Origin of the sequence: Variovorax sp. PAMC26660 (assembly GCF_014302995.1) — a bacterium.
Classification (GTDB): Bacteria; Pseudomonadota; Gammaproteobacteria; order Burkholderiales; family Burkholderiaceae_C; genus Variovorax.
Genome location: NZ_CP060295.1, coordinates 1,350,554 through 1,404,997, shown reverse-complemented (window position 1 = coordinate 1,404,997; position 54,444 = coordinate 1,350,554). Strand labels below are relative to the sequence as shown.

Annotated in this window: 58 protein-coding genes (2 of these 58 only partly in view); 30 read left to right on the top strand and 28 right to left on the bottom strand. The window is 66.7% G+C overall.

All coding sequences use genetic code 11. The annotated features are described in order from the left end of the window. From cbiE to H7F35_RS06705, 8 genes are all read left to right on the top strand, one after another. Nucleotides 1-1,237, top strand: partial view of a precorrin-6y C5,15-methyltransferase (decarboxylating) subunit CbiE gene (cbiE, locus tag H7F35_RS06740; protein WP_187112158.1) — the 3' portion only. It extends 71 nt beyond the left edge of the window; 1,237 of the gene's 1,308 nt are visible here — the last part of the coding sequence; its start codon lies beyond the left edge, outside the window; the stop codon is at nucleotides 1,235-1,237. Beyond that, nucleotides 1,234-2,031: a precorrin-2 C(20)-methyltransferase gene (gene cobI / locus H7F35_RS06735; protein WP_187112157.1), complete on the top strand. Its 798-nt coding sequence runs from the start codon at nucleotides 1,234-1,236 to the stop codon at nucleotides 2,029-2,031. The genes cbiE and cobI overlap by 4 nt, the downstream gene beginning before the upstream one ends. After that, a complete protein-coding gene (locus H7F35_RS06730) occupies nucleotides 2,021-2,758 on the top strand; it encodes a cobalamin biosynthesis central domain-containing protein (protein WP_187112156.1) in 738 nt (245 codons plus the stop codon). The genes cobI and H7F35_RS06730 overlap by 11 nt, the downstream gene beginning before the upstream one ends. After that, nucleotides 2,755-3,159: a cobalamin biosynthesis protein gene (locus H7F35_RS06725; RefSeq protein WP_187112155.1), complete on the top strand. Its 405-nt coding sequence runs from the start codon at nucleotides 2,755-2,757 to the stop codon at nucleotides 3,157-3,159. Before H7F35_RS06730 ends, H7F35_RS06725 begins: the two co-directional genes overlap by 4 nt. Nucleotides 3,160-3,237: 78 nt before the next feature. Then, entirely contained in the window at nucleotides 3,238-4,218 is a 981-nt protein-coding gene (gene cobJ / locus H7F35_RS06720; RefSeq protein ID WP_187112154.1) for a precorrin-3B C(17)-methyltransferase, read from the top strand. Next, on the top strand, nucleotides 4,215-4,571 hold the full coding sequence (locus H7F35_RS06715; RefSeq protein WP_187112153.1) for a (2Fe-2S) ferredoxin domain-containing protein: 357 nt from the start codon (nucleotides 4,215-4,217) through the stop codon (nucleotides 4,569-4,571). Before cobJ ends, H7F35_RS06715 begins: the two co-directional genes overlap by 4 nt. A gap of 137 nt (nucleotides 4,572-4,708) precedes the next feature. Next, on the top strand, nucleotides 4,709-5,548 hold the full coding sequence (locus tag H7F35_RS06710) for an intradiol ring-cleavage dioxygenase (RefSeq protein WP_187112152.1): 840 nt from the start codon (nucleotides 4,709-4,711) through the stop codon (nucleotides 5,546-5,548). A gap of 366 nt (nucleotides 5,549-5,914) precedes the next feature. Then, nucleotides 5,915-6,673, top strand: coding sequence for a sulfite exporter TauE/SafE family protein (locus H7F35_RS06705; protein WP_187112151.1), 759 nt, complete (start codon nucleotides 5,915-5,917; stop codon nucleotides 6,671-6,673). A 24-nt stretch (nucleotides 6,674-6,697) separates the two neighbouring features. On the opposite strand, the gene H7F35_RS06700 is transcribed toward H7F35_RS06705, so the two are convergent. From H7F35_RS06700 to H7F35_RS06680, 5 genes are all read right to left on the bottom strand, one after another. Then, nucleotides 6,698-7,057 carry a DUF1428 domain-containing protein gene (locus H7F35_RS06700; RefSeq protein ID WP_187112150.1) on the bottom strand — a complete coding sequence of 120 codons (360 nt, stop codon included), beginning with the start codon at nucleotides 7,055-7,057 and terminating at the stop codon, nucleotides 6,698-6,700. A 67-nt stretch (nucleotides 7,058-7,124) separates the two neighbouring features. Beyond that, nucleotides 7,125-8,597, bottom strand: a complete 1,473-nt coding sequence (locus tag H7F35_RS06695) for a DHA2 family efflux MFS transporter permease subunit (RefSeq protein WP_187112149.1) — start codon at nucleotides 8,595-8,597, stop codon at nucleotides 7,125-7,127. A 39-nt stretch (nucleotides 8,598-8,636) separates the two neighbouring features. Beyond that, nucleotides 8,637-9,056 carry a VOC family protein gene (locus H7F35_RS06690; protein ID WP_187112148.1) on the bottom strand — a complete coding sequence of 140 codons (420 nt, stop codon included), beginning with the start codon at nucleotides 9,054-9,056 and terminating at the stop codon, nucleotides 8,637-8,639. A gap of 101 nt (nucleotides 9,057-9,157) precedes the next feature. Beyond that, nucleotides 9,158-9,685, bottom strand: a complete 528-nt coding sequence (locus H7F35_RS06685; protein ID WP_187112147.1) for an SRPBCC family protein — start codon at nucleotides 9,683-9,685, stop codon at nucleotides 9,158-9,160. Between the two features lie 53 nt (nucleotides 9,686-9,738). Further along, nucleotides 9,739-10,176, bottom strand: a complete 438-nt coding sequence (locus H7F35_RS06680) for a VOC family protein (RefSeq protein WP_187112146.1) — start codon at nucleotides 10,174-10,176, stop codon at nucleotides 9,739-9,741. 129 nt (nucleotides 10,177-10,305) lie between these two features. Here H7F35_RS06680 and H7F35_RS06675 point away from each other — a divergent pair, with 129 nt between their 5' ends. Next, entirely contained in the window at nucleotides 10,306-10,959 is a 654-nt protein-coding gene (locus H7F35_RS06675) for a TetR/AcrR family transcriptional regulator (RefSeq protein WP_187112145.1), read from the top strand. A 9-nt stretch (nucleotides 10,960-10,968) separates the two neighbouring features. Here the strand turns inward: H7F35_RS06675 and H7F35_RS06670 are convergent, their stop codons facing one another. From H7F35_RS06670 to H7F35_RS06625, 10 genes are all read right to left on the bottom strand, one after another. Next, a complete protein-coding gene (locus H7F35_RS06670) occupies nucleotides 10,969-11,460 on the bottom strand; it encodes a MarR family winged helix-turn-helix transcriptional regulator (RefSeq protein ID WP_187112144.1) in 492 nt (163 codons plus the stop codon). A 36-nt stretch (nucleotides 11,461-11,496) separates the two neighbouring features. Then, a complete protein-coding gene (locus H7F35_RS06665; RefSeq protein WP_187112143.1) occupies nucleotides 11,497-13,272 on the bottom strand; it encodes an acyl-CoA dehydrogenase family protein in 1,776 nt (591 codons plus the stop codon). Between the two features lie 17 nt (nucleotides 13,273-13,289). Next, on the bottom strand, nucleotides 13,290-15,023 hold the full coding sequence (locus H7F35_RS06660; protein ID WP_187112142.1) for a tannase/feruloyl esterase family alpha/beta hydrolase: 1,734 nt from the start codon (nucleotides 15,021-15,023) through the stop codon (nucleotides 13,290-13,292). Between the two features lie 36 nt (nucleotides 15,024-15,059). Next, entirely contained in the window at nucleotides 15,060-15,800 is a 741-nt protein-coding gene (locus tag H7F35_RS06655; protein WP_187112141.1) for an ABC transporter ATP-binding protein, read from the bottom strand. 357 nt (nucleotides 15,801-16,157) lie between these two features. After that, nucleotides 16,158-17,969, bottom strand: coding sequence for an ABC transporter permease subunit (locus H7F35_RS06650; protein ID WP_187112140.1), 1,812 nt, complete (start codon nucleotides 17,967-17,969; stop codon nucleotides 16,158-16,160). Nucleotides 17,970-18,311: 342 nt separating this feature from the next. Beyond that, complete coding sequence (locus H7F35_RS06645; protein WP_187112139.1) at nucleotides 18,312-19,352, bottom strand: branched-chain amino acid ABC transporter permease; 1,041 nt, start codon at nucleotides 19,350-19,352, stop codon at nucleotides 18,312-18,314. A gap of 33 nt (nucleotides 19,353-19,385) precedes the next feature. Next, nucleotides 19,386-20,522, bottom strand: a complete 1,137-nt coding sequence (locus H7F35_RS06640; RefSeq protein WP_187112138.1) for an ABC transporter substrate-binding protein — start codon at nucleotides 20,520-20,522, stop codon at nucleotides 19,386-19,388. 48 nt (nucleotides 20,523-20,570) lie between these two features. After that, on the bottom strand, nucleotides 20,571-21,335 hold the full coding sequence (locus tag H7F35_RS06635; protein WP_187112137.1) for an SDR family NAD(P)-dependent oxidoreductase: 765 nt from the start codon (nucleotides 21,333-21,335) through the stop codon (nucleotides 20,571-20,573). Between the two features lie 21 nt (nucleotides 21,336-21,356). Further along, complete coding sequence (locus tag H7F35_RS06630; RefSeq protein ID WP_187112136.1) at nucleotides 21,357-23,210, bottom strand: feruloyl-CoA synthase; 1,854 nt, start codon at nucleotides 23,208-23,210, stop codon at nucleotides 21,357-21,359. Next, nucleotides 23,207-23,980, bottom strand: coding sequence for a crotonase/enoyl-CoA hydratase family protein (locus H7F35_RS06625; RefSeq protein ID WP_187112135.1), 774 nt, complete (start codon nucleotides 23,978-23,980; stop codon nucleotides 23,207-23,209). Before H7F35_RS06625 ends, H7F35_RS06630 begins: the two co-directional genes overlap by 4 nt. Before the next feature lie 104 nt (nucleotides 23,981-24,084). Here H7F35_RS06625 and H7F35_RS06620 point away from each other — a divergent pair, with 104 nt between their 5' ends. Next, a complete protein-coding gene (locus tag H7F35_RS06620; RefSeq protein WP_187112134.1) occupies nucleotides 24,085-24,969 on the top strand; it encodes an amidohydrolase family protein in 885 nt (294 codons plus the stop codon). Here the strand turns inward: H7F35_RS06620 and H7F35_RS06615 are convergent. Beyond that, entirely contained in the window at nucleotides 24,958-25,845 is an 888-nt protein-coding gene (locus H7F35_RS06615) for a MurR/RpiR family transcriptional regulator (RefSeq protein WP_187112133.1), read from the bottom strand. The two genes, H7F35_RS06620 and H7F35_RS06615, sit on opposite strands and share 12 nt — an antisense overlap. Before the next feature lie 147 nt (nucleotides 25,846-25,992). Here H7F35_RS06615 and H7F35_RS06610 point away from each other — a divergent pair, with 147 nt between their 5' ends. Both H7F35_RS06610 and H7F35_RS06605 read left to right on the top strand, forming a co-directional pair. Then, nucleotides 25,993-26,991: a Bug family tripartite tricarboxylate transporter substrate binding protein gene (locus H7F35_RS06610; protein ID WP_187112132.1), complete on the top strand. Its 999-nt coding sequence runs from the start codon at nucleotides 25,993-25,995 to the stop codon at nucleotides 26,989-26,991. 8 nt (nucleotides 26,992-26,999) lie between these two features. Then, a complete protein-coding gene (locus tag H7F35_RS06605) occupies nucleotides 27,000-27,953 on the top strand; it encodes a succinylglutamate desuccinylase/aspartoacylase family protein (protein ID WP_187112131.1) in 954 nt (317 codons plus the stop codon). Nucleotides 27,954-27,956: 3 nt separating this feature from the next. Here H7F35_RS06605 and kefC read toward each other — a convergent pair whose 3' ends face one another. Together kefC and H7F35_RS06595 are read right to left on the bottom strand one after the other, a co-directional pair. Next, nucleotides 27,957-29,822, bottom strand: a complete 1,866-nt coding sequence (gene kefC / locus H7F35_RS06600) for a glutathione-regulated potassium-efflux system protein KefC (protein ID WP_187112130.1) — start codon at nucleotides 29,820-29,822, stop codon at nucleotides 27,957-27,959. A gap of 2 nt (nucleotides 29,823-29,824) precedes the next feature. Continuing rightward, complete coding sequence (locus H7F35_RS06595; RefSeq protein ID WP_187112129.1) at nucleotides 29,825-30,571, bottom strand: NAD(P)H-dependent oxidoreductase; 747 nt, start codon at nucleotides 30,569-30,571, stop codon at nucleotides 29,825-29,827. A gap of 93 nt (nucleotides 30,572-30,664) precedes the next feature. Here H7F35_RS06595 and H7F35_RS06590 point away from each other — a divergent pair, with 93 nt between their 5' ends. After that, entirely contained in the window at nucleotides 30,665-31,285 is a 621-nt protein-coding gene (locus H7F35_RS06590) for a ParA family protein (RefSeq protein ID WP_187112128.1), read from the top strand. Between the two features lie 162 nt (nucleotides 31,286-31,447). Then, nucleotides 31,448-31,918 (top strand): MaoC family dehydratase, encoded by a 471-nt coding sequence (locus H7F35_RS06585; protein WP_187112127.1) that lies wholly within the window; start codon nucleotides 31,448-31,450, stop codon nucleotides 31,916-31,918. 39 nt (nucleotides 31,919-31,957) lie between these two features. Here H7F35_RS06585 and H7F35_RS06580 read toward each other — a convergent pair whose 3' ends face one another. The 3 genes from H7F35_RS06580 to H7F35_RS06570 all read right to left on the bottom strand — a co-directional run bounded on the left by H7F35_RS06580 (nucleotide 31,958) and on the right by H7F35_RS06570 (nucleotide 33,630). Then, nucleotides 31,958-32,335 carry a DUF4148 domain-containing protein gene (locus H7F35_RS06580; RefSeq protein WP_261803546.1) on the bottom strand — a complete coding sequence of 126 codons (378 nt, stop codon included), beginning with the start codon at nucleotides 32,333-32,335 and terminating at the stop codon, nucleotides 31,958-31,960. Nucleotides 32,336-32,401: 66 nt separating this feature from the next. Then, nucleotides 32,402-32,863: a tRNA (uridine(34)/cytosine(34)/5-carboxymethylaminomethyluridine(34)-2'-O)-methyltransferase TrmL gene (gene trmL, locus H7F35_RS06575; protein WP_187112126.1), complete on the bottom strand. Its 462-nt coding sequence runs from the start codon at nucleotides 32,861-32,863 to the stop codon at nucleotides 32,402-32,404. A 41-nt stretch (nucleotides 32,864-32,904) separates the two neighbouring features. Beyond that, the gene (locus H7F35_RS06570; protein WP_187112125.1) at nucleotides 32,905-33,630 is read right to left on the bottom strand and encodes a ComF family protein; all 726 of its coding nucleotides are present in this window, start codon (nucleotides 33,628-33,630) and stop codon (nucleotides 32,905-32,907) included. A 23-nt stretch (nucleotides 33,631-33,653) separates the two neighbouring features. On the opposite strand from H7F35_RS06570, the gene H7F35_RS06565 reads away from it, so the two are divergent. From H7F35_RS06565 to H7F35_RS06535, 8 genes are all read left to right on the top strand, one after another. Then, nucleotides 33,654-34,568 (top strand): class I SAM-dependent methyltransferase, encoded by a 915-nt coding sequence (locus H7F35_RS06565; protein WP_187112124.1) that lies wholly within the window; start codon nucleotides 33,654-33,656, stop codon nucleotides 34,566-34,568. Between the two features lie 224 nt (nucleotides 34,569-34,792). Then, a complete protein-coding gene (locus tag H7F35_RS06560; RefSeq protein WP_187112123.1) occupies nucleotides 34,793-35,269 on the top strand; it encodes a DUF2244 domain-containing protein in 477 nt (158 codons plus the stop codon). A 60-nt stretch (nucleotides 35,270-35,329) separates the two neighbouring features. Then, nucleotides 35,330-36,508 carry a cytochrome c oxidase subunit II gene (coxB, locus tag H7F35_RS06555; RefSeq protein WP_187112122.1) on the top strand — a complete coding sequence of 393 codons (1,179 nt, stop codon included), beginning with the start codon at nucleotides 35,330-35,332 and terminating at the stop codon, nucleotides 36,506-36,508. 43 nt (nucleotides 36,509-36,551) lie between these two features. Then, nucleotides 36,552-38,192, top strand: a complete 1,641-nt coding sequence (gene ctaD, locus H7F35_RS06550; RefSeq protein WP_187112121.1) for a cytochrome c oxidase subunit I — start codon at nucleotides 36,552-36,554, stop codon at nucleotides 38,190-38,192. Nucleotides 38,193-38,226: 34 nt separating this feature from the next. Continuing rightward, nucleotides 38,227-38,343, top strand: a complete 117-nt coding sequence (locus H7F35_RS34595) for a cytochrome oxidase small assembly protein (protein WP_222622010.1) — start codon at nucleotides 38,227-38,229, stop codon at nucleotides 38,341-38,343. 28 nt (nucleotides 38,344-38,371) lie between these two features. Further along, the gene (locus H7F35_RS06545; protein WP_187112120.1) at nucleotides 38,372-38,998 is read left to right on the top strand and encodes a cytochrome c oxidase assembly protein; all 627 of its coding nucleotides are present in this window, start codon (nucleotides 38,372-38,374) and stop codon (nucleotides 38,996-38,998) included. Next, on the top strand, nucleotides 38,995-39,204 hold the full coding sequence (locus H7F35_RS06540; protein WP_187112119.1) for a DUF2970 domain-containing protein: 210 nt from the start codon (nucleotides 38,995-38,997) through the stop codon (nucleotides 39,202-39,204). The genes H7F35_RS06545 and H7F35_RS06540 overlap by 4 nt, the downstream gene beginning before the upstream one ends. 63 nt (nucleotides 39,205-39,267) lie before the next feature. After that, a complete protein-coding gene (locus tag H7F35_RS06535; RefSeq protein ID WP_187112118.1) occupies nucleotides 39,268-40,149 on the top strand; it encodes a cytochrome c oxidase subunit 3 in 882 nt (293 codons plus the stop codon). Between the two features lie 77 nt (nucleotides 40,150-40,226). Here H7F35_RS06535 and H7F35_RS06530 read toward each other — a convergent pair whose 3' ends face one another. Further along, nucleotides 40,227-40,457, bottom strand: a complete 231-nt coding sequence (locus H7F35_RS06530) for a twin transmembrane helix small protein (RefSeq protein WP_187112117.1) — start codon at nucleotides 40,455-40,457, stop codon at nucleotides 40,227-40,229. Nucleotides 40,458-40,484: 27 nt separating this feature from the next. Between H7F35_RS06530 and H7F35_RS06525 the strand changes: the two genes are divergently transcribed. From H7F35_RS06525 to H7F35_RS06500, 6 genes are read left to right on the top strand one after another with little or no spacing between them, the layout of a single operon-like run. Next, entirely contained in the window at nucleotides 40,485-41,315 is an 831-nt protein-coding gene (locus tag H7F35_RS06525; RefSeq protein ID WP_187112116.1) for an SURF1 family protein, read from the top strand. Next, entirely contained in the window at nucleotides 41,302-41,982 is a 681-nt protein-coding gene (locus H7F35_RS06520; RefSeq protein ID WP_187112115.1) for an SCO family protein, read from the top strand. Before H7F35_RS06525 ends, H7F35_RS06520 begins: the two co-directional genes overlap by 14 nt. Nucleotides 41,983-41,989: 7 nt before the next feature. Then, nucleotides 41,990-43,225, top strand: a complete 1,236-nt coding sequence (locus tag H7F35_RS06515; protein WP_187112114.1) for a COX15/CtaA family protein — start codon at nucleotides 41,990-41,992, stop codon at nucleotides 43,223-43,225. Beyond that, complete coding sequence (cyoE, locus tag H7F35_RS06510; protein ID WP_187112113.1) at nucleotides 43,222-44,127, top strand: heme o synthase; 906 nt, start codon at nucleotides 43,222-43,224, stop codon at nucleotides 44,125-44,127. The genes H7F35_RS06515 and cyoE overlap by 4 nt, the downstream gene beginning before the upstream one ends. Nucleotides 44,128-44,143: 16 nt before the next feature. Further along, nucleotides 44,144-44,749, top strand: a complete 606-nt coding sequence (locus H7F35_RS06505) for an SCO family protein (protein WP_187112112.1) — start codon at nucleotides 44,144-44,146, stop codon at nucleotides 44,747-44,749. An 11-nt stretch (nucleotides 44,750-44,760) separates the two neighbouring features. Continuing rightward, nucleotides 44,761-45,597 carry a DNA alkylation repair protein gene (locus H7F35_RS06500; RefSeq protein WP_187112111.1) on the top strand — a complete coding sequence of 279 codons (837 nt, stop codon included), beginning with the start codon at nucleotides 44,761-44,763 and terminating at the stop codon, nucleotides 45,595-45,597. A gap of 52 nt (nucleotides 45,598-45,649) precedes the next feature. Here the strand turns inward: H7F35_RS06500 and rpoH are convergent, their stop codons facing one another. From rpoH to H7F35_RS06470, 6 genes are all read right to left on the bottom strand, one after another. After that, nucleotides 45,650-46,591, bottom strand: a complete 942-nt coding sequence (gene rpoH, locus H7F35_RS06495; protein WP_187112110.1) for an RNA polymerase sigma factor RpoH — start codon at nucleotides 46,589-46,591, stop codon at nucleotides 45,650-45,652. A gap of 218 nt (nucleotides 46,592-46,809) precedes the next feature. Continuing rightward, on the bottom strand, nucleotides 46,810-47,688 hold the full coding sequence (locus H7F35_RS06490) for a LysR family transcriptional regulator (protein WP_187112109.1): 879 nt from the start codon (nucleotides 47,686-47,688) through the stop codon (nucleotides 46,810-46,812). 13 nt (nucleotides 47,689-47,701) lie between these two features. After that, on the bottom strand, nucleotides 47,702-48,787 hold the full coding sequence (locus H7F35_RS06485; RefSeq protein ID WP_187112108.1) for an ABC transporter ATP-binding protein: 1,086 nt from the start codon (nucleotides 48,785-48,787) through the stop codon (nucleotides 47,702-47,704). A 14-nt stretch (nucleotides 48,788-48,801) separates the two neighbouring features. Continuing rightward, nucleotides 48,802-50,601, bottom strand: a complete 1,800-nt coding sequence (locus tag H7F35_RS06480; RefSeq protein WP_187112107.1) for an ABC transporter permease — start codon at nucleotides 50,599-50,601, stop codon at nucleotides 48,802-48,804. Nucleotides 50,602-50,619: 18 nt separating this feature from the next. Then, on the bottom strand, nucleotides 50,620-51,963 hold the full coding sequence (locus tag H7F35_RS06475) for an ABC transporter substrate-binding protein (RefSeq protein WP_187112106.1): 1,344 nt from the start codon (nucleotides 51,961-51,963) through the stop codon (nucleotides 50,620-50,622). A gap of 262 nt (nucleotides 51,964-52,225) precedes the next feature. Beyond that, nucleotides 52,226-52,690 carry a DUF962 domain-containing protein gene (locus H7F35_RS06470; protein ID WP_187112105.1) on the bottom strand — a complete coding sequence of 155 codons (465 nt, stop codon included), beginning with the start codon at nucleotides 52,688-52,690 and terminating at the stop codon, nucleotides 52,226-52,228. A gap of 179 nt (nucleotides 52,691-52,869) precedes the next feature. On the opposite strand from H7F35_RS06470, the gene H7F35_RS06465 reads away from it, so the two are divergent. Then, nucleotides 52,870-53,580, top strand: coding sequence for a response regulator transcription factor (locus H7F35_RS06465; RefSeq protein ID WP_187112104.1), 711 nt, complete (start codon nucleotides 52,870-52,872; stop codon nucleotides 53,578-53,580). Continuing rightward, a protein-coding gene (locus tag H7F35_RS06460; RefSeq protein ID WP_261803545.1) for a hybrid sensor histidine kinase/response regulator crosses the window boundary here: on the top strand, nucleotides 53,577-54,444 show its 5' portion. The gene runs 941 nt beyond the window's last position; 868 of the gene's 1,809 nt are visible here — the first part of the coding sequence; it begins with the start codon at nucleotides 53,577-53,579; its stop codon lies beyond the right edge, outside the window. Before H7F35_RS06465 ends, H7F35_RS06460 begins: the two co-directional genes overlap by 4 nt.

Here is a 54,444-nt window from a genome sequence, read left to right as displayed (position 1 = left end):
GCATCTGCAGCACGCGCAACTGGTCATCGGCGGCGCGCGCACGCTGGCCCTGTTCGCGTCGCACATCACACCCGACGCGGTGCAGCGCGACCTGACCGGTGGTCTCTCGCAAGTACCCGAATGGATTCGCGCCGCGCAGGCCGAGGGGCAGCGCGTGGTCGTGCTGGCCACCGGCGATCCGCTGTGCCACGGCATCGCGGCCTTTCTGGCGGCGCGCCTGTGCCTGGAGGCGATCGAGGTCCTTCCCAACGTGTCGACGCTGCAGTTGGCCTGTGCGCGCCTAGGCCTGCCATGGCAGGAGATGAAGTTCGCCTCCGTGCACGCCAAGGACGCGGGCGACTGGCTGCCGGGCTCGCCGCCCACGCACGGCCTGTATGCGCTGCTGCGCGACATCCGGCAGCACGATCGCCTGGCCGTGCTCACCAGCCCCGACAACACGCCCGACCGCATCGCGCGCATGCTCGTGGCCGAGGGCCTGGCCGACGACTTCGAGATGGCCGTCGCCGAGCGTCTGTGCCAGCTCGAGGAACGCGTGGTCAGCGGCATGCGCATCACCGCCGCGGCGCAGATGCACTTTGCCGACCCGAACGTGGTGCTGCTCTGGCGTACCCGGCTGCGGGCGCCGCAGGTGCTGTTCGGCCTGCCGGACGCCAGCTTCGAGCAGCGCCATCCCGAGAAGGGCCTGATCACCAAGAACGAGGTGCGCGCGGTTTCGCTCGCGCGCATGCAGTTGCGCACCGACAGCGTGGTGTGGGACATCGGCGCGGGCTCCGGCTCGGTCGGGCTGGAGGCCGCACGGCTGTGCTGGCGCGGGCATGTCTACGCGATCGAGAAGAACGCGGACGACAGCGCCATCGTCGCGCGCAACCGGCAGGCCATGGGCATCAGCAACCACAGCCTGGTGCACGGCAAGGCGCCTGAGGGCCTGGCGGCGTGGGCCGACCCGGATGCGGTGTTCATCGGCGGCTCCGGCGGCGAGCTGGCCGAGCTCATTGCGCTGGTGCTGCGGCGCCTGCGCCCGGGCGGCTGGCTGGTGATGAACTTCGTGACCATCGAGAACCTCGCAGGTGCGGTCGAGGCGCTGAAGGCGCAAGGCGCGAGCTGGGACGTGTTGCAACTGCAGGCCTCGCGCAGCAAGCCGATCCTGCACATGCATCGGCTTGCGGCCGAGAACCCGGTGTGGCTGGTCTGCGCGCAAAGGGGTGAGGCTCACGCGCAGACGGGCGGTGCGGCATGACGGCGCCTGGCATGCTCCACGGCGTCTCGCTCGGCCCTGGCGACCCCGACCTGATCACGCGCCGCGCCTGGTCGCTCCTGACGCGCCCCGACGCCATCTGGACCTACCCCGTTCGCAGCCTGCGCAAGGAAAGCTACGCGCTGGACATCGCGCTGCGCGCCGGGCTGACGACGCCCGCGCAGCATCAGGCCTTGTTGTTCCCGATGACGCACGACGTCGAGAAGCTCGCGCGCCACTGGCTCAAGGCCGCCGAGACCGTGCAGGCGTTGCTGGCGACCGGGCAGGACGTGCTGTTCCTGGTCGAGGGCGATGCCTCCACCTACGCGAGCTTCTGCTACCTGGCACGCGTGCTGCGCCAGCTTGACCCGGCCGCGCGCATCGAGGTCGTGCCCGGCGTGACCTCTTTCAATGCGGCCTGCGCGCGCCTGCAACTGCCGCTGTCCGAACAGGACGACACCGTCGCCATCGTGCCGGCGGCTTACGGCATTGTCGCGGTCGAGAAGATGCTCGACGACTTCGACACGCTGGTGCTCATGAAGGTCAAGCCGCTGCTCGACGACCTGATCGACCTGCTGGCGCGGCGCGGCCTGCTCGAACACAGCCGCTTCATCGAGAAGGCCGGCTCGCCGGTCGAACGCATCGTGCACGACGTGGCCAGCCTGAAGGGCACGAAGGTCAACTACCTGTCGCTGCTGCTGGTGAAGAACCCCGGCCGCGAACGCGGCGAACTGGTGCGCGGCTGCCGCAAGAAAACCAGCACTGAAATTGAAGAGGAATCCCCGAATGACGAATGAAGCCGCACCCCGTGTGGTGCTTGTGGCCATCACCAAACACGGCGCACAGCAGACGGCCGGGCTGGCGTGCCTGCTGCCCGAGGCCAGCGTGTGCGTGGCCGACAAGTTCGCGCCGCTCATGGCCGGGCTGCCCAACCCCGTGCGCGCCTATGCAGGCGCTTTTCGCGACGAGATCGCCGCGTTGTTCGCGGACTTCGATCAGGTCGTGTTCTTCGTTTCGCTCGGCGCGGTGGTGCGCCTGATTGCACCGCACCTCAAGAGCAAGGACGAGGACCCGGGCGTGCTGGTGGTGGACGACGCTGCGCAGTTCGTGATTCCGGTGCTGTCGGGCCACGTGGGCGGCGCGAATGCGATGGCCGAGCAGATCGCCGCATTGCTGGGCGCGACCGCCGTGCTGACCACCGCGTCGGACGTGGGCAAGACCATCCCCGTCGACATCCTCGGGCGTGAACTCGGCTGGAAAGTGGAAGCACCCAAGATCAACATCACGCGCGTCTCGGCCCATGTGGTGAACGGCGAGCCGGTCGCGGTGGTGCAGGAGGCGGGCAGCCCGGATTGGTGGACCCGCCCGACGTCCCTGCCTGCCAACATCCACCGGTTCGCGCGTTTCGACGAGGTCGACCTCGCACGCTTCAAGGCCGTGCTGTGGATCACGCAGGCCGAGGTGAGCGCCGAGCGCTGGACCGCGCTGGAGGAACGCCTTGTGGTCTATCGGCCGCCGCAATGAGCCCGGCGCGCTATGCCATCGGCCTGGGCTGCGACCGCGGCACGCCGCAGGCCACGCTGCAGCAAGTGCTCGACGAGGCGCTGGCCGGCATCGGCGCGCAATTGGCACAGGTGGCGGCGGCGGCCAGCATCGACCTGAAGGCCGACGAGCCCGGCCTGCTGGCGCTGGCCGCAACCCACGGCTGGGCGATGCGCTTCTATCCCGCCGAGCAACTGGCGGACGTGCCCGTGCCGCATCCGTCGGAGACGGTGCGCAGGCACACCGGCACGCCCTCGGTCAGCGAGGCGGCCGCGCTGCTGGCCGGTGGCGGCCTGCCGATGACGGCGCTGGTCGTGCCCAAGCACAAACACCGCGGCGCCGACGGGTGCCACGCGACGATCTCGATCGCGCGCATGTCCTGAATCTCAACCCCGAACGGAACCCGCAATGAACGTCATCGCACACAACGCTGCACACAACACGCGCCGCGTGTCGACCCCATGAGCGGCAAGATTTCGCTGGTCGGCATCGGCCCCGGCAGCCACGACCACATGACCCAGCGCGCGCTGGCCGCCATCGCCGAAGCCGACGTGGTGGTCGGCTACACCACCTACATCAAGCTGGTCACCGATCTGCTCGAAGGCAAGGAAGTGATCCGCAAGGGCATGACCGAAGAGCTCGACCGCGCGGTCAACGCGCTCGAGCGTGCCCGCGAAGGCAAGAAGGTCGCGCTGATCTCCAGCGGAGACGCCGGCGTCTACGGCATGGCTGGCCCGACCTACGAGGTGCTGTTCCAGGCCGGCTGGACGCCGGACTCCGACATCGCCGTCGAGGTGGTGCCCGGCGCGTCGGCCATCAACGCCTGCGCGGCGCTGGTGGGCGCGCCGCTCACGCACGACTTCTGCTCGATCTCGCTGAGCGACCTGCTCACGCCCTGGCCGGTGATCGCGCGACGGCTCGACGCGGTGGCAGCGGCCGATTTCGTGGTGGCCCTCTACAACCCGAAGAGCGGGCGGCGCACCCAGCAGATCGTGCAGGCGCAGCAACTGTTTTTGCGGCACCGGCGGCCGGACACACCGGTGGCGGTGGTCAAGTCGGCCTACCGCCGGCGCGAGCGCATCGAGTTCACCACGCTGGCCCACATGAGCGAGTGCGACATCGGCATGCTGACGACCGTGCTCATCGGCAACAGCCACACCTTCCTGCAGCACGGCCTGATGGTCACGCCGCGCGGCTATGCCAACAAGTACGACCTGGATGACGGTGGCAGCACACGCAGCGGCGAGAAGCCCGGCCGCTCGCTGTCCACCGGCCTGCTGGGCTGGATGACCAACCTGCGCGCCGATCGTGCCGACGGCATGAGCATCGCCGCGCTCGCGGCGCAGCACCGTCTGCCCGCCGACTACATCGAGGCTGTGCTCGCAGCACCGGTGGAGCCGGAGGCCGCCGTGGCTGTGCCGGTCGAGGAGGCGCAGGAATGACCGAGGTCGTCAAGCCCAAGATCGGCGCCTACAAGCGCCATCTGCTGGTCTGCACCGGCCCGCGCTGCAGCCCCGATGGCGCCTCGCAGGATCTGTTCGACAGCCTGGGCGACAAGTTCAAGGCAGCGGGGCTCAACGAGGGGGAACTGCGCGTCAAGCGCAGTCGCGTCGGCTGCTTCGCCGCCTGCAAGGGCGGCCCGGTGATGTGTGTGCAACCCGACGGCACCTGGTATTACAACGTCACGCCGCAGAACATGGACCGCATCGTCGCCCAGCACTTGGTGAGGGGCGAGATTGTGGAAGACCTTGTGTTCCACCAGGGCCCCGGGCTGGCGCTCGACGAGGAAACCTGAGACGCCAGGGAAATCCTGGCGCAGCGCGGTGCGACCGTTCCGCTGGGTGGAAAAATCATTTGCGCCCGGGGTGCTTTCAGCAATGGGGTGTGCGGCCTACAGTGCGCCGTATTGAAGTGAAAACTGGAGACACCACGATGCGCAACCTCAACCAGGACAACATCACGCAAGCCGTGCTCGCGCGCTTTGCCGACACGCCCGATCCGCGTCTGCACGAGATCATGACCAGCCTGGTGCAGCACCTGCATGCCTTCGCGCGCGAGGTGAAGCTCACCGAGGCCGAGTGGTTCCAGGGCATCCAGTACCTCACGGCCACCGGGCAGAAGTGCGACGACAAGCGCCAGGAGTTCATCCTGCTGTCGGACGTGCTGGGCCTGTCGATGTTGACCATCGCGATGAACAACGACAAGCCGGCCGGCTGCACCGAAGCCACCGTGTTCGGCCCTTTCTACTTCGAGGGCGCGCCCGAGTACGAGCACGGGGACGACGTGGCCAACGGCGCCAAGGGAGCGCCTTGCGACGTGTTCGCGACGGTGCGCGGTCTCGACGGCAAGCCTGTTGCTGGCGCAGTGGTCGACGTGTGGCAGGCCGACGAGGGCGGCCACTACGACGTGCAGCACGAAGGGCTCGACCACTCCGAGAACCGAGGTCGTCTGCACACCGGGGCCAACGGTTCGCTGCACTTTCGCAGCGTGCTGGCCGAGGCCTACCCGATTCCGGTCGACGGGCCGGTCGGCGACCTGCTGCGCGCGACCAAGCGGCACCCGTGGCGGCCTGCGCATCTGCATTTCAAGATCGAGGCGCCGGGCTATGAACGGCTCATCACCCATGTGTTTCGCGAGGGCGACCAGTGGCTCGACTCCGACGCGGTGTTCGCGGTGCGCCAGTCGCTGGTGGCGCCGTGGACGCGGCAGGACAACGGGCGCTGGCGGCTCGACTTCGATTTCGTGCTCAATCCGGCTGCTCCGGCTGCCTGAAAAGGTCGTCTGGCGCGAGGCGCATTCGGGGTGCGTGCGCATGACACCGGGAGCTCCCCTGTGCGAATGTCCCCCGCTTCGCTCCTCCTCTATTTCGCTGCGGGGAGCACCCGGCGTCATTCGCACAGGGGCACGCTGCGGGTGATCCTGCGAACAACGACTGCTCTGTCCAACGCTCACGTCGATACGGTGCTCTTTTTCGCGAAATAAAGGAGGAGCGAAGCGGGGGACATTCGCGAAAAAGAGCACCGTGTCGGCGTGAGTGCGCCCTGAACAGTAGCGCCCCGAACAACGCACTCCAAACCCAGGCCTGCTACGCTCGCCAAGCCCGCCACCACGGCGGTTTTTTTGCGTCCGTCACATCCCATGGCCTTTCCCCTCATCACCGATCCGCATTTCTATGCGGTCGCCATTCCCGCCGTGCTGCTGCTCGGCATCAGCAAGAGCGGCTTCGGCGCCGGCTTCGGTTCGCTCGCGGTGCCGATGATGGCGCTGGCGGTCACGGTGCCACAGGCTGCCGCGATCCTGATGCCGCTGCTGTTGCTGATGGACCTGCTGGGCCTCGCCGCATTCCGGCGCGACTTCGACAGTTCGCTGCTGAAGTTCCTGATCCCGTTCGGGCTGCTCGGCACGGTGGTCGGCACGCTGCTGTTTCGCATGCTGACGCCGCACACGGTGGCGGGCATCGTCGGCGTGTTCACGCTGCTGTTTCTCGCGCAGCGCCTGCTGTTTCCGCCCAAGCCCAACGACCCGTTGCCTTCGCGCGGCGTGGGGGCGGTGCTGACGACGGTGTCGGGCTTCACCAGCTTCATCGCCCACGCGGGCGGCCCGCCGATCAACGCCTATGTGATTCCGCTGCGGCTCACGCCGGTGGTGTTCACCGCGACGATGGCCTACTTCTTCTTCGTGGTGAATCTCAGCAAGTGGATTCCCTATGCGTGGCTCGGCCTGCTCGACTTTCGCACGCTGGCCACCTCGCTGGTGCTGATGCCGATCGCGCCCTTCGGCGTGTGGGTCGGCATTCGCATTGCACGCCGCATCGATGCGACGTGGTTCTATCGCTTCGTGTACCTGGGCATGCTGCTCACGGGCCTCAAGCTCGTGTACGACGGGTTCATCGCCTGAGCTTGAGACCGGTGCTGCGCAAGCTCAGAGTTCGACGATGGATTTGAAGCCGCCGTAGATCATCCGCTTGGCATCGAAGGGCATCGTCTTCGGGTCCATCGACGAGATGCGCGGGTCCGCCATGACCTTCGCATTCACCGTGTCGCGGTGCTTGCGCGATTTGTAGGTGATCCACGAGAAGGCCACCGTCTCGTCGGCCTTCTGTTTCACGCTTTGCGGGAATGACGTGAGCTTGCCGGGCTTCACGTCGTCGGCAATGCACTCCACGTATTCGAGTGCGCCGTACTCCATCCAGACCTTGCCGGCCTTGCGTGCCAGCTTGCGATAGGCCTCGACGTTCTGGGTGGGAATGGCAACGATGAATCCGTCCACATAGCGAGCCATGGGTGATCTCCTGAACATTGAATAGAAACGTTGAAGAAAAAAGACGGGCGCTTGCATGGCGTCGCGTTCACGACGCCGCTGTTTCGCCTGCCGTGCCTGGGGTTGCCGCTTCTTCGTTGTTCTGCATTTGCCCCGGTGAAGCGGTGCGAAGCAGCAAGACCCCGATCAGACCTGCCACCGCCGCGAACACGGCGCCGACAAGAAACGCAAGGTTGTAGCCACCGGTGAGCGCCAGCGGCATCTGCGCGCCGGCAGCTTCCATGGCGCCGGTGCGTGCCGCCGCGGCGCTGGCCAGCACGGCCAGGCCCAGCGCGCCGCCCATCATGAAGGCGGTGTTGACCACGCCCGAGGCCAGGCCCGAATCGGCCGGATCGACCTCGCTCATGGCCGCCAGCAGCATCGGGTTGAACGCCATGCCGGCGCCCAGGCCCAGCAGCATCATGCCGGGCAGCACATCGAACACGAAGTTGCCGTTGACCGGCGCGCGCGCGAACAGCGCCAGCCCGATGGCCGCGAGCCACAGCCCGGCCGCGAGCGGCCCGCGGATGCCGAAGCGCATCACCAGCTTGGCCGACAGGCCCAGCGAGAACACCGCCATGATCACGTTGGCCGGCAGGAAGGCCAGCCCGATCTGCATCGGCGTGTAGTTCAGCACCAGTTGCATGTACAGCGCCGAGATGAAGAACCACGCGAACATGGCCGCGGCCCACAGCACGCCCACCACGTTGGCCACCGACACGCTGCGCAGGCGGAACAGGCCCAGCGGCATCAGCGGATGCTGCACGCGGGCTTCAATGGCAATGAACACGGCCAGCAGCACCACGGCCGCGCCGAGCAGGCCCACCGTTTGCGTGGAGCCCCAGCCGGCCTCGTTGCCGTTGACCACGCCATAGACTGCGAGCATGAGCGACAGCGTGACGGTGACCGCGCCGGCCACGTCGAGCTTTTCGCCGTGCGCCTGGCCGCGCGCATTGGGCAGCAGCGCCACGCACAGTGCGTACACGGCAATGCCGATGGGCAGATTGACCAGGAAGATCCAGTGCCAGCTCAGCGTGCTGGTGAGCAGGCCACCGAGCAGCACGCCGATGCTGCCGCCGCCGGCGCAGACAAAGCCGTAGACGCCCATGGCCTTGGCGCGCTCGGCCGGCTCGGTGAAGAGATTCATGATCAGCGAGAGCGACACGGCCGACACCACCGCGCCGCCCAGCCCCTGCACTGCGCGCGCAGCGACCAGCAGCCCCTGTGAGTTGGCGATGCCGCAGGCCAGCGAAGCGAGCGTGAACAGCACGAGGCCGATCAGGAAGAGTTTGCGGTGGCCATATAGATCACCGAGCCGGCCCCCCAGCAGCAGGAAGCCGCCGAAGGTCAGCATGTAGGCATTCACCACCCAGACCAACGAGGTTTCGGTGAAGCCCAGGTCGGTACGGATAGAGGGCAATGCCACGTTCACGATGGTGGTGTCGAGCACGATCATCAGGACGCCGAGGCACAGAACCATCAATGCGAGCCAGCGCTTGCGGCTGTCGAGTGTGTCGGTCATGGGAGGTGAGCTCCTGGAATACGCGAAAAAGTGAAAGGGTCAGACCAGCGGCTTGCCGCCGTTGATCAGCCATGGAGTGCCGAAGCGGTCGGTCACCATGCCGAAGGCCTCGACCCAGAAGGTCTTGCCAAAGGGCATCGTGACATTGCCGCCGTCGGCGAAGGCGTTGAACACGCGCTGTGCGTCGGCGACGGTCTCGATGGTCAGCGCCACGCCGAAGCCTTTCATGCCTTCGTAGGCCTGGCCGGGCATGGTGTCGGAGGCCATCAGCATGCCGTCGCCGTAGGTCAGCGCCGCATGCATGATGCGATTCGCCGCGCCGGGCGGGAATTGCTCGGCACCGGGCGCCTCGCCCATGGTCATCATCATGTGCATCTTGCCGCCGAGTGTTTTCTCGTAGAAGCGCATGGCCTCTGCTGCATTGCCGTCGAACGTGAGGTAAGCGTGAATGGGAGACATGGGGTTTCCTTTGGATGGAGGTGAGGTGAGGTGAGGTGAGGTGAGGTGAGGTGAGGTGAGGTGAGTGAGAGCGGAAGTCTTCTTGGTGTTGTTCGGGGTTCTTATTTTTCAGTCGCGGTCTTGAGGTTGGCCAGGCCCGCCTCGAAGTCCTTGCCGATCATGGTGTCCATGTTGAAGAAGATGCCCATGAGCTTCGCGACGTAGGGGCTCGGGCCGTACATGGCCCAGGTGACCTGCGTTGCGTCGCCCTGGGGCTGCAGCGTGAACTCGGCCACGTTGTGGCCTTCAAAGGGCTTGATGAAATCGAGCTTGATCGCGATCTTCGAAGCGGGCGCCGATTCGGTGATCTCCATGCGGCCTGCACCGGCCTTGCCGTTGCCTTCCCAGGCGTAGGTCGCACCCTTGCCGGCGGGCGCGCCGCCAAAGCTGCGCTTCATTTCAGGCTCCAGCTTCTCGTAGGGCGACCAGGCGCTCCAGCGATGGAAGTCGTCGATCAGCGGAAAGATCTTCTCGGCCGGGGCCTGGATGCGCGTCGTGCGTTCCACGCGGAAGGTGTCGGGCCGGGTGGCGGCGTAGATGAGCAGCACGGCGATCAGGGCGAGGACGACAAGCGCAATTTTCTTGAGCATGAAAAAACTCCGAAGACAGGGTCAGGCAGTAGTGGGTTGGCCGGGGCGCGGCATCAGTCGGCGTTGACCACCAGCAGCCAGCCTACGCCGAAGCGGTCACTGAGCATGCCGAAGCTGGAGGTGAAGAAGGTCGGGATCAGCGGCTGCATCACCTGGCCGCCGTCCGCCAGCGCGTCGAACCATTTGCGTGCGTCGGCATCGGTCCTGGCCGTGAGCGCCAGCATCACGCCCTTGAACTCGGGCTGGCCCGAGCAGCGGCCGTCGGAGGCCATGAGCTCGGTCTCGCCGATGCGAACGACCGCATGCATCACCTTGTCGGGTGCGGGGCCGGCACCCGCGCAGCCGGCTTCGGCGTTGTTGCCGGGGGCGCCTTCGGCGGGCGCTTCGCTGTAGCGCATCAACTGGACGACTTCGGCGCCGAGCGCCTTCTTGTAGAAGCCGAGGGCTTCGTCGCAACGGCCCTCGAACGAGAGGTAAGACTGGACTTTCATGGCGTTTCCTTTGGCGAAGAGGTGTGGGGGTGGCCTCCGGTGTCTCAGGCCGCAAACAATCGGATTACTTTGTGTACACCGTCCACAAAGAATAACAAAGATAATGGACGGTGTCCACATGGAGAAGCGATGAAGCTCAACAACGTCCCCGCCGGCCTGCCCGCCGCCCGCAGCACTTATCGCCACGGCGATCTGCGCCGCGCGCTATTGGACGCGGGCATCGAACTGGCCCGCGATGGCGGCCCGGACGCGGTGGTGTTGCGCGAAGCCACGCGGCGCGCGGGCGTGGTGCCGAACGCGGCGTACCGCCATTTCGGCAGCCGGCAGGAACTGCTGCTGGCGGTGCGCGAAGCGGCCTTGTCGGCGGCGGCCAGCGCGATGGAAAAAGAACTGGCGGTGTTGCCCTGCGACCAGCCACCCGCCGACTTTGCGCGGGCGCAGGTGCGCGCCATCGGCACCGCCTACCTGCGGTTCGCGCAGGCCGAGCCGGGCCTGTTCCGCACGGCGTTCGTGATTTCCGACGAGGGCAATGGCGAGCTGGGCCCGGCAAGGGCCGGCGCCAGCGGGCTCGACTCTTTCCAACTGCTCAGCGCGGCCATCGACCGACTGGTGGATGCGGGCGTGCTCGACCCGGCGCGGCGCCCCGACGCCGAATACTTCGCGTGGTCGGCGGTGCACGGCCTGGCGCTGCTCGTCATCGACGGGCCGCTGCGCGGCACCGATGCCGCCGCCGTCCATTCGCTCGGCCAGCGCCTGATCGACATGGTCGAGCGCGGCCTCTGACCGCGTCGGCTAGAGATAGATTTTCTGCAGCAGCTTGATGAGCGTCTCGCGCTCGCGCGCCGTGAGCTTGGCGCTGGCATCGGCTTCGAGCTGCACCACGGCCTGCTCGGCCTCGCGGATCAACGTTTCACCGGTGGGAGTGAGGTGCAGCCCCACCGCGCGGCCGTCATGTGGATGCGGCCGGCGCTCGATCAGGCCCCGGCTGTCCAGCGTGGCCACCAGGCTCACGAGGTTGGGAGGCAGGATGTCGAGCGTGTTGCACAGTTGCCGCGAAGTGGCGCCAGGGTTGTGCGCCAGCAATGACAGCACCGAAAAGTCGATCTGCTTGAGCCCGTAGGGCGCCATGCGCTCTGCGAAAAGGTCGCTGACGACCAGCCAGGCGCGGCGGGCGTTGTAGCCGACCAGGGTTTCGAGCATGCGCGCGTCGAGCCGGTCGGACTTGCCTTGCGGCGCCGCGGTCAGCTCGCCTTTCGCGGGGACGGATTTCGTTGAAGGGCGCATGGCAAGAGCGTAACCGCTCGCGCGGTCGCTGGATGCCTACTGCGCGACACCGGCAGCCTTTGTCGTTTCTGCCGAATGCGTCAAGGCCACGGTCTCGCAGGCCCGCTTGACGATGCCCAGCCGCATCTCGAACTCCGGCAGCACCCAGCGCCGGAAGGCCGCCGCAGCCCGTGCCCGCATGGCGCGGCCCGGGTTATTCGAGGCGGTCGCTTCATCGGCCACCTCGATGCGCGCCCAGGCCCAGGCCAACATGGTGAGCACCACCACCCGCAGGTAGTCGTCGGCCGCTTCATATGGCAGCACGGGGTTGGCGTGTGCGGCCATCGCGACGGTGGTGCCCAGGTAGCGCAACTGCGCCAGCCGGCGCTGCACGTCGGCATCGGCCTCGCGCGAGGCGTCGAGCGTGTCGCGCAACTCGAGCAGCACGGCCGACATGGCGGCGCCGCCATCGGGCAGCACCTTGCGCACCAGCAGGTCGATGGCCTGGATCTCGTTGGTGCCCTCGTAGATCATCGTCACGCGTGCATCGCGCACCACCTGCTCGATGCCCCATTCGCGCACGTAGCCGTGGCCGCCGAACACCTGCAGGCATTCGCTCGCGCCGTGAAAGGCCTGCTGCGTGCATGCCGACTTGAGCACCGGTGTGACCAGAGAGCACCAGCGCTGCGCTCGCTCGCGGGCCTTGGAGTCGGCGTCGTGCGCGGCGATGTCGAGCATCAGCGCACTGCGATAGGCCAGGGTGCGCGCGCCATCGATCCAGGCGCGCTGCGTGTCGAGGATGCGGCGGATCGCGGGATGCTCGGCGATCAGGTCGGCGGGCTCGTTGCCCCGGCTTGCGGGCACGGGGCCGGGCGCGCGCATCTGGCGGCGTTCGGCCGCATAGGCATCGGCCTTCTGCCAGGCGGCATCGAGCAGGCCGATGCCCTGCAGCGCCACATGCAGGCGTGCCGAATTCATCATCACGAACATCGCGGCGAGACCCCGGCCCGGTTCACCGATCAGCCAGCCGGTGGCTTCGTCGAAGCGCATCGTGCAGGTCGGGCTGCCGTGCAGGCCCATCTTTTCTTCGATGCGTTCGCAGTGCACCGCATTGCGTGTGCCATCGGACAGCAGCTTGGGAACGAGCACCAGCGACAGGCCCTTGGGGCCGGCCGGCGCATCCGGCAGCCGGCACAGCACGAGATGCACGATGTTCGGCGTCAGGTCGTGCTCGCCGCCCGAAATGAAAATTTTGCCGCCGCTCACGCGCAGGCTGCCATCGGCCTGCGGCACGGCGCGCGTGCGCACCTGCCCCAGGTCGCTGCCCGCGTGCGCTTCCGTCAGGCACATCGTGGCAAGCCATTCGCCGGTCGCGATCTTGTGCAGATAGCGTTGCTTCAGCTCCTCGCTGCCGTGGTGCTTGAGGCAGGCGTAGGCGCCATGCAGCAGGCCTGGCGCCATCGTGAGGCCATGGTTGGCCGCGGCGAGCCATTCGTAGAGCACCGCTTCGAGCACGGCAGGCAGGCCCTGTCCGCCGTCTTCCGTGGCAGCCGAGAGCGCGGGCCAGCCACCATCGACAAAGGCCTGGTAGGCCGCGCGAAAGCCCGGTGGCGAGACGACCTCGCCATCGGCGAAGCGACAGCCGACTTCATCGCCCTCGCGGTTGATCGGCGCCACCACCTCGCCGACGAAGCGCGCGGCCTCTTCGAGCACCTGCGACTGCAGGGCTTCGTCGACCTCGGCAAAGGGCGCGAGTGCGCGCAGGCGCATTGGCGCATCGAGCACGGCGTTGAGCAGAAAGCGGATGTCTTCGGGGCGGGGCTGGTAGTCCATCGGGGCTTTTGAAAAATCTAGGGTGCGGGGCTCTTGCAAGCAAAGCTGCTGGCGCGCTCGGTGTCGCCGCCGATGTAGGCTGCGACTTGCGGATACGGGCACAACGGCCGGGTGCGTTGCGGCGACCAGTTGAACGGCACCTCGGCGTTGGGCTGTGGCGTGCCAGCGCCGCGCGCGGAAGCGGTGATGGACGCGGGCGCTTTGCCCTGCTCGACCCAGTCGACCAGCGCGCTCAGCATGTCGAACTGGTCGGTGGCCGGGCCACCCGCGCAGTGGTTCATGCCGGGCACCGGGAAGTAGCGCGCGAATGAAGAGGCATCGCCACCGTTCGCGGCTTGCACACGCTCGTACCAGGCAGCGGTGTCGTCCGAAGAGAACACCGGATCGCTGGTGCCGTGATAGACCATCATCCGGCCGCCACGGTCGCGCAGCGCACCCAGGTTCGCGGCATCGGGCGGCGTCATGAAGGACAGCGCCGATTCGCGGAACAGACCGTCGGTCGCCGCGATGCGCGGCGCATCGCGGTCCATGTCGAAGCCCAGCGCGAAGGGCAGCCCTTGCGGTCGGTCGGCCAGTGGCGGCGTGCTGAAGATGAAGGCCACGGCACCGGCATCGCGCGTCGGCGGGCTCGCGAACTTCCACTCGCGCCAGTTGCTGCCGCCGATGCCTGCATCGAACGGGAAGCTGCTGTAGATCGATTGGCCCGCGCTGTTGCGTGCGCCCTTGAAGACCTTGTCGAGCGCGTTCTTCTGCGGTGCGCTGAGGCACAGACCGTCGCGCGTACCCGCAGCACAGGTCGGCACAGCGGCCTGGATGTCGAAGCGCGTCCTGCAGGCATTGACGTTCGACACGATCCCGTCGGCCAGGCCGTCGAGCGCATCGCAGCGCTCCAGCACCTTGTCGGCCACGAGCTTCAGTTCGGCCGGCGTGAAGGCGCTCTGCAGGTCGGGCTGGCCGGCCGGCGTCTTCGCGCTGGCGATGGCCGCGTACTGCTGCGCCCCATAGAGCTGCGCCACCGCCGCCTTCGGCAGATTGAAACCGGGGTCGCCCGCGAGGATGCCGTCGTACTGCCCCGCCGAGCGCACTGCCGCCACCATCGCATGCCGGCCGCCGTTGGAGCAGCCGCCGAAGTACGAACGGTCCGGCTCGCGGCCATAGGCCTTGGCGATCAGGTTCTTCGCCATCGGCGTGAGCTGCGCGACCGCGTTGTAGCCGTAGTCGAGTCGCGCCTGCGGATCGAGCCCGAAGCGCGGACCCATCGAACCCGCATGGCCCGCGTCGGAACTGATGACGGCAAAGCCCATCTGCAGCGCACTGCTGCGCGGACCGCCGCCACCGATGCCGCCCAGCGCGGGCACCACCACGCCGTCGAGCCCGCCGTTGGCCTGGTAGAAGAAGCGGCCGTTCCATGCAACGGGCAGGCGCATCTCGAAGCCGATGGCGTAGCGCTGGTTGTCGACGGGGCTCGTGCGCTCGTTCATGCGGCCCTGCACGAGGCAGTGCGCGGGTGCGGCCATCGCAATGCCGCCGACCGTGACAGTGCCGGCAGGCACTTCGGTGACCGAGGTGTAGGCGGTGCTTGGCAACGCAGCACGAGCGGCAAGATCGGTGCAGGCCTGCAGCGTGCCGGGGCGAGCGGCGGCAAGTGGCGCATGCGGCGCGGGGGCGCGACTGGCGCACGCCGCCAGCAATGCGGCAATGCCGAGCGCAGTCGCGCACAGGCCGAGGTGAAGATGGCGCGGTCGGGTCATGTCGTCTCCTTGCCGCGAAGGCCGCGGCTTCTTTCTTCAGGCAGCTTTGCGTGCCGCACCCAGGTAGGTGTCGATCACGCGCGAATCGACGGCCAGCTTCTTCGCTTCACCTTCGAGACTCACGCTGCCCATCTCGAGCACATAGCCGTGGTCCGCCACTTCGAGTGCGGCGCGCGCGTTCTGCTCCACCAGCAAAATGGTCACGCCAGTGGCGCGCAGTGCATCGACGGTGCGAAAAATCTCCTGCACCACCAGCGGTGCGAGACCAAGGCTGGGTTCGTCGAGCATCAGCAGCGTGGGGCGCGACATCAGCGCGCGGCCCACCGCGAGCATCTGCCGTTCACCGCCCGATAACGTGCCGGCCAGTTGCGCGCGGCGCTCCTTCAACCGCGGGAACAGCGTGTAGACCTCGTCGATGCGGTCGCGCCATTGCTTGTTGCCCAACCGCACCTGGCGAAACGCGCCGAGTACGAGGTTGTCTTCGACCGGCATGGTGGCGAACAGCTCGCGCTTTTCGGGCACCAGCGCAATGCCGAGCATCACGCGTTCTTCGAGCGTCATTGCCGAGATGGGCTGGCCCTTGAACTCGATGACGCCCTTGGCGGGCAGCACGCCCATGAGCGCATTGAGCAGCGTGGATTTACCCGCGCCGTTCGGGCCGATCACGGTGACGACGCTGCCCTGGTCGGCCTGCAGGTCGATGCCGTGCAGCACTTCGGCGCGGCCGTAGCCGGCATGCAGGTCGCGGATGCGGAGCAGGGGAGTGTTTTGTGTCATGTCAGTGGCTCCGCGCGCGTTGTTTGTGTTCTTTGTGCGTTTGTTCGGGGCGAGTGCGAATGACGCCAGGAGCTCCCCTCCGCGAATGTCCCCCGCCTCGCTCCTCCTTTATTTCGCTGCGGGGAGCACCTGGCGTCATTCGCACAGGGGCACGCTACTGGTGTATCGCTGATCAACCACCGCTCTGTCCAACGCTCGCGTCGATACGGGGCTCTTTTTCGCGAAATAAAGGAGGAGCGAAGCGGGGGACATTCGCGAAAAAGAGCACCGTGTCGGCGTGAGCGTCGCCCTGAACGGCAGCGCCGAGAACAACGCACGCCAAACACAACGCGAAGAACAGAAAAGCAAGATGGCATTTCAGTGCTCCGTGCCCAGATAAGCCGCCCGCACCTTGTCGCTGTTCTGCACCTCGGAAGGCGTGCCCTCCATCAGGTGCGTGCCGAATTCCATCACCACGATGTGGTCGCAAATGTCCATCACCAGCCCCATGTCGTGCTCGACCAGCAGGATGCTCATGCCCTCGCCGCGCAGTTGCCGCAGCACCTGGCCCAGCGCTTCCTTCTCCTTGTGGCGCAGACCGGCTGCCGGCTCGTCGAGCAGCAGCAGGGCCGGGTCGGCGCACAGCGCGCGTGCAATTTCCAGCAGGCGCTGCTGACCCATCGCAAGATTGCCCGCCAGCTCGTGCAGGTAGTCGCCCATGCCCACGCGCTGTAGCTGACGCTCGGCTTCGCGGAAAAGCGCACGCTCTTCGGCGCGGTCGATGCGCAGCATCGCGGCAACGGCGCCCTTGCGCCCGCGCAGATGCGCGCCCAACGCCACGTTCTCCAGCACCGTCATGTCGGCCACCATCTTCACGTGCTGGAAGGTACGCGAGACGCCGCGCTGCGCGATCTGCCGTGCGCCCAGTCCGCCGATGGCCTCGCCACGAAAACGCACCGCGCCGCCCGACAGGCCCAGCACACCGGTCACGAGGTTGAAGGTGGTCGACTTGCCCGCGCCATTCGGCCCGATCAAGCCCACGATCTGGCCGGCGCGCGTTTGAAAGCTGATGTCGTTCACCGCCACCAGCCCGCCGAAGGTCTTGCGGATCGCCTGCACGTCGAGCACCACCTCGCCGGCGGCCGGCTTGGTGCGCGCGGGCAGGTCTTTCGCACCTTGCCAGTCGACGCTGCGACGCGGCCTCGGCAGGCGGCGATCGACAAACGCCCACAGCCCCTCGGGCAGGTACTTGAGCACCAGCACGATCATGATGCCGAACACGATCAGCTCGTAGCTGCCGCTGGTGCCGATCAACTTGGGAAGCAGCACCTGCAACTGGTCTTCGAGCAGCTTGACCACGCCCGCGCCGGCGATCGCGCCCCACACATGGGCCGCACCGCCGAGCACCACCATGAAGAGGTACTCGATGCCCATCTTCAGCCCGAAGGGCGAGGGGTTCACCGTGCGCTGGAAGTGCGCGAACAGCCAACCCGAGATCGACGCCAGCATGGCCGCCAGCACGAAGATGCCGATCTTGAAGCGAAGCGTGTTCACGCCCATCGCCTCGGCCATCTGCGAGCCACCCGCCAATGAACGGATGGCACGGCCGCTGCGGGAGTCGAGCAGACGGATCACCGCGAAGGCCGCGAGGATCGCAAAGACCCAGACCACGCCGTAGAACAAGCGTTGCTGGCCGAACTCGAAGCCGAACAGCGACAGTCCCTTCACGCCCAGGATGCCGTCGTACTTGCCCAGCGCGTCGAGGTTGCCCATCAGGTAGTACAGCGACAGTGCCCACGCGATGGTGGCCAGCGGCAGGTAGTGGCCCGACATGCGCAGCGTGATCGCGCCGATGATCGCCGCGCTGATGCCGGTCAACGCCAGCCCGATGAACAGCGTGACCCATGGCGACAGGCCGGTGTTCACCGTCAGGTAGGCGGTGGTGTAGGCACCGATGCCCACGAAGGCCGCCTGCCCGAAGGAGGTGAGCCCGCCCACGCCGGTGAGCAGCACGAGGCCGAGCACCGGCAGCGTGTAGATGCCGATGTAGTTGAGCTGGATGATCCAGAAGTCGGGCAGCGGCAACAGCGGCAGCGCGACAAGCACCAGGATCAGCGCGAGTGGGCCCCAGGTGCGCAGAAGGCTCTTGTCGGGCGCTTGGGCCGAAGAAGGGTTCAGTAGCGCTTCCATGTCAGTGATCCGTGGCCGGTTGTGTTTTGAATGCGCTGGTCCGGGGCGCGTGCGAATGACACCGGGAACTCCCCTCCGCGAATGTCCCCCGCTTCCCTCCTCCTTTATTTCGCTGCGAGGAGCACCCGGTGCCATTCGCACTGGGGCACGCTGCTATTGATCCTGCGATCAACGACCGCTCTGTCCAATGCTCGCGCCGATACGGTGCTCTTTTTCGCGAAATAAAGGAGGAGCGAAGCGGGGGACATTCGCGAAAAAGAGCACCGTGTCGGCGTGTGCGACGCCCTGAACAACAGCAGCGCTCAGAACGCACAACGCGACGCACAGAAGAGCAAGTCTTCATCAATGCTCCTCATCCGAATGACCGCTGCGCAGCGAACGCCACAACAGCACTGGCAGGATGATGGTGAACACGATCACTTCCTTGAACGAGCTGGCCCAGAACGAACCAAAAGCCTCGATCACCCCCACGGCCAGCGCCCCAAGCAGCGCACCCGGATAGCTCGCGAGCCCGCCGATCACGCCCGCCACGAAGCCCTTCAGGCCGATGAGAAAACCCGAGTCGTAGAACACGGTGGTGGTCGGCCCGATCAGCAGCCCCGACAGCGCGCCGATCAGCGCCGCCATCGCAAAGGTCAGTTGCCCCGCAGCCTGCGTGGAGATGCCCATGAGGCGCGCACCCAGCCGGTTGACGGCCGTGGCACGCAACGCCTTGCCGTACAGGCTGCGCTCGAAGAACAGCCACAGCAACACGATCAACGCCGCGGACACACCGAAGATGATCAGCGCCTGCCCGCTCACATTGAGCGGCCCCAGCGCCATGCGCTCGTCCCAGAACGGCGGATTGCGAAAGCCTTCCGCGCCAAAGAACAACAGGCCCAGCCCCGTCATCGCAAAGTGCACGCCGACCGAGACGATCAGCAGCACCAGCGAACTGGCCCCGGCCAGCGATTGATAAGCCACCCGGTACACCAGCGGCCCGAAAGCCGTGACGATGAACACCGTGAGCAGCGCCTGCACGCCCAGCGGCAGGTTGCGCGGGCCGGCCCAGGCCGACACCGCACAGATCACGGCGGGCGCCGCGAAGGTGCGCAAAGCCGCCATCAGCCCCGCCACCGCGCTGCCGCGATGGCGCCACACCGTGACCAGGTCCATCAGCGCGGCGACGCCCGCCAATATCAGCAGCAGCCACACCGTGCCCGGCGTCTTGCCCGTCTGGAAGATCGCCAGCGTCAGCGCGCCGTACGCCACGAACTCGCCCTGCGGAATGAAGATGACGCGGGTCACCGTGAAGACGAGCACGATGCCCATGCCCAGCAGGGCATAGATCGCGCCATTGGTGAGTCCATCCAGCGTCAGGATGCTGGCGATTGAAAAATCCATGGCGTGGGTTCGCGGCGCGGGCTTGTTGGAGGATTACTGCTCGACCTTGAAGGCGCCGTTCACGACCTTGAGCATCACGCCCGTTTCGGTCGTGTAGCCCCAGTGATCTTGCGCGGTCCAGTTCAGCACGCCGTGCGCGAGCACCGTGCGGCCCATGCCTTCGAACGCATCGCGCAGCGCGGCGCGGAATTCCGGCGTGCCGGGCTTGGCCTTCTTGAGTGCGACCGGCACCGCCTTTTCGAGCACCGTGAGCGCGTCGGCCGCGTGGCCGGCGAACTGGTTGCGCGAGCCGGGGCCGTAGGCCTTTTCATAACCCTGCACGAAGGCCACGGCTGCCGCCTTCGACGGATGGCTGTCGGGCAATTGCTCGGCCACGGTGGCGGGGCCCGACACGACGAAGGTGCCTTCGGCATCCTTGCCGGCGGTGCGCATCAGGTCCTGCGTGGCGGCGGCATGCGTCTGGTAGACCTTGCCCTTGTAGCCGCGCTCCATCACGGCCTTTTGCGGCATGCCCGCGCCGCTGCCCGAGGCCACGATCAGGATCGCGTCGGGGTTGGCCGAGGTGAGCTTGAGCACCTGGCCGGTCACGCTGGTGTCGGCACGCGCAAAGCGTTCGGTGGCAACGATCTTGATGCCGTTCTTGGCGGCCTCGGCGGTCAGCGCCTTGAGCCACAGCTCGCCATACGCGTCGGTATAGCCGAGGAAGCCGACCGTCTTCACGTTCTGCTTCTTCATGTGTGCGACCACTGCGAAGGCCATCACGTCGTTGGACTGCGGCAGGCGGAAGAACCATTTGTCCTTGCCCGGCGGCAGGCCGGCCGGTGCGGTCGACAACTGCGGCGTGCCGGCTTCGGCGGTCACGTCGGCCATCGGGATGGCGACCGGCGTGGCGCTGGAGCCGACGATCACGTCGACCTTGTCTTCGGTGACGAGGCGCTGTGCATCCTTCACGCCGGTGGTCGGGTCGGTGGCATCGTCGAGCACGACGACCTTCAGTGTTTCACCCGCGATGGTCTTGGGCCAGATCGCGATGCCGTTCTTCACCGGAATGCCCAGGCCCGAGGCCGGGCCGGTGAGCGGCTGCACCACGCCGATGGTGATGTCGGCACGGGCCATGCCCATGGCCATGAGCGCCATCACGGCGGCGAGGGTGGTCTTCTTGAAGGTCATCGGTGTCTCCTGATGTGTTGGAAGTGAAGCGAACTGACGAACGAAAGCTCAGCGCGGCGCCATGCGCAGCGCGCCGTCCAGGCGGATCACCTCGCCGTTGAGGTGGCCGTTGGTGACGATGTGGCAGGCCAGCTCGGCGAATTCGGAAGGCTTGCCCAGGCGCGGCGGAAAGGGAATGGACGCGGCCAGCGAGTGCTGCACCGCCTCGGGCAGCTCCAGCAGCAGCGGCGTGGCGAACAGGCCGGGCGCCACGGTGCACACGCGGATGGCGTGCTGCGCGAGGTCGCGTGCCATCGGCAGCGTCATGCCGACGAGGCCGCCCTTCGAGGCGCTGTAGGCCTGCTGGCCGACCTGGCCGTCGAAGGCCGCAACGGACGCGGTGAAGAGCATCACGCCCTTCTCACCGTTGTCCAGGGCTTCGAGCTTGGCGCAGCGTGCCGCGAACAGGCGCGCCATGTTGTAGCCGCCGATCAGGTTGATGTTGACCACGCGCACGAAGTCTTCGAGCGGTGCGGGGTTGCCGTCCTTGCCGACGATGCGCTTGGCGCTGCCGATGCCGGCCACGTTCATCAAAATGCGCGCGGGGCCATGCGCGGCAGCGGCCTTGTCGAGCGCGGCATTCACGCTGTCGGTGTCGGTGATGTCGCAGACGCAGGCGATGCCGCCGATTTCTGCCGCTACTTTCTCTGCCAGCGCCGCATTGCGGTCGAGCACCGCGACCTTGGCGCCCAGGCGCGCGAGTTCGCGTGCGGTGGCTTCACCGAGGCCCGATGCGCCGCCGGTGACGAGTGCGGCTTGTCCTTCGATCTTCATTTCTTGTGTCTCCTGGATGGGTTAGCGGGGCTTGAAGGTGAAGGGCAGGGTGTCGGCGTGCATCGCATCGGCGAGCGCCGCGCGGTGCTTGAGCACGGCACGCTGGTTGATGGAGCCCTTGTCGGTCACCTCGCCCTTGTCGATGGAAGGCGGCTCGGCCATCAGGTGCAGCCGCGCAATGCGGTTGGCGCTGCCGGTGCCCATGGCGGACAGTTCGTTGGCGACCTGCTGGAAGTGCGCCTGCACGGGTTCGCTTTCGAGCACCTGCTGCATGGTGGCGTCGGAGCTGAGGCCAGCGAGCTGCCGCACCTTCTGCGTCGCAAAGATCAGCGCGCCGACTTCCTTCAGGTTGATGCCGGTCAGCACCGCGTCCTGCACATAGGGTGCACCGGCCGCGATGATCTTTGCGCGCAGCGGGCCCACGCTCACGAAGGTGCCGGTGGCGAGCTTGAAGTCTTCTGCGATGCGGCCGTCGAAACGCAGGCCGCGGTGGATGTTGTCGTCGGCGATCCACTTCACCGCGTCGCCGGTCGAGAAGAAGCCTTCGTCATCGAAGGCCTCGGCCGTGGCCTCGGGCGCGCGCCAGTAGCCGGGCGTGATGTTGGGGCCGCGGTAGCGCACCTCGGTCTTGCCGTCGACTTCGATCAGCTTGATCTCGATGCCGGGCGCGGGCAAGCCCACGTCGCCCGACTTCACTTCGGGGCCGGTGACGTAGAGCGCGAAGGGGCCCGACTCGGTCATGCCCAGGCCGGTGCCCATGACGATGCGCTCGCCGACTTCGGCTTCCTGCGTCTTGTGCAGGCTGTCCCACACGGGCTGCGACAGCGCGGCGCCGGAGTAGAAGAACATCTTCACGCGCGACAGCAGGTTGCGGCGCAGCACCGCATCGGTTTCCATCGCCTGCGCGATGGCCTCGAAGCCGGTGGGCACGTTGAAGTAGATGGTGGGCGCGATCTCGCGCAGGTTGCGCAGCGTCTCGGCCATGCCGGCGGGCGTGGGCTTGCCGTCGTCGACGTAGAGCGTGCCGCCATTGTCCAGCACGATGCCCACGTTGTGGTTGCCGCCGAAGGTGTGGTTCCAGGGCAGCCAGTCGACCAGCACCGGTGGTTCGTCGCCCAGCGCGGGAATCGACTGGCGCAACTGCTGCTGGTTGGCGCACCACATGCGGTGCGTGTTGATCACGGCCTTGGGCATCTTGGTGGAGCCCGAGGTGAAGAGAAACTTGGTGATGGTGTCGGGGCCGGTCGCGCGCATGGCGGCGTCGATGGCGGGCGTGGCCGGCGTGGCGGCGAGCAGGCTGAAGGCGGTGGTGGCGCGGCCTTCGAGCGTGCCTTCTGCGAGCACGACCTCGGTGCCGGCCGGCACGGTTGCCTGAATGGCGCGGCCGTAGCGCGCGGCGTCGGCGGCGAACACCAAGCCGGGTGTCAGCGTGTCGAAGACGTGGCGCAGCTTCTCGAAGTCCTGGCTCACAAGCGAGTAGGGCGGCGACACCGGGCAATAGGGCACGCCGGCGTAGAGACAGCCGAGTGCGAGCAGTGCGTGCTCGATGCCGTTCTCGCTGAGGATCGCGACCGGGCGTTCCGCGTTCAGGCCCCGGTCGAGCAATGCCTGTCCGATACCGCGCGCCTCTTGCAGCGCCTGCGCATAGCTCACGCGCAGCCAGTCGCCAGTGCTGCCGTCAGCCAGCCGTTCACGACGGGCGATGAAGGTGCGCTCGGGCGCGGCTTCGGCCCAGTGCTGGAGCCGGTCGGTCATGCGATCGCGGTAGGCCTGGAGTGGCGTCTCGGCCTGCAGGTACTGCGTGCCCGGTGCGCCGTCGCGCAGAACCGCGCGGGTGACGCCGAAGGCCAGCGGGCGGTATCGAACGGCGGTCATCCTTTGCTCACCTTCGCGGCGCGGCCTTCGAGGAAGTCGCGCACGCGCGCCTTGGCTTCAGGTGCGGCCTGCACGATGCCGGAGATCAGCGCCTCGGTGAAGAAGCCGTGGTCGGCCGACTGTTCGGCGATGCGCGGCAGCGCGTGCATCAGCGCGTAGTTGGTCAGCGGTGCGTTGGTGGCCACGCGCTTGGCGAGTTCGAGGGCCTTGTCGAAGGCGGAGCCTTCATCGACCAGGTACTGCGCGAAGTTGGCGCGCTCGCCATCTTCCGCGTTGTAGACGCGGCCGGTCATCATCATGTCGGTCATGCGCGCCACCCCGATCAGCTTGGGGATGCGCACCGAGCCGCCACCGCCGACGAAGATGCCGCGCGAGCCTTCTGGCAGCGCGTAGAAGGTGCTCTTGTCGGCCACTCGGATGTGGCAGGCGCTGGCCAGTTCGAGCCCGCCGCCGACCACCGCGCCGTGCAGCGCCGCGATCACCGGCACCGGGCCGTGCTGGATCAGGTCGAGCGCGGCATGCCACATGCGCGAGTGCTGCATGCCCTGGCCGGCGTCGCGCTCTTTCAGCTCGCTCAGGTCGAGGCCAGCGCAGAAGTGCGGGCCTTCGCCGTCGATCACGGCGGCGCGCACGGTGGATGGCAGTTGCTCGAAGGTGTCGCGCAGCGCGAGGATCAGGCCGTCCGACAGGGCGTTGCGCTTGGCGCCGCGCGTCAGACGGACGATGGCGACTTCGTCGCGGATGTCGAGTTGGAGGTCTGGATGGGTCATGGTGATGTTCGGGGTTGCGCTCAATTATGGTTATGATAAATAATCAATTCAAGGCACTTGGGCCTCCAGAATCCTAGGGACTTACCCGTACCGGAGACAACGACATGGACCACCAGAACCTGATTGCCATCGACATCCACACCCACGCCGAAGTGAGTTGCTGGAACCCGTTCGACAACTACGGCGAGGAATACGACCGCGCCGCCGACAAGTACTTCGGATCGAGCGGCCGTCCGACCATTGCCGAGAGCGTGGCGTATTACCGTGAAAGAAAGATCGGCCTGGTGATGTTCATGGTCGATGCCGAATCGAACATGGGCCGCCGCCGCATCCCGAACGAAGAGATCGCCGAGGCCGCGCAGCAGAACAGCGACATGATGATTGCCTTCGCCAGCATCGATCCGCACAAGGGAAAGATGGGCGCACGCGAGGCGAGGCGGCTCATCGAGTCGCACGGCGTGAAGGGCTTCAAGTTCCACCCGACGGTGCAGGCCTTCCACCCCTACGACAAGATGGCCTGGCCCCTCTACGAGGTGATTGCCGAATACAAGCTGCCGGCCATCTTCCACACCGGCCACAGCGGCATCGGCTCGGGCATGCGCTGCGGCGGCGGCCTGCGGCTCGAATACAGCAACCCGATGCACCTGGACGACGTGGCCATCGACTTCCCCGACATGCAGATCGTCATGGCGCACCCCAGCTTCCCGTGGCAGGACGAGGCATTGAGCGTGGCCACGCACAAGCCCAACGTGTGGATCGACCTGTCGGGCTGGAGCCCCAAGTACTTTCCCAAGCAATTGGTGCAGTACGCCAACACGCTGCTCAAAGACCGCGTGCTGTTCGGCAGCGACTACCCGCTGATCACGCCCGATCGCTGGATGAAGGACTTCGAGGCGGCCGGCTTCAAGCCCGAGGTGATGCCGGGCATCCTCAAGGGCAATGCGGTGCGGCTGCTGGGGCTCGACAAACCTGCGGTGTCAGCGGCCTGAAGGCGCGCGGCGCGCCGGATCGGCCGCGTCGTTCCAGTGCTGTTCCCAGAGTACATCACCGCGCTCGAGCGCCGCGCCCATCTCCTTCTTGCGGCGCTGTGCCACGGCCGTGATCAGCGCATTGCAGACCGACAGCGCGGCTGTGTACGAATCGAAGGGCGATGCGCTGGAGGTGCGCACCAGCAGCAGGTGATCGGCCGATGCAGCCGCGGGGGCCGTCGGTCCGTCGGTGATCACGACGACCTTCGCGCCCTTCTGGCGGAAGTACTTCGCCGCGCGCGCGATCGCGAGCGAGTGGCGCCTGAAGGTGGGCGCGAGCAGCAGGTCGTGTTCGTCGATCCAGAGCAACTGGTCTTCGAGCAGCAGTGGGCTCGTCGACGTCATGAGCCGCACGTCGGGCAGGCACATGTTCAGGTGAAGCGCCAGGTGGCTGGCCATCGAGGCGCCGTGCCGCTGCCCGAGCACATGCACGCGCACCTTGCGCTGCGTGAGCAGCCGCACCGCGGCCTCGAACGCGGCCACGTCGAGCGATGCGAACGTGACTGCCAGGTTGTGCTGGTCGTGCAGCAGTGCGTTGTCCAGGCAGGAGCGGATGGACGCGTCGTCGTTGATGACGGCATCCGCGCGCGTGGCGGGCGACGCCAGCAGGGCCGTCACCTCCAGGCGGGCTTCCATCTGCGCTTGGGCGTAGCTTTCGTAGCCTAGCTTGGCGAGCAGCCGCACCACGGTCGATGCGCTGGTGCCCACCTTTTTTGCAAGGCCCGTTGCAGATTCGAGCAAGCCCTGTGGGTGGTGCGCCTGCAGCTCCTCGATCAGGAGCCGCTCGGTCTTCGTGAGCTTCTTGCTGTAACCCGAGATGCGTTGGTTCAGATTCATGGTCGCGGGGCATTCTGCATGCGGAATCGGTGAAACCTCATTTTTGCAAAGAGTATTGCAAAAATATGGTTGACTTGCAAGAATGCGCGCACGATTCCGAGCCGGATTCGCAAGCTCCCCCATGCACCAGGACACAAGGACGTTCCCATGAGCCCCACCACCGCAGTGCCCGCCCTTCGGCGGCGCGAGATCCTCGGCGCCGGATTGACGGCGTTGTTGTTGCCCCTGGCCGCGCATGCCCAGGCCTTCCCGTCGCGGCCGATCACGCTGGTGGTGCCGTTTCCGGCCGGTGGCTCGGTGGACCTGATTGCCCGGCTCTACGCCGAGCCGCTGTCGAAGGCGCTGGGCACGGCGATCGTCATCGACAACCGTGGCGGTGCCGGTGGTTCCATTGCCAGTGCGCAGGTCGCGCGCGCCAAGCCCGACGGCTACACGCTCGTCGTGTCTTCACAAAGTTCGCACCTGGCCAATCCGCTCACGCAAGCCAACCCGGGCTACGACCCGATCAAGGACTTCGCCTCGATCAGCCAGCTCGCCCGCTCCATCAACGTGCTGCTGGTGAACCCGGCAGTGCCCGCGAAGACCTTCAAGGAATTCGTCGCGCTGGTGAAGGCACGCCCGGGCGAGCTGAACTTCTGCAGCGCCGGGCCGGGCAGCATGGGGCAGCTCAATGTGGAGTTGATGAAGTCGCAGTTGCAGCTCAATGCCACGCACGTGCCGTACCGTGGCGGCGGCCCGCTGGTGACCGCACTCATCGGGAACGAGGTGCAGTTTGGGCTGGACAACCTCGCGCCATTCCTGCCACACATCCAGGCCGGCAAGCTGCGCGCGCTGGCGGTGGCCGCGCCGACCCGCTTCGCGGCGCTGCCCGATGTGCCGACCTTCGCGGAACTGGGCTACCCGGTGCTCAACACCACGTCGTGGATCGGCCTGGCCGCGCCCGCGAAGACGCCGCCCGAGGTGATCGCCGCGCTGCACAAGGCCGTGCGCTCGGTGGCGGACCAGCCGGTCATGGTCGAGGCGCTGCTGTCGCGCGGCTCGCTCGCGCCCGAGGTGCAGTCGCCCGCGCAGTTCACCGCGATGATGTCCGAGCGGCTGGCGCTCTACGGCGAGATGGTCAAGCGCGCGGGCATCCGTGGCGAGTGAGTGAGCGCATGACGCATGCATCGTTCGCTCCCGACACCGCGCCGCTCGAGGTGCTTCCGCGCGACATCTCGGCCTACCGGCAGGGCAACACCAGCATCGACTACGTGCACCGCTTCGCCTCGGGCCGGCCGGGGCCGCATGTGCTGGTCAATGCGCTGACGCATGGCAACGAGATCTGCGGCATGGTCGCGGCCACGCACCTGCTCGACGCGGGCGTGCGCCCGAAGATCGGCACGCTCACCGTGAGCTTTGCGCATGTGGAGGCCTACAACGCCTTCGACATCGACCGGCCCTATGAGAACCGCCAACTGGTGCACAACCTCAACCGCATCTGGTCGACGGACATGCTCGACGGCACGCAGCAAAGCCCCGAACTGCGCCGTGCACGCGAACTGCGGCCCGTGCTCGATGCGGCCGATTACGTGCTGGACATCCATTCCACGCGCGCGCCGGTGGTGCCCTTCTGGGTCTATCCGGAGTTCGAGCGCAATGCGGGCCTGGCGCTGGCCGTCGGCCGCCCGCTGGTGCACCTCGTCATGCCCGTGGGCGCTGCACCCGGCACGGGCGTGACGGGCTATGGCCGTCACGGCGAGGCTGGCATCGACGGCGGTGCGGTGGTGGTCGAATGCGGCCAGCATTTCAGCCAGTCGGCGGCCGACCTGGCCACCGACGTGTCGCTGCGTTTCCTGGCGCACCTGGGGCTCATCGATCCGGTGCGGGACCTTGCTGCGGCCGCGGAGCCGGCACGCCGGTTCCGGTTGCTCGAAGTGCACATGGTGCAGTCCGACGCGTTTGCCTTCGTGCGGCCCGTGATCGGCTTCGAGGTCTTCCACAAGGACGAGCTGATCGCGGTCGACGCGGGCTGCGAAATCCGCTCGCCCTGCGACGGCTGCACGATCTTCATGCCCACGCGCGCGCCGGTGATCGGCCGCGAAGGCGTGTACCTGACCGTGCCGGTCTGAGGTTCAGGGCGCCTTCGCTTCGGCGTCGGTGCCTTCGTCTTCTTCCAGCCGGTCCCAGTCGCGTCCCGAGCGGCGCTGCCGCTCTTCGCGCTCGCGCGCCATCTGTTCCTCGAACTGCTGGCGGCCTTCCTTGTTGGCTGCGATCAGCTTGGCGCGGTCCTTGTAGTGCGGGTAGATCTCGTCGCTGAGCTTGATGTTCCGTTGTCGGAACCGCATGGTCGACTCGCGCGCCTCGTGCGCCGGCCAGCCCAGCGCTTCGAGCGTGGAGCGGGCGCTGCGCAGCGACGACTCGAACACCTCGCGCTCGACATCGGTCACGCCGCGGTCGCGCAACTGAAACAGGTGCGTCACGTTGCGGGCCCGCGCGATGATGCGGGCCTGCGGGAAGTTTTCCTTCACGAGGTCGACGATCTCCAGCGATTGCTCGATGTCGTCCACCGCCACCACGATGGCCTTGGCCGATCCGGCGCCTGCGGTGCGCAGCAGGTCGAGCCGCGTCGCGTCGCCATAGAACACGCGAAAGCCGAACTGGCGCAAGCCTTCGACCGTGTCGGCGTCGTGGTCGAGCACCGTCACGCGCAGGCCCTGCGACATCAGCATGCGCCCGACGATCTGGCCGTAGCGGCCGAAGCCGCAGATCAGCACCTTGGCGTCTTGCTGCTCCGAGATTTCTTCGAGCTGCGGACCCTGGTTGCGGCTGTAGCGCGGCAGCACGAACTTGTCGAGCAGCACCAGCAACAGCGGCGACAGCAGCATCGACAGCGCCACGGCGCCGATCAGCAGCGAGGTGATGTGGGGCGGCAGCACGTCGGGGCCCGCCGCCTGGAACACCACGAAGGCGAACTCGCCGCCCTGCGCCAGCAGCAGCGTGAACACCGGCCGCTCCTGGTAGGCCAGGCCCATCGCCTTGGCGAGCGCATAGATCACGACCAGCTTGACGACCATGAAGCCGACCACGAGTGCGGCCATCAGCCAGGGGCTGGCGATCAGCACGCCGAAGTTGATCGACATGCCCACGGCGATGAAGAACAGGCCGAGCAGCAGGCCCTTGAAGGGCTCGATGTCGGTTTCGAGTTCGCGCCGGTATTCGCTTTCCGCCAGCAGCACGCCGGCGAGGAAGGCGCCGAGCGCCATCGACAGGCCCACCAGTTGCATCAGCGCCGCGATGGCCACCACCAGCAGCAAGGCTGCGGCGGTGAAGATCTCGGGCGTGTTGCTGCGCGCGATCCAGCGCAGCAGCGGGCGCAGCAGCAGCCGGCCGCCGAGGATGATGCCGGCGATCACACCGATGATCTTTGCGGCCTCCAGCGCACGGTCCAGCCCGCTGATCGATTGCTCGGCGGCGGTGGCGCCGGCCAGCAGCGGCAGCAGCGCAAGAATGGGAATGGCCGCCACGTCCTGGAACAGCAGGATCGAGAAGCCGGCCTGGCCGCTGGGCGTCTTGAGCAGGTTGCGTTCGCCGAACACCTGCAGCGCGATGGCGGTGGACGACAGCGCCAGGCCCAGCGATGCCACCAGTGCCACGCGCCATTCGGCGCCCACTGCCCAGCCGACGGCGAAGAGCACGGCGGCGCAACTGAGCACCTGCGCGGCGCCCCAGCCGAAGATGGGCCGGCGCAGGTTCCACAGGCGCTTGGGTTCGAGTTCGAGGCCCACGAGGAACAGCATCAGCACCACGCCGAATTCGGCGAAATGCAGCACGTCCTCGACACTGGACACGAGGCCCAGACCCCAGGGGCCGATGGCGATGCCGGCCACGAGGTAGCCAATGATCGAGCCAAGGCCCAGGGCCTTGGACAGCGGCACCACCAGCACGGCGGCGCTCAGATAAATCAGGCTGCTGGTCAGCCAGGCGGGTGCGTGTTCCATGCTCAGGCCGCGCCTTCCTTGGGGTTCGCTTCGTTGGCGGCGGACACGGAGGCCAGGCCACGGCTCATCGCGGACTGGTAGACGCTGGACAGCACCTTGCCAATGTCGTCGGATTCGGCGGGGCGGTCGGTCTCGGGCACCGGGCAGGCCACGCAGACGTCGAGTTCATCGAGCTCTGGCCATGCGGGGTAGCTGCCCAGCCGTTGGGCGAACACGTCGACATGCGCCTTCACGTCGGCCTCGCTGGCGCTGCGCGCGCCGTGGAAGATCAGCGGCGGCAGGAAGCGCATGCCGCACAGCGCGGCGGTCTGTTCGTAGGGCGGCAGGAAAGCGTCGAAGAAGTAGCGGTGGTAGCTCTGCGGGTGGTAGCTGGGCTCGGGGCTGCCGGTGGTGGCGACCAGCCAGAAGTCCTTGCCCTGCAGGGCGGTGCCGCCGGGGCCGTAGGCCCAGCCATAGCTGAGCACGTCGTCGAGCCAGAGTTTTTGCAGCGGCGGCATCGAATACCACTGGATCGGGTGCAGCAGCACCACCAGGCTGGCCTTGGCGAGCCGGGCCTGCTCGGCCTCGATGTCGATGGCGAAATCGGGGTAGCTGCCGTAGAGGTCGTTGACATCGACCCCCGGCACGCCGCGCGCGGCGGCGAGCATGCGTCGGTTGACGCGCGAATCGCGCCAGTGCGGATGGGCCGCCAGCACGTAGATGCCGCCGGTTTCGCCGGCGGGGTTTCCCATGGATGTTGTTGTCGTCATGCCGCGAACATTAGCGCAGTCCGGGGCGGTTCGTCGGCCAGATCGGGCGAGGCACTACGATGCTGGCCTGTTCCAGCTCTGGAGGAGATCCCCATGCCGGTGGTTCTGGTCGCCAACCCCAAGGGTGGCGTTGGCAAGTCGACGATTGCGACGAACATCGCGGGCTACTTCGCAAGCCGCGGCCATGCCGTGATGCTGGGCGATGTGGATCGCCAGCAGTCCTCGCGGCTCTGGCTGGGCCTGCGCCCGCCGATGGCGCGGCCCATTTCCACCTGGGAGGCCACGGGCGAAAGCACCGTGGTGCGGCCACCACGCGGCACCACGCACGCGGTGCTGGACACGCCGGCCGGCCTGCACGGCTGGCGCTTCAAGGAGGTGCTGGGGCTGGCCGACCGGGTGATCGTGCCGCTGCAGCCGAGCATCTTCGACATCTACGCCACGCGCGATTTCCTCGACCGGCTGATGGAGCAGCGCCGCGCCGAGAAAACGAAGATCGGCCTCGTGGGCATGCGGGTGAACGCCCGCACGCTGGCGGCCGACCGGCTGCATGAGTTCATCGAAGGCCTGGGCGTGCCGGTGCTGGGCGAGCTGCGCGACACGCAGAACTACGTGCAACTGGCGGCACGCGGACTCACGCTGTTCGACATTGCGCCGGGCCGCGTGCAGCGCGACCTGGAGCAGTGGCAGCCGATTTGCGACTGGCTCGAGAACTGAGGCCCCCCGGCTTTTCACTCCGCTTCGCTGCGTGTAATTCGCCACCCCCCGTGGGGGAGGCGCGGTCGCCTTGGGGCGGCCCGGCGGCGCCCGCAATCCCCTGTTTTCCCTGACTCCGGTTGTCGCAAGCCCGACAGCCGGCCGAACACCCTTGGCACCAGAATGCCTCGCATGACAAAAAAGACATTCCAGACCCTTCAGGATCTCTCCGCCTGCGTCGGCCAGGAAGTCGCCGTGAGCGACTGGATCACCATCACGCAGGAGCAGGTCAACCTGTTCGCCGAGGCGACGGGCGACCACCAGTGGATCCATGTGGATGTGGAGCGGGCCAAGGCCGGTCCCTTCGGCGCACCGATTGCCCACGGCTTTCTGACGCTGTCGCTGCTGCCGCGATTCTTCGAGGCGGCCATCGACGTGGTCGAGTCGCGCATGGGCGTGAACTACGGCATGAACCGGGTGCGCTTCATGTCGCCGGTGCCGGTGGGCAAGCGGCTGCGCGCGCGCATGAAGCTGCTGAGCTCGGAGCCGATTGCCGACGATGGCTTCCAGATGACCTGGGAAACCACCATCGAGCTCGAAGGCGCTGCCAAGCCGGCCTGCGTGGCCGAATCGGTGGCGCGGCGCTACCGCTGAGGCGGCGGGCGCCTTCTTCTTTCTTCTTACATCCGGCTCTTACATCCGGCGGTCGGTCACGTCGCCGTAGGTGGCGGCACCGGCACGCGTGATGCTGAGCGCCCCGGTGCGCACCGCGGCGCGATCGACATTGCCCGTGGTCGCGCGGGCCACGCCGGTGCCGCCATTGCTGACCTGCAATGGCTGGCGTGCATCGGCCTGTACCTGTGTACGCGACAGCGTCGACTGGAAGGGTGCGGGCGGCAGCGGATTCTGTTCACCCTGGAAAGCCTGGGCGCCGGTGCTGAGGGCGAGGGTGGCGAAGGTCGCGAGGGCAATCGACTTGGCGTTCATGTGGAACTCCTTGGGGCAAAGCGTTGAGAGGCCGGATGCCGGACCCGATGCGCTGATCGCATCGCGTGCCTGCATGTCTTCCATACGGCGTGCCGGGCCGATCGGATGTGCCTCTGTCGCCGCAAGGGGCGACTTCTTTGTTTCTTTATGTCAGCCGAAGCCGTTCTGGCGCCAGGCCTCGAACACCGTCACGGCCACCGCGTTCGAGAGATTCAGGCTGCGCTGGCCTTCGCGCATCGGCAGCCGCAGGCGCTGCGGCTCGGCGAAACCGTCGCGCACTGCCGGCGGGAGTCCGCTGGTTTCCGAGCCGAACACCAGCCAGTCGCCAGGCTGGAAGTGCACGTCGTGCACGGCGCGCGTGCCGCGCGTGGTCAGGGCGAACATGCGGTCGGCGGCAGGCCGTTCTGCATCGAGCAGCGCCTGCCAGTCGGCGTGGCGCTTGACCTCGGCGTACTCGTGATAGTCAAGCCCGGCGCGGCGCAGCAGGCGGTCGTCCATCGAAAAGCCGAGCGGCTCGACCAGGTGCAGGGTGCAGCCAGTGTTGGCGGCCAGCCGGATCACGTTGCCGGTGTTGGGCGGAATTTCGGGGTGGACCAGGACGATATGGAACATGCGCCGATTGTCGACGGGCCGAGGCCGTGATTCACGCCGTGTCAGCGGGGCGGGTCGGTGCGGGCCAGCGCGATCGCGGTGATGTGGACCGCGCCGGCCAGCCGCAGGGCTTCGGCCGCTGTGAACAGCGAGGCGCCGCTGGTCATCACGTCGTCGACCAGCACGATGCGCCGGCCTCGTACCTTGTCCGCGCGCAGGGGCTCCACGGCAAAGGCGCCGCGCAGATTGCGCAGGCGTTCTGCACGCGCCAGGCCGCTCTGGGCCGGCGTTTCGCGCGTGCGCAGCAGCAAGGTGGCATCGGTCTTGGCGGGGGACAGGCGCCGCGCCAGTTCGTGCGCCTGGTTGAAGCCGCGCTCGCGCAGCCGACCGGGCGCCAGCGGCATCGGCAGCACGATGTCGCACTGCTCCAGCGCGGGCTCCACCCAGGGCGCGCTGCGCAGTAGCGTGGCGAGCGGGCCGGCCCATCCTGCGTCGCCATCGAACTTGAAGCGGGCGATGCAGTCCGGCCAGGGCCATGCGTAGGTGCAGGCGGTCAGGCAGACGTCCAGTGGCGGCGGGTGGCGCAGGCATTCGCCGCATCGGGTCACGCCCTCGGGCACCGGCAGGGCGCAGCCGCTGCAACGCGCCATCGGCGGGGCGAAGCGCGCCACGCAGGCATCGCACACAGGCTGCGAGGGCCATGCGCGGCAGACTTCGCACTGGCTGGGCAGCCGTGCGAGCAGCGAAGTGAAAGGCCGGAATGGCCTCAAGGCCTGATGGCTGAACATGGGCTCAATATACTCACGGCCCCATGGCCACCGACCCCGCAAGAAGACCGCCGACCATCGACCCAACGGCGGCAGCCCGCTGGCGTCGGCTCGCGCCCGCCGATGGCTCGCCCTGGCTGCACGAGGAAATCGGCCGCCGGATGGAAGACCGGCTGCAATGGATCAAGGCCCAGCCCAGCTCATGGGCCGATTGGGCTCCGCTGCGCGGCGGGCTCGAGGCGCATGAACTGGTGGCCAAGCGCTATCGCGACGCAGCCTCCTTCGTGATCGAACCCGAGCCGGCGCTGGCCGCCGCGACCGGCGAAGCGCTGGCCGCCCCTTGGTGGAGCGCGCGCCGCTGGCAAGGCGGCAAGGCGCGCTTCGATGCGCCGCCCGAAGAGGGCGTCGACCTGCTCTGGGCCAACATGTCGCTGCACATGGCGGCCGACCCTGAGGCGCTGATCTCGCAATGGCACCGGCTGGTGGCGACCGACGGCTTCCTGATGTTCTCCTGCCTCGGGCCCGACACCGTGCGCGAGTTGCGCGCGCTGCATGCCCGGCTGGGCTGGCCCGCTGCGGGCCACGAGTACACCGACATGCACGACTGGGGCGACATGCTGGTGCACGCGGGCTTCGCCGAGCCGGTGATGGACATGGAGCGCATCGTATTGACCTGGGCCACACCCGAGGCGGCGCTGGCCGAGCTGCGCACGCTCGGGCGCAACCTGCATCCGGCGCGCTTCGGCGCGTTGCGTGGCAAGACGTGGCACAAGGCGCTGAAGACGGCGCTGCCCGAACTCGCGCCCGCCGAGGGTGCTGCGGGCCACATCGCACTGACCTTCGAGGTCATCTACGGCCATGCCTTCAAGCCGACGCCGCGCGTGTCGTTGTCGGCCGAAAGCGCGGTGTCGTTGCGCGAGATGCGATCGATGCTTCAACGGGGTCGTCCGGGCGCGTGATCGGCTGTTGATTGCGTGGCAAAAACGCCTGACGCACGGGCTGTTTTTTGCCTACTAGTAGTGACCCGTAGGCGTCCCATGCGGCACTCGGGTGCAGATATCTACCCGCTACAATCCGCCGTTGCGTGAAACTCGCGGGTATTGTCCCGCGATCGAGGGGTGTCGGATCCTGTTTGTACGAGGGGTTTGGCGGCCATCGACGCTCCGATTTGCTGAACTCGCCCGTGTCGAATTCCGTGTTTCGATTTGCCACCGTTTCAGGCCAGAGCATCCACTGGTTCCTGAAGCGCAATTGCTCGGTGACGCCGAGCCAGCTTGCCTGGCTCTATGCCTCGCTGTGCGTGGTATCGCTCGGCACAGGCACGGTGTTCTGGCTGCACGGTGCGCCGCTGGTGCTGCCATTTGCCTGGCTCGAACTGGCCGCTGTCGGGTTTGCGTTCATGGTGTACGCACGGCACGCGACCGATGGCGAGAAGATCGCGCTGCAGGGTGGGCGACTTGTCGTGGAGCTCGAGAACGGTGGGCACTACGAACGCACGGAATTTCTTCCGCACCAGGTGCGGATCGAACCGCAGACCGGCGATCGCTCGCTGATCGAGGTCTCGGGACAGGGTCGATCGGTCAGGGTAGGGCGCTATGTACGCCCGGAGTTGCGAGCGGCGTTGGCCCGCGAGATTCGAATGGCGTTGCGCGGCGCCTGAGGGGGCTCGCGCAGTGCTGCACGGTTGGGTTTGTCGAAAAATTGAAGAAACGTGAACACGATGAAGAGCATTTGGCGCAATAAGTACAGGCCGGCGAATCTGTTGCTGGCGGCCGGCGCGGCGTTCAGCAGCGCGGCGCACGCAGTCAACGATCTGCCCGGCGGCCCTTCGGTGCGCCAGCTGAATCTTCCGGTCGGTGTGACCAAGATCGCGCAGGAACAGCATTTCCTGCACACGGTCATGATGATTCTGTGCACGGTCATCTTCGTCTCCGTGTTCGCGGTCATGTTCTATTCGATCTGGAAGCACCGCAAGTCGGTCGGCCACAAGGCGGCCAACTTCCATGAATCGGTGGTGGTCGAGGTCATCTGGACCATCGTGCCTTTCCTCATCGTGATCGTGATGGCGCTGCCCGCCACCAAGGTGCTGGTGGCCCAGAAGGACACCACCAACGCCGACCTCACGATCAAGACCACGGGCTACCAGTGGAAGTGGGGCTACGACTACCTGAACGGCGAAGGCGAGGGCCTGGCCTTCATCTCCACGCTCGACAGCTCGCAGCGCGCGATGTCCGATGCAGGCGCCAAGGGCGTGATGCCCGACGACTACCTGCTCAAGGTCGACTACCCGCTGGTGGTGCCGGTCAACAAGAAGATCCGCATCATCACCACCGCCAACGACGTGATCCACGCGTTCGCCGTGCCGCAACTGGGCCTCAAGCAGGACGCGATTCCCGGCTTCGTGCGCGACACCTGGTTCCGTGCCGAGACCATCGGCGATTACTACGGCCAGTGCCAGGAACTGTGCGGCAAGGAACACGCCTACATGCCGATCCACGTGAAGGTGGTTTCGGCCGGTGACTACACGGCCTGGGTGGCCGACCAGCGCAAGGTCGCCGCCGCCAAGCTCGACGACCCGACCAAGGTCTGGACGCTGCCCGACATGCTGGTTCGCGGCGAGAAGGTCTATGCCTCCAATTGCGCCGCCTGCCACCAGGCCAACGGCAAGGGCGCGGGCCCGATCAAGGCGCTCGACGGCGATCCGAAGGTGCTCGACGCCGATCACTCGGTGCAATTGCACGTGCTGCTCAACGGCCAGAACAACGGCGCGATGCCGTCCTGGAAACAACTGAGCGATACCGACCTCGCGGCAGTGGCCACGTACACCAAGAACAGCTGGTCGAACAAGACGGGCCAGCTGGTGCAGCCGGCCGAAGTGCTTGCCCTGCGCGGCAAGTGACCCGGCAGCGCCCCGCGAAGAAGAAATTGCAAGGAACAACGAAATGAGTGCAGTCCTCGACCCCCACGGTCACGCCCCCGGCGACCACGCACACGACGGCCACGACGAGCATCACGGGGCGCCCACCGGCTGGCGCCGCTGGGTCTTCGCGACCAACCACAAGGACATCGGCACGCTCTACCTGCTGTTCAGCTTCACGATGCTGATGGTGGGCGGTGTGCTCGCGCTGCTGATCCGCGCCGAGCTGTTCCAGCCCGGCCTGCAACTGGTGAACCCCGAACTGTTCAACCAGTTCACCACCATGCACGGCCTGATCATGGTGTTCGGCGCCATCATGCCGGCCTTCGTGGGCTTCGCGAACTGGATGATCCCGCTGCAGGTGGGCGCCTCCGACATGGCGTTCGCGCGCATGAACAACTTCAGCTTCTGGCTGCTGATTCCCGCGGCGTTGATGCTGGTCGGTTCGTTCTTCATGCCCGGCGGCGCACCCGCTGCAGGCTGGACGCTCTACGCGCCGCTCACGCTGCAGATGGGCCCCTCGATGGACGCCGGCATCTTCGCGATGCACATCATGGGCGCCTCGTCGATCATGGGTTCGATCAACATCATCGTGACCATCCTGAACATGCGCGCCCCCGGCATGACGCTGATGAAGATGCCGATGTTCTGCTGGACCTGGCTCATCACCGCCTACCTGCTGATCGCCGTGATGCCCGTGCTCGCAGGCGCCATCACGATGACGCTGACCGACCGCCACTTCGGCACCAGCTTCTTCAACCCCGCCGGTGGCGGCGACCCGGTGATGTACCAGCACATCTTCTGGTTCTTCGGCCACCCCGAGGTTTACATCATGATCTTGCCGGCCTTCGGCATCATCAGCCAGGTGGTGCCGGCCTTTGCCCGCAAACGCCTGTTCGGCTACGCCTCGATGGTGTACGCCACCTCGTCGATTGCCATCCTGTCGTTCATCGTGTGGGCGCACCACATGTTCACGACCGGCATGCCGCTCACCGGCCAGCTGTTCTTCATGTACGCGACGATGCTGATCGCGGTGCCCACGGCCGTGAAGATCTTCAACTGGATCGCGACGATGTGGCAGGGCTCGATGACCTTCGAGACGCCCATGCTGTTCGCGGTCGGCTTCATCTTCGTGTTCACGATGGGCGGCTTCACCGGCCTGATCCTCGCAGTCGCGCCGATCGACACGCAACTGCAGGACACGTACTACGTGGTGGCCCACTTCCACTACGTGCTGGTGGCAGGCTCGCTGTTCGCCATGTTCTCGGGCTTCTACTACTGGGTGCCCAAGTGGACCGGCGTGATGTACAACGAAACGCGCGGCAAGGTTCACTTCTGGTGGTCGTTGATCTCGTTCAACGTCACCTTCTTCCCGATGCACTTCCTGGGCCTGGCCGGCATGCCGCGACGCTATGCCGACTACCCGATGCAGTTTGCCGACTTCAACGCCGTGGCGTCTGTCGGTGCCTTCTTCTTCGGTTTCGCCCAGGTCTACTTCTTCCTGTTCGTCGTGTTGCCGACCATGCGCGGCAAGGGCGAGAAGGCTGCACAAAAGCCATGGGAAGGCGCCGAAGGCCTCGAATGGGAAGTGCCTTCGCCCGCACCGTTCCACACCTTCGAGAACCCGCCCAAGCTGGACATCACCGCCACCAAGGTGATCGGTTGATCGGCAGCCAGCCAAGCCAAGCGACCGCACGACGATGACCACGCCTGAGCAAAGAAAGAACAACCGACGCATGGGGCTCACGCTGGCTTCCATCGCGGTGATCTTCTTCATCGGTTTCATCGTCCGCATGGTCTTCTTCGGCGGTCGTTGACCGCCGGCAACCGAACGGGAGCAGCAGCATGAGTCTCGGTCAACGCATCCAGCGCGCCAACGTCCGCATGGTCGGCAAGCTGGCCATCGTGGCCTGCGGCATGTTCGCCTTCGGCTATGCGCTGGTGCCGATGTACCGCGCCATCTGCGAGATGACGGGCATCAACATCCTGGCGCTCTCCGAGCTCGAGGTGCCCGGCGGCGCCAGCGGCGGCAAGAACGTGCGTGTGCCCGACAACACGCAGGTCGACATGAGCCGCACCATCACGGTCGAGTTCGACTCGAACGTGCGCGGCGGCCTCTGGGACTTCAAGCCCGCGGAGCGGACCATCGAAGTGCATCCGGGCCAGCTCAACACGGTGATGTACGAGTTCCAGAACGTGCAGAACCGCCGCATGGCCGCGCAGGCCATTCCGAGCTACGCGCCGCAGCAGGCGGCGCCCTACTTCAACAAGCTCGAGTGCTTTTGCTTCAACCAGTACACGCTCGATCCGGGCGAGAAGAAGCAGTGGCCGGTCGCATTCGTGATCGACCCCAAGATTTCCAAGGACGTGAAGACCATCACCCTGTCGTACACCTTCTTCGAGGTGGGCGGCAAGACGCCGCCGGCGCCGGTGGCGGCCAACTCGAATGCCGTCAATGAGCCGCGCTCGTGACCGTTCCTTCAGGCAAGCCGAAGGCTTCGCTGTGGGACACGGTGAAGGCGGTGGGGTGGTCGTTCTTCGGCGTTCGCAAGAACAGCGCCTACCAGGAAGACCTGGGCAAGCTGAACCCGCTGCACATCATTGCGGTGGCGTTCGTGGCCGTGATCGTCTTCGTGGTGGGGCTGGTGCTGCTGGTGCGCCTTGTGGTCGCGGCCTGACGAAGATACCCACGCTAGCCAGAATCCATTGAATCGAGAGAAGAAAGAAAGCCAGGAGCTGATATGAGTTCAACCACCCACGGCACCACGCCCTACTACTTCGTGCCCGGACCATCGGCCTATCCGGTCATGGCTGCGACCGGCCTGTTCTTCGTCATCCTCGGCGCGGCGCAATGGATCAACGGGCACGCGTGGGGCTCCTGGTCCCTGCTGGCCGGCATGATGGTCTGGCTCGGCACGCTCTTCGTGTGGTTCCGCGCCGCCATCGGCGAAAGCGAGACCGGGCAGTACGGCCACAAGGTCGACCTCTCGTTCCGCTGGAGCATGAGCTGGTTCATCTTCTCCGAGGTGATGTTCTTCGGCGCCTTCTTCACGGCGCTGTGGTGGGCCCGCACCCATGCGCTGCCGACGCTCGGCAGCCTGGACAACGCGATCCTCTGGCCCGACTTCAAGGCCGTGTGGCCCAGCGTGGCCGCTGGTGCCACTGGTTCGCCGGCCGGCATCGTCGAGCCCTTCCAGACAGTCGGCCCGTTCTGGCTGCCCACGATCAACACTGCGCTGCTGCTCAGCTCGGGCGTGACGCTCACCATTGCCCACCACGCGCTGCGTGCCGGCCACCGCGCACAAACGATCCGCTTCATGTGGCTCACCGTGCTGCTCGGCATCGTCTTCCTGGGCGTGCAGGGTTATGAATACCACCACCTGTACACCGAACTGAACCTCAAGCTCAGCTCGGGCACCTATGGTTCGACCTTCTTCATGCTGACCGGCTTCCACGGCCTGCACGTGTTCATCGGCATGCTGATGCTGCTGTTCATCACGCTGCGGCTGCAGAAGGGCCACTTCACGCCCGAACGCCACTTCGGCTTCGAGGGTGCGGCCTGGTACTGGCACTTCGTGGACGTGGTCTGGCTCGGCCTTTACATGCTGGTCTATTGGCTTTGAGCGAAGAACCTCTCGGCATTCCACAAAAAAGGCGCCGCAAGGCGCCTTTTTCATGGTTCTCCTGGAACGAGCACCACCTACTTGCCGAGCGGGAGCCCGGTGGGCTGGATGTAGCCGAGTTTCCAGGCGAGCAGCATGCAGAGGAACAAAAAGACCGAGAGGCCGATCCGAAAGGTGAGCGCTCGCGCCATGCCACCGCTTTTGGCGCGCCCGTCGCGCCCGTCCTTCAGCATGAAGAACAGTGCAAAGGCGAGGCTCGCGAAGATGCCCACGAACACCAGGGCAACGAAATATTTCATGACCCGCATTATCGGCCGCACGCCCCTTTCCCTCCAGTGACTCCTGAACCCCTGTACCCCGAAGAACGCCGCCGTCCTGGCCGCTTCTGGCTGATCACCATCGCGGCCGTGCTGACGCTTGCCGCCACCGTTTCGCTCGGCCGCTGGCAGCTGTCGCGCGCCGCGCAAAAAGAAGCGCTGCAGGCCGACATCGACGCCCAGAAGCAGAAGCCGGCGCTGACCCAGGCTGAATTCCTCGCGCTCGAAAAACCCTCCGACGCGCTGCACCGGCCCGTGCGCCTGCGTGGCCTGTGGCTGCCGACGCAGAGCGTCTACCTGGACAACCGCCAGATGCACGGCGTGCCCGGCTTCTATGTGCTGACGCCGTTCGCCCTCGAAGGCAGCGAGCAGGCGGTGATGGTGCAGCGCGGCTGGGTGCAGCGCAATTTCGTCGATCGCACGAAGCTGGGCGAGGTCGAGACGCCAGCGGGCATCGTCGAGGTCACCGGGCTGATCGAGCCGCCACCGGGCCATCTGCTCGAACTGGGAACGCCGGCACCGGCCGCCGCTGCGTCGGCTCCCGCCGCGGGGGCCTCGGCACCGGCCGCCGAAGGGGTTTCGTCCATCCGGCAAAATCTCGACTTGGAGGCCTTCCGTGCCGAGACCAAGCTGCCGCTGCGAACCGATGTGTCGCTGCAGCAGACCGGGCCGGCCTCCGAGGGCCTGCAGCGCGACTGGCCGGCCCCGGCGCTGGGCTTGGAGAGGCACTACGGTTACGCATTCCAGTGGTTCGGCCTTTCGGCCCTCGTCGTCATCCTCTATGTCTGGTTCCAATTCATCACCCCCTTCCGCCGCTCAAGGCGCCGCGCACGCGATGGCCGCTTCTGACGAGCCGCTGGGCCTGACGGTGCACTCGATGCCGTCGCCCAGCCAGGCGCTCGACGGTTCGGAGGGACGGCGCACGCTGAACGGGCGCTGGAAGATGGTCGCCGTGATGCTGATGTGCGCGGCTCCCGTCATCGCCTCGTACTTCACCTACTACGTGATCCGGCCTGAAGGTCGCAGCGTGTATGGCGAGCTGATCGATCCGCAGCGCGAACTGCCCAAGCTGACTGCCACCGATCGCGATGGTGCGCCGGTCGACATCGCCACGCTCAAGGGCCAGTGGCTGCTGGTCGCGGTGGCCGATGCGAGCTGTGATGCGCTGTGCGAGCAGCAGCTCTACCTTCAACGCCAACTGCGCGAAAGCCTGGGCCGCGAAAAAGACCGCATGGACCGCGTCTGGCTCGTGAGCGATGCCGCGCCCGTGCCCGAGCGCCTGAACAACGGCCTGCATGGCGCCACCGTGCTGCGCGTGCCGACCGACCAGTTGGCCAAGTGGCTGGCGCCGGTTTCGGGCCACACGCTGGCCGAGCACCTCTTCGTGGTCGACCCGATGGGCAACTGGATGATGCGTTTCCCGGCCCGCATGGACGCCGCAGGCGCCAGCCGCGCCAAGCGCGACATCGACCGCCTGCTGCGCGCCTCGGCCTCGTGGGACGAGCCCGGCCGCTGATTTCCCCATGGACACGAGCTCCCTCTACGATCTGACGCCGATCGCCTGGCTCATGGCCGCCGGCATCCTGATCGCGCTCGGGCCGCTGGTCTGGGTGTGGCGCCGCAACGCGGGCGCCGGCCCGGCGCGGCGGCTGCATGCGCTGACTGTGCTCACGCTGTTCCTCACGTTCGACCTCACGCTGTTCGGCGCCTTCACCCGTCTCACCGATTCGGGTCTTGGTTGTCCCGATTGGCCCGGCTGCTACGGCAACGCCAGCCCAGCCGGCGCACGCCACGAGATCGCGATGGCGCAGGCAGCCCAGCCGACCGGCCCCGTCACGCACGGCAAGGCGTGGGTCGAGATGGTTCACCGCTACCTGGCGACCGGCGTTGGCGTCTTGATCCTTGTGCTGGCCGTGGCCACATGGCTGGTGCGCTGGTGGCCTTCCATCGGGCCCAAGGCCGGCAACGCACCGCAGCCTCCACCTGTCATCGCACAAGCCGTGCTGAACCCCTGGTGGCCGACAGCGACGCTTGTTGGCGTGAGCTTGCAGGGCGCATTCGGCGCGCTGACCGTCACCTGGAAACTGTTCCCGGCCATCGTCACCACGCATTTGATGGGCGCCATCGTGTTGCTGGCGCTGCTGTGCATCCAAGCGGTGCGCTACAAGCAGAGCGCGACGCAGCGGCTGCCCACTGCCGTGTCGCCTGCACTGCGCACCGGACTGATCTTCACCACCGTCCTGCTCGTGCTGCAGATCGCCCTGGGCGGCTGGGTCAGCACCAACTACGCGGTGCTGGCCTGCACGCAGTTCCCGACCTGCCAGAACAGCTGGTGGCCGCCGATGAATTTCGCGCAGGGCTTCGAGATCTGGCGTCACCTGGGCGTGACTGGCGACGGCCAGCCGCTCGATTTTTCTGCGCTCACGGCCATTCATTACGCGCATCGGCTGATGGCCTATGCAGTGTTCGTGGCGCTGGGCGTGCTGGCCTGGCGCATGCGTCGCATCGAGCCGCTGCGCTCGCAGGCGCATTGGCTTGCCGGACTCGCGTTGCTGCAACTCGCCACGGGCCTGGGCAACGTGCTGCTCGGCTGGCCGCTGGCCGCGGCCGTGCTGCACACCGGCGGCGCCGCGGCGCTCGCCGTGGTGCTGACCTGGGCGCTGTGCGAAAGCCGCCGCGAAGCCGCATCCACAACCGTGGCTCTGCGCGCCGACGACAATGCACGCGCGCCCCATAACCCGAAGAAAGCCACCGCGTGAGCACCCCGATCCCCGTTCAGCACACCAGCACCGCCAACGTGCTGCGCCAGTTCTACGCGCTGACCAAGCCGCGCGTGGTGCAGCTGATCGTGTTCTGCGCGTTGATTGGCATGGTGCTGGCGGTTCCCGGGCTGCCCTCGTGGGCCGACGTGCAGCGCGGCGTGCTGGCCTGTATCGGCATCTGGCTGGTGGCGGGTGCGGCGGCGGCGTTCAACTGCCTGGTCGAGAAGGGCATCGACGCCAAGATGAAGCGCACCGCCTGGCGCCCCACGGCGCGCGGCCAGCTCAGCGACATGCAGGCGCTGGCGTTCTCGGCGCTGCTGTGCGTGGCCGGCTCGGCGCTGTTGTGGTTCACGGTCAACCCGCTCACGATGTGGCTGACCTTCGCCACCTTCGTCGGTTACGCGGTGGTCTACACCGTGATCCTCAAGCCGCTGACGCCGCAGAACATCGTGATCGGCGGCGCCTCGGGCGCGATGCCGCCCGTGCTGGGCTGGGCCGCGATGACCGGTGACGTCGGCCCCGAGGCGCTGATCCTGTTCCTCATCATCTTCCTGTGGACCCCGCCGCACTTCTGGGCGCTGGCGCTCTACCGCGTCGAGGACTACCGCAAGGCCGGCCTGCCGATGCTGCCCGTCACGCACGGCAACGAGTTCACGCGGCTGCAGGTACTGCTCTACACCTTCATTTTGTTCGCGGCCTGCCTCATGCCTTTCATCTACGGCATGAGCGGCTGGCTGTACCTTGCGGTGGCCATCGCCGTGAGCATCGGCTTCACCGGCTACGCCTTCGCACTCTGGCGCAACTACTCCGACGCGTTGGCACGCAAGACCTTCCGGTTTTCGCTGATCCACCTGAGCGTGCTGTTCCTGGCGCTGCTCGTCGACCACTACCTTCATTGAATTGAACACCGCTCCCATGAAAAAGCGAAACGCTCTCAAATTGATCGCTGCAAGTGTGGGCGTGGCGGCTCTGGGCGTAGGGCTTTCGGCCTGTGGCGAGACCAAGCAGAACTTCAATGCGGTCGACATCACGGGTGCCGACTACGCCAAGGGCTTCTCGCTGAAGGACGCCGACGGCAAGGTCCGCACCATGGCCGACTTCAAGGGCAAGGTGGTCGTGCTGTTCTTCGGCTACGCGCAGTGCCCCGACGTCTGCCCGACCACCATGACCGAAATGGCGCAGGTCAAGCAGCAGCTCGGCAAGGATGGCGACAAGCTGCAGGTGCTGTTTCTCACCGTCGATCCGGCGCGCGACACGCCCGAAGTGCTGAAGGCCTACATGGGCGCGTTCGACCCGAGCTTCGTGGCGCTCATTCCCACACCAGAGGAACTCGCCGCGGTCGCGAAGGACTTCAAGGTCTATTACAAGAAGGTCGACGGCAAGACACCGACCAGCTACTCGATGGACCACTCGGCCGCGAGCTACGTTTACGACACGCAGGGCCGGCTGCGGCTCTACGCGCGCTATGGCGCGGGCGTGCCGACCATGGTGTCGGACGTGAAGGCGCTGCTCGCTTCCTGAGAGCCCGGCACATGGACACCGCAGTGGCCGTGGTCGGCTCGGTCGATCACCTGAAGGCGCGCAAGGGCGCCTTTCGCATCGCGCTCATTCCGCCCGAGGTGCTGCGCGCACTCAACGACGGCTTGCTCGAAACCGTCAACCTCAACGAATTCATGGCGCTGGAGCTGCCGCAGCTTGCGCGCAGCGTAGCGGGGCACATCGGCCTCGACGCGGCAAGCGAGCGGCTGGTCGACACGCTGGCGATGCTCAGCGCTTTCAAGCCGATGCAGCGGCACAGCCATGTCGCGCGTGCCCTCTATGACCTGACGGCCCTGCACACCGAGCGTGATGCCGTCGCCCACAAGCTGGCCACGCATGCGAGCGACGTCGCGCGCTGTTGGGCTGCCCAGTGGGTCACGCTCTCGGGCCTGTCGCTGCCGGCGCAACTGGAGGCGGTGCGCCGCTTTGCTGCCGATCCGCATTTCGGTGTGCGCGAAATCGCCTGGATGGCGGTGCGCGACGCAGTCATCGCTTCACTCGACGAAGCGCTGGCGCTGCTGCAGCCCTGGGTCTTCGACGCCGACCCCAACATCCGCCGCTTTGCCAGTGAACTCACGCGCCCGCGCGGCGTGTGGTGCGCGCAGATCGAGGCTCTGAAAATCGAGCCTTGGCGCGCGTTGCCGCTGATCGAGCCGCTGCGTGCCGACCCCAGCCGCTACGTGCAGAACTCGGTCGCGAACTGGCTCAACGATGCCAGCAAGACCCAGGGCGAGTGGGTCGACACACTGTGCGCGCGCTGGGTGGCCGAGTTGGACACGGCCGAAACCCGCTACATCGCCAAGCGCGCCCTGCGCACGCTCTCCAAATGAAAAAGCCCGGCTTGCGGCCGGGCTCGTTCGGGAAGAGGGCGAAAGACGCCGCTTATGCGTAGTCGGCGAGCGCCTTCTTCATCTTCTTCATCGCAGCGACTTCGATCTGGCGAATGCGCTCGGCGCTCACGCCGTACACAGCCGCCAGGTCGTGCAGCGTCATGCCGCCCGAACCGTCGTCGTTGACCTTGAGCCAGCGCTCTTCCACGATGCGGCGGCTGCGGTCGTCCAGCGCTTCGAGCGCGGTCGCGATGCCATCGCTCGACAGGCGGTCGCGCTGCTGCGATTCGAGCAGGGCGGTTGGCTCCTGCGTGGCGTCGGCCAAGTAGGCGATCGGGCCGAAGCCTTCGTCGCCGTCGTCCGAAGGACCCGGATCGAGCAGCACGTCGCCGCCCGACAGGCGGGTTTCCATTTCGACCACTTCTTCAGGCTTGACGTTGAGCCGGGTCGCCATCTGCGACACCTCGTCGGGGCTCAGCGTTTCGCGGTGCGTGCCGTTGTCGGCCGCGGCCGACTCGGCCTTGAAACCCTGCTTCATCGAGCGCAGATTGAAGAACAGCTTGCGCTGGGCCTTGGTCGTCGCGACCTTGACCATGCGCCAGTTTTTCAGGATGTACTCGTGGATTTCGGCCTTGATCCAGTGCATGGCGTAGCTCACCAGCCGCACGCCCTGGTCGGGGTCGAAACGCTTCACGGCCTTCATCAGGCCCACGTTGCCTTCCTGGATCAGGTCGCCGTGCGGCAGCCCGTAGCCCAGGTACTGGCGGGAAATGGAGACGACCAGGCGCAGGTGCGACAGGATCAGCGCGCCGGCGGCGTCAAGGTCGTTCTGGTCGCGCAACTTGCGAGCGAAGCCCTGCTCTTCTTCGAGCGTGAGCAGCGGCAGGCGGTTGGCGGCCGAAATGTAGGCATCCAGGTTGCCCAGCGGGGGGACCATCGACCATGGATTGGCGACGGCCAGCTGGTTGGCAGAGACTCCAGACAGCGTTGTCATCAGGGGAAACTCCTTAGTGTTGGCCATATTAGCACTCGGTTAGAGGGAGTGCTAAACCAAGGGTTCCCTTGAGTTTCTATCGCGGCGATAGCCGCAGACTTGGGGGGCGCCTTGGTGCCCTCCCTACGACCCTGGGTGACCAATTTCAGTTGCCGGCAGACGGCAATCGACACCCGCTTTTGCATCCAGTCACATATTTGTAGTGCACGGTCAACGCATCAAGCCCAGACGGACTGCACCGCCGAAGCCAGCGCCACCACCAGCGGGTCGCTGGCGCGTTCCGCTGCGCTGCTGAAGTAGAGCTGAGCGTCCACCCGGGCATGGCCCCAGACCACCCAGTCGCCGCGCTCCACGCCCGGCACGGCCACTTCCTCGCGCAGCAGTGCACAGGCGCTCCCGGCGCGCACGAAGGTCTCGAGCGAACTCGTGTCGTCGCTGCGCATCACCACATTCGGCGTCAGGCCCTGCTGCTCGAACAGGCCGCGCAGCATCTGGTGCACATGCGACTCGGCCGTGCCGTCCACCCACGGCAGCCCGGCCAGCACGCGCCAGCCGCCGCGCTGCATCTCGGCCGCCAGCCGCGGTGGAAAGGCGATGCGGTAGCAGACCGAACGCAGCGCGATCCACTGAAGGTCGCGCGGCGGATGCACGCTGATCGTGAAGGCGCCCGCAAGGCCGCCGCCGCGCACCTGGTCCAGCAGATGGCCCACGGCATGGGTGCGGGTGTGCAGTTCCACCAGCGGCAGGCTGCGCTGCACCGCGACCGACAGGCTGCCCGTGCGCAGAAACTCCGGCGATTCGCCCGGCAGACCCAGGTCGATGCGTCCGCTGAGTTCGCCCTGCATGTTGCGCGCGGCGCCCTTCAGTTCGCTGGCGGCGCTCAGCAGCGCCTCGGCCTGGGGCAGCAGCCGGTCGCCGGCGCGCGTGAGCGTCATGCGTCCGCCGCTGCGGTCGAACAGGGCCACGCCCAGGCTCGACTCCAGCCCCTTGATCTGCGCGGTGACCGCGGGCTGCGTGACGCACAGCGCGTCGGCTGCCCGCGTCACGTTGCCCACGCGCGCCACCGCCACGAAGGCGCGGATCTGGTGCAGTTCCATGGGCGTCGGCGCGTCAGGCGCCGAACATGCGCACTTGCGAAGGCTCGATGCCCAGGCTCACCGCCCCGCCAACGGGAAACTTCGACAAGCCCATCTGGTGCGGGTGGTCCACCGCCAGGTTCTGGTGGCCCACGCGCACGCGGTAACGCGTGAACTCGCCCAGGAACTCGCTGGCCTCCACCGTGCCCGGCACCCACACGTAGCGGGCGTCGTGCGTCGCGTCGGCCACGTCCACGCGCAGCGAGTGCGGCCTGAAGCTGACCTGGATGGTGTCGGCCTCCGGCGCATCCGAGGGCAGCGGAAAGTGCAACTCACCGACGCCTTCGACATCCAGCGACAACGTGTCCCCGCGCCGCGAGCGCACCTTGCCCTCCAGCAGGTTCATGGTGCCCACGAAGTTCGCGACGAAGGTGTTCACCGGGTAGTCGTACAGCGTGGCCGGCGCGCCGACCTGCTGCACCACGCCCTTGTCGAGCACGGCCATGCGGTCGGCCGTGGTCATGGCCTCTTCCTGGTCGTGCGTGACGAAGATGGTGGTCAGCCCCAGCCGGCGCTGCATCGCCAGCAGCTCCTGGCGCATCTGCACGCGCAAGGTCTTGTCGAGGTTGGACAGCGGCTCGTCCAGCAGCAGCACCTGCGGCTCGATGACGATGGTGCGCGCCAGCGCCACGCGCTGCTGCTGGCCGCCCGACAACTGGCTCGGGCGGCGCTGCGCATACTGCAGCAGCCCCACCAGTTCGAGCGCGGCCGAGACCTTCTCCTTGATGACCGCCTTGGGCGCCTTGCGCTCGACCAGCCCGAAGGCCACGTTGTCCCACACCGACATGTGCGGCCACAGCGCGTAGCTCTGGAACACCATGCCGACGTTGCGCTCCCACGGCGCCTTGTTGCTCACGTCCTTGCCGTCGATCAGCACCTCGCCGTGCTGGTGCCGGTTGAAGCCGGCAATCAGGCGCAGCAGGGTCGACTTGCCCGAGCCGGAAGGCCCGAGCAGGGCGAAGAACTCGCCGGGCTCGACATCGATGCTGACGTCCTTCAGCACTTCGGTGGTGCCGTAGGCGAGCCGCACGTTGCGGCACTGGACAGGTACTTTTTTCATGAGGGGCCTGGTTTTCAGTTCTTGACCGCCGGGGCGGTGGCGGGTGTTGCGGCGAGGGGCAGTGCGGGCAGTACCTCGTCGACCGGCCGGTGCGTGAGCTGCCTGCCGGCGCGCTCGACCACCACATGCGACAGGTAAGTGCCGAGCGCCACCACCGCGATGGCCAGCACGCCCAGCGCTGCGCCCGGCCCACGGCCGGCCACGCTCTGCATGTACAGGTAGATGCCGTAGCTCATCGGTGCCTGCGACTCGGAGGACGACAGCAGGATCGTCGCGGACAGCTCCACCGCCGCCGTGATGAAGCTGGTCACGAAGCCCGCGAGGATGCCGCCCGCCATCAGCGGCACCACCACGCGCTGGATGGTGCGCATCTTGGTCGCGCCCAGGCTCTCGGCTGCTTCTTCCAGCGACACGTGCACCTGCTGCAGGGCGGCCACGCAGGAGCGCAGCGCATAGGGCAGGCGGCGCACCGCGTAGGCCAGCATGATCACGATCCAGGTGCTGGTCAGCAGCGTGTCGGTGCCCGGCACCGTGACACCCTTGAACAGGCGCAGGTAGCCGATGGCCAGCACGATGCCCGGCACGGCCAGCGAGGCCGTGGCGATCCAGTCGAGCCACTTGCGCGCAGGCAGCGTGGTGCGCAGCATCAGGTAGGCGATGGTCACGCCCAGCAGCACATCGAGCCCCGCGGCCAGGCCGCAGTACAGCAGCGTGTTCTTCATCATGCCGCCGGCGTCCTGGAACACGGTCTCGTAGTGGGCCAGCGTGTAGGCGTCGGGCAGCGGCGAAAAGCTCCACACCTGGGCCAGCGACAGCAGCAGCACGCCCAGGTGCGGGCTCAGCACGACCAGCAGCACCAGGAAGATCCAGCCGTAGGCTGCGAACGAACCCAGCGGCGACAACTGGCGCTTGGCGATGCTCGCGCCGCCCTTCTGGATGGTCGAATATTCCTTGCCGGCCAGCATGCGCGCGGACAGCGCCATCGCGGTGATGGAGAACACGATCATGATCACGCTGATGACGTAGCCCAGCGGGTCTTCGAGCCCGACCTGGGTGATGCGCAGGTAGGCCTGCGGCGCCAGCATGTTGGTCTGGCCCAGCACCAGCGGCGTGCCCAGGTCGTCGAACACCTTCACGAACACCAGCGAGGCACCGGCCACGAAGCCCGGCATGGCCAGCGGAAAGATCACGCGCCAGAACAGGCGCCAGCCGGTGCAGCCGAGGTTCAACGCCGCTTCTTCCATTGCGCCGTCGATGTTGCGCAGCGCCACCGTCAGGTTCATCAGGATGAACGGAAAGTAGTGGATGGCCTCGACGAAGATCACGCCGTTGAGCCCTTCCATGATCGGCAGCGTGACGCCGAAGTGCTCGTTCAGCAGCAGGTTCAGCGAGCCCGAGCGGCCGAAGATCAGCTGCATTGCCGCCGCGCCCACGAAGGGCGGCATGATCAGCGGCAGCACGCCCAGCGTCTGGATCAGCATCGCGCCGCGAAACTGGAAACGCACGGTGAAGTAGGCCAGCGGCACCGCGATCAATGCAGCGAACAGCGCCGACGCGGTGGCGACGAACAGGCTGTTGAAGAACGATTCGCGCATCAGCCCCTGGTCGAAGAAGGCGCCGAAGTGGCCGAAGGTCAGGCCGCCATCGGCATCGACGAAGGCCGTGTAGAAAACCCTTCCTACCGGCAACACCAGGAACAGCAGGAGAAAGCCGAGCACCAAGGCCCCGGCCAGCCATGCGCCGGGGCGCACGTTGCCGAAGAAAAAGCGCCTGCCTGGCGCGGCCGGCGCGGTGCCGGCGGTCGTCGTGGACATCTGTGGTTCCCGTGTCGGTCAGCGGGCGGTTGCCAGCGCCTGTTCGGCGAAGCCCCTGGCGCGCTCGTAGTGGTCGCGCGCCTGGCTGTTCCAGCGGTCTTCCAGGCCGGTGACCTGTTTGTTCGAGGCGGCGTCCTTCTTGTTGGCGGTGAACAGCGCCAGGAAGTCCTTGTCGCTCGCCAGCGATGCGCCCACCAGCGGCGTGAAGGCCAGGTCGCGCGCCTGCTTCAGCAGGGCCTGTCCTTGCGCGTTCGGCTTCTTGGCCAGCGCTGCGGAGGCTTCGTGGATCGCCTTGGTGGCGGCCTTGAGCTCCTTGTGGCGGAAGGTGATGGTCTGGTCGAACATCGACGACACCACGTTGTAGCGGGCTTCCGAAAGGTCGGAGTCGAAGTGCACCTTGGCGCGCTTGGCGATCTCGAACGGATTCGGGTACGAGGCCGGCACCTTGCCGCCCAGCGCCGAAGGCGGCAGCACCGGCAGGCGCGAAATCTTCGGATCGAGCAGCAGCAACTGGCCTTCGGTGGACACGCTGTAGGCAATGAACTTGCGCGCCTCCTCGGGGTTCTTGCTGCCGCTGATCAGGCCGATGTTGGCCGGCACCACGGCCGTCACGTCGGGGTAGACGAACTCCACCGGGAAGCCCGAGAACTTGCCGGCCAGGCCGAAGAAGTCGATCACCAGGCCGATGCCGAACTGCCCGTTGTTCACCCCATCGGGCACGCCGAAGCTGCGCTCGGTGATGGCCGCGCTGTTGCCCGAAATCTGCAGCAACTGGTTCCATCCCTTGTCCCAGCCTTCGCCCTGCAGCAGGGTCTCTACGGTCAGGTGGGTGGTGCCCGAGCGCGACGGCGCGCTCATGGCCGCGTGGCCGAAGTACACCGGCTTCATCAGGTCGCTCCACTGTGCCGGCGCGGGCAGCTTGTTGGCGGCCATGTAGCGGGTGTTCCACATCAGGCCGTAGCCGGCCAGTGCTTGCCCGAGGTACAGGCCCTGCGGGTTGTTGATGGGGTAGTTGCCCACTTTCTCGGGCACGGCCTTGTTGGCCTGCGCCGCCACGTTCTCGAGCAGCTTCTGCCCGGCCAGCACCTCGAAGGCGTCGGGTGCCGAAGCCCAGAAGATGTCGGGCCGCTGGCCCACCGGCAGCTCGCGCACATAAGAGATGCCCTGCACCGTGCTCTTGTTCAGGATCTCCAGCTTGATGCCCGGATTGGCCTTCTCGAAAGCGACCTTGTAGGCCTGCGTCAGCTCCTTGGGGAACGACGTGACCACGGTGACGGTGCCGGCCTGCGCTGCACCGGCCATGCAGGCGGCCAGCGAAAACGAGAGCGCAACGGCGCGGCGCTTGAAGAAGCTGTAAGGCATTGATGTCTCCATTGGTTTTGTGCTGCCCGTTCGGGGCAGGTGCAACAGGCCGCGCACTTCATGGCGAGTACTTCGGCCTGTCGGCTGGCATCGTGCATGACACTTCCCACGAGTTCCAATCAGAAAACGTGATGCGCTCCATCAGGTCTAAGGGTTCACCCGCGCCTGCGGTGCGTACCGTGCATGCGCGCGAACACCGGCGCACGGGGGCCGCGTCGGTCGACGGGATTTGCGCGTTTCGGCCCGGGCGGCCGAAGAAAAACTACCAGCGGATGCCCAGCTTCAGGAACAGTTTCGACAGCACGAAGAGCGGGCCGACCCAGAGGTACTGGATGTCCTCGAAGAACGACGGCTTCTTGCCTTCCAGCTTGTGGCCGATGAACTGGAAGATCCAGGCCACCACGAAGATGGCGGCCGACACCGGCAGCACCAGCCCGCCCATCGCATGCACCAGCACCAGGGCCAGCGCGGTCAGCACCAGCATGGTCAGCAGGAACGCCGGCGCGCGCAGCAGCGCGTAGTAGACGAGGCTGGCCGCCACGAACACATAGGCCACCCACGGATGGATCGCGAACAGCAGGCCGACGATGCTCAGCATGATCGCCGGGATGGCGACGAAGTGAATCAACTCGTTGCTCGGGTTGCGGTGGCTCTCCTCGTAGTGGGCGAGCAGGCGGTCGATCTTGCGGTCGCTCGATGCCAGGGGTGCGGCGGCGGTGTGCGTCATGACAGGTCTCCGGTGCGCCGTTCGATGCGGCGTTGTTTATGTATGCGACGGTGACGATGGTGCCCATTGGCGAGCCCCGTGGCAAGCGCCATCAGGGAATACCAAAAGGTGACACCGGCTCTGTGCCGCCATGACTTAGGGCACTGTCGCGCGCCCGTGGCGCCGCTAAGATCAAACGCGTGGCTTCCTACGACTCTTCACCCGCGCCTTCGTCCCCGGCCGCACAGGCCGGCGCGCCCGTCCCTGCGGCGACCGCGATCCTCGTCGTGGACGACCACGACCTGCTTCGCCTGGGTGTCTGCGCGTTGGTCCAGGCACAGGCCACTTCCGCCGGTTCGCAGATCGAGGTCTTCGAGGCCGGCAACGTCGCCGATGCGCTGGCCCTGTACGAAACCCACCAGGGGTGCATCGGCCTCGTGCTGCTCGACCTTGCGCTGCCCGACACGCACGGCCTGAGCGGCCTGGCCGAGTTCCGCCTGCGCTTTCCCGCTGCGCGCATCGTGGTGCTCTCGGGCACCGGCAGCAGCTCGCTGGCGCAGGGCGTGCTCGCTCTCGGGGCCGCAGCCTTCCTGCCCAAGTCGGCCGACCTGAAGGAAGTGGTGAGCTTCATCCGCGCCTGCGGCCTGCTCGATCCCGATGCGGCGCCACTGCCGGCGGCGCCGCCGCCGAAGTCGCTCTCCGGCTATGCGGAGTTCGCCCACGCCAGCGCATGGCAGGAACTCACGCCGCGCCAGATGCAGGTGCTGCAGTGGGTGCTCGAAGGCAAGGCCAACAAGGAAATCGCCCAGCTCGCCAACCTGAGCGAGGGCACGGTGAAGAACCACGTCTCGACCATCCTTCTGCTGTTCGGCATGCGTTCGCGCGCCCAGTTGATCAGCACCCTGCATTGAGCGAAGCGGTCGTGGCGTTGAACGATCCGCTGGCCGACCATTCGCTCGGCCAGCGCGTGCTGCGCGAGCACGTTGCCTCGGTCTACAGCACCTACGGCGTCTCGACGCTGACCCACATGGCCTTCGTGGTGGTGTTCGGAAGCATCATCTATTCGCAGCTCAAAGACCCGAGCCTGCTGTTCTGGATGGCCGGGCTGCTGATGGCCGACATCTACGTGTTCTTCACACCGCGCTGGACCCCGTCCCGGCCCGCGCACGAAAGCTCCTATTGGGCGCGAAAGATCTCGCGCCTGGTCACGCTGGTCAGCATGGTCTCGGCGGTGGTGCCCTGGCTCATCGTGCCGCACGACAACCTGCCGATGACCTCGCTGCTGATGGCCGTCATCGTTGGCAGTTGCGCGCGGGCTGCGCAGTCGCTGTGGCCTCTGAAGGCCGCGCTGTTCGGCTACACGATGCCCATGTCGCTGGGCATGATCACCGCGCTTGCGTGGCAGGGCGACGGCCTGCATCTCTTTCTGGCGATTGCCGGCGCGGCCTACCTGCTGCTGACCCTGCATGCGGGCATCGGCCAGCACAAGCTGCTGACCCAATCGCTCATGCTGCGCTTCGAGAACGAGGCGCTTGCCGCACGGCTCGGAGAGCAGATCGCCGCCACCGAGCGCGCGAGCGAAGAAAAAACCCGCTTCCTCGGCACCGCCAGCCATGACCTGCGCCAGCCGCTGCATGCCATCGCGCTGTTCGGCGCCGCGCTCGAGAACGAACTGCGCGACCGCCCCGAGGGCCGCAACGCCGAGCGCCTGATGCGTGCGGTGAATGCGCTGGGCGCCTCGCTCGACACCATGCTCGACATCTCGCGCCTTGATG

Excerpts from the sequence above, each read along its gene's own strand:
- cobI (WP_187112157.1), top strand. The coding sequence starts at position 1,234 with ATGACGGCGCCTGGCATGCTCCACGGCGTCTCGCTCGGCCCTGGCGAC.
- H7F35_RS06730 (WP_187112156.1), top strand. The coding sequence starts at position 2,021 with ATGACGAATGAAGCCGCACCCCGTGTGGTGCTTGTGGCCATCACCAAA.
- H7F35_RS06725 (WP_187112155.1), top strand. The coding sequence starts at position 2,755 with ATGAGCCCGGCGCGCTATGCCATCGGCCTGGGCTGCGACCGCGGCACG.
- cobJ (WP_187112154.1), top strand. The coding sequence starts at position 3,238 with ATGAGCGGCAAGATTTCGCTGGTCGGCATCGGCCCCGGCAGCCACGAC.
- H7F35_RS06715 (WP_187112153.1), top strand. The coding sequence starts at position 4,215 with ATGACCGAGGTCGTCAAGCCCAAGATCGGCGCCTACAAGCGCCATCTG.
- H7F35_RS06710 (WP_187112152.1), top strand. The coding sequence starts at position 4,709 with ATGCGCAACCTCAACCAGGACAACATCACGCAAGCCGTGCTCGCGCGC.
- H7F35_RS06705 (WP_187112151.1), top strand. The coding sequence starts at position 5,915 with ATGGCCTTTCCCCTCATCACCGATCCGCATTTCTATGCGGTCGCCATT.
- H7F35_RS06700 (WP_187112150.1), bottom strand. The coding sequence starts at position 7,057 with ATGGCTCGCTATGTGGACGGATTCATCGTTGCCATTCCCACCCAGAAC.
- H7F35_RS06695 (WP_187112149.1), bottom strand. The coding sequence starts at position 8,597 with ATGACCGACACACTCGACAGCCGCAAGCGCTGGCTCGCATTGATGGTT.
- H7F35_RS06690 (WP_187112148.1), bottom strand. The coding sequence starts at position 9,056 with ATGTCTCCCATTCACGCTTACCTCACGTTCGACGGCAATGCAGCAGAG.
- H7F35_RS06685 (WP_187112147.1), bottom strand. The coding sequence starts at position 9,685 with ATGCTCAAGAAAATTGCGCTTGTCGTCCTCGCCCTGATCGCCGTGCTG.
- H7F35_RS06680 (WP_187112146.1), bottom strand. The coding sequence starts at position 10,176 with ATGAAAGTCCAGTCTTACCTCTCGTTCGAGGGCCGTTGCGACGAAGCC.
- H7F35_RS06675 (WP_187112145.1), top strand. The coding sequence starts at position 10,306 with ATGAAGCTCAACAACGTCCCCGCCGGCCTGCCCGCCGCCCGCAGCACT.
- H7F35_RS06670 (WP_187112144.1), bottom strand. The coding sequence starts at position 11,460 with ATGCGCCCTTCAACGAAATCCGTCCCCGCGAAAGGCGAGCTGACCGCG.
- H7F35_RS06665 (WP_187112143.1), bottom strand. The coding sequence starts at position 13,272 with ATGGACTACCAGCCCCGCCCCGAAGACATCCGCTTTCTGCTCAACGCC.
- H7F35_RS06660 (WP_187112142.1), bottom strand. The coding sequence starts at position 15,023 with ATGACCCGACCGCGCCATCTTCACCTCGGCCTGTGCGCGACTGCGCTC.
- H7F35_RS06655 (WP_187112141.1), bottom strand. The coding sequence starts at position 15,800 with ATGACACAAAACACTCCCCTGCTCCGCATCCGCGACCTGCATGCCGGC.
- H7F35_RS06650 (WP_187112140.1), bottom strand. The coding sequence starts at position 17,969 with ATGGAAGCGCTACTGAACCCTTCTTCGGCCCAAGCGCCCGACAAGAGC.
- H7F35_RS06645 (WP_187112139.1), bottom strand. The coding sequence starts at position 19,352 with ATGGATTTTTCAATCGCCAGCATCCTGACGCTGGATGGACTCACCAAT.
- H7F35_RS06640 (WP_187112138.1), bottom strand. The coding sequence starts at position 20,522 with ATGACCTTCAAGAAGACCACCCTCGCCGCCGTGATGGCGCTCATGGCC.
- H7F35_RS06635 (WP_187112137.1), bottom strand. The coding sequence starts at position 21,335 with ATGAAGATCGAAGGACAAGCCGCACTCGTCACCGGCGGCGCATCGGGC.
- H7F35_RS06630 (WP_187112136.1), bottom strand. The coding sequence starts at position 23,210 with ATGACCGCCGTTCGATACCGCCCGCTGGCCTTCGGCGTCACCCGCGCG.
- H7F35_RS06625 (WP_187112135.1), bottom strand. The coding sequence starts at position 23,980 with ATGACCCATCCAGACCTCCAACTCGACATCCGCGACGAAGTCGCCATC.
- H7F35_RS06620 (WP_187112134.1), top strand. The coding sequence starts at position 24,085 with ATGGACCACCAGAACCTGATTGCCATCGACATCCACACCCACGCCGAA.
- H7F35_RS06615 (WP_187112133.1), bottom strand. The coding sequence starts at position 25,845 with ATGAATCTGAACCAACGCATCTCGGGTTACAGCAAGAAGCTCACGAAG.
- H7F35_RS06610 (WP_187112132.1), top strand. The coding sequence starts at position 25,993 with ATGAGCCCCACCACCGCAGTGCCCGCCCTTCGGCGGCGCGAGATCCTC.
- H7F35_RS06605 (WP_187112131.1), top strand. The coding sequence starts at position 27,000 with ATGACGCATGCATCGTTCGCTCCCGACACCGCGCCGCTCGAGGTGCTT.
- kefC (WP_187112130.1), bottom strand. The coding sequence starts at position 29,822 with ATGGAACACGCACCCGCCTGGCTGACCAGCAGCCTGATTTATCTGAGC.
- H7F35_RS06595 (WP_187112129.1), bottom strand. The coding sequence starts at position 30,571 with ATGACGACAACAACATCCATGGGAAACCCCGCCGGCGAAACCGGCGGC.
- H7F35_RS06590 (WP_187112128.1), top strand. The coding sequence starts at position 30,665 with ATGCCGGTGGTTCTGGTCGCCAACCCCAAGGGTGGCGTTGGCAAGTCG.
- H7F35_RS06585 (WP_187112127.1), top strand. The coding sequence starts at position 31,448 with ATGCCTCGCATGACAAAAAAGACATTCCAGACCCTTCAGGATCTCTCC.
- H7F35_RS06580 (WP_261803546.1), bottom strand. The coding sequence starts at position 32,335 with ATGGAAGACATGCAGGCACGCGATGCGATCAGCGCATCGGGTCCGGCA.
- trmL (WP_187112126.1), bottom strand. The coding sequence starts at position 32,863 with ATGTTCCATATCGTCCTGGTCCACCCCGAAATTCCGCCCAACACCGGC.
- H7F35_RS06570 (WP_187112125.1), bottom strand. The coding sequence starts at position 33,630 with ATGTTCAGCCATCAGGCCTTGAGGCCATTCCGGCCTTTCACTTCGCTG.
- H7F35_RS06565 (WP_187112124.1), top strand. The coding sequence starts at position 33,654 with ATGGCCACCGACCCCGCAAGAAGACCGCCGACCATCGACCCAACGGCG.
- coxB (WP_187112122.1), top strand. The coding sequence starts at position 35,330 with ATGAAGAGCATTTGGCGCAATAAGTACAGGCCGGCGAATCTGTTGCTG.
- ctaD (WP_187112121.1), top strand. The coding sequence starts at position 36,552 with ATGAGTGCAGTCCTCGACCCCCACGGTCACGCCCCCGGCGACCACGCA.
- H7F35_RS34595 (WP_222622010.1), top strand. The coding sequence starts at position 38,227 with ATGACCACGCCTGAGCAAAGAAAGAACAACCGACGCATGGGGCTCACG.
- H7F35_RS06545 (WP_187112120.1), top strand. The coding sequence starts at position 38,372 with ATGAGTCTCGGTCAACGCATCCAGCGCGCCAACGTCCGCATGGTCGGC.
- H7F35_RS06535 (WP_187112118.1), top strand. The coding sequence starts at position 39,268 with ATGAGTTCAACCACCCACGGCACCACGCCCTACTACTTCGTGCCCGGA.
- H7F35_RS06530 (WP_187112117.1), bottom strand. The coding sequence starts at position 40,457 with ATGCGGGTCATGAAATATTTCGTTGCCCTGGTGTTCGTGGGCATCTTC.
- H7F35_RS06520 (WP_187112115.1), top strand. The coding sequence starts at position 41,302 with ATGGCCGCTTCTGACGAGCCGCTGGGCCTGACGGTGCACTCGATGCCG.
- H7F35_RS06515 (WP_187112114.1), top strand. The coding sequence starts at position 41,990 with ATGGACACGAGCTCCCTCTACGATCTGACGCCGATCGCCTGGCTCATG.
- H7F35_RS06505 (WP_187112112.1), top strand. The coding sequence starts at position 44,144 with ATGAAAAAGCGAAACGCTCTCAAATTGATCGCTGCAAGTGTGGGCGTG.
- H7F35_RS06500 (WP_187112111.1), top strand. The coding sequence starts at position 44,761 with ATGGACACCGCAGTGGCCGTGGTCGGCTCGGTCGATCACCTGAAGGCG.
- rpoH (WP_187112110.1), bottom strand. The coding sequence starts at position 46,591 with ATGACAACGCTGTCTGGAGTCTCTGCCAACCAGCTGGCCGTCGCCAAT.
- H7F35_RS06490 (WP_187112109.1), bottom strand. The coding sequence starts at position 47,688 with ATGGAACTGCACCAGATCCGCGCCTTCGTGGCGGTGGCGCGCGTGGGC.
- H7F35_RS06485 (WP_187112108.1), bottom strand. The coding sequence starts at position 48,787 with ATGAAAAAAGTACCTGTCCAGTGCCGCAACGTGCGGCTCGCCTACGGC.
- H7F35_RS06480 (WP_187112107.1), bottom strand. The coding sequence starts at position 50,601 with ATGTCCACGACGACCGCCGGCACCGCGCCGGCCGCGCCAGGCAGGCGC.
- H7F35_RS06475 (WP_187112106.1), bottom strand. The coding sequence starts at position 51,963 with ATGCCTTACAGCTTCTTCAAGCGCCGCGCCGTTGCGCTCTCGTTTTCG.
- H7F35_RS06470 (WP_187112105.1), bottom strand. The coding sequence starts at position 52,690 with ATGACGCACACCGCCGCCGCACCCCTGGCATCGAGCGACCGCAAGATC.